The organism is Anaerostipes hadrus ATCC 29173 = JCM 17467, from assembly GCF_030296915.1.
GTDB lineage: Bacteria > Bacillota > Clostridia > Lachnospirales > Lachnospiraceae > Anaerostipes > Anaerostipes hadrus.
Genome location: NZ_AP028031.1, coordinates 1,564,212 through 1,621,882, shown reverse-complemented (window position 1 = coordinate 1,621,882; position 57,671 = coordinate 1,564,212). Strand labels below are relative to the sequence as shown.

Sequence of the window (57,671 nt, the reverse complement as noted above, 5' to 3'; positions counted from 1 at the left end):
ATTGGTTCAAAAACAGACGAAGAAGTGAAGAAAATGGCACATGGATGTTCCTATGAAGGAACCAGAACGATCGGTTCTTTTAAGGTCTGTGATGAGAATGACATATACGAAATCTATAAATTAGCAAATAAATAGTTGATTCAACTATAGATTTAAGATAAAATAAAAAAAGATATAATTTAAGGAGGACAATTATAATATGGTTACAGCAGGAGATTTTAAGAATGGATTAACAATTCAGTTCGAGAATAATATTTACCAGATCATCGAATTCCAGCATGTAAAACCTGGAAAGGGAGCAGCGTTCGTACGTTGTAAATTAAAAAATATCAAGAACGGTGGAGTTGTTGAGAAAACATTCCGTCCAACAGAGAAATTTGAAAACGCTCATATCGAACGTAAAGAAATGCAGTATCTGTACAATGATGGAGAATTATTCTACTTCATGGATAACGAAACATTTGATCAGATCGCATTAGGACCAGATGTTATCGGAGATTCTTTAAAATTCGTTAAAGAAAACGAAAACGTTACGATCGTTTCTCACGCAGGAAATGCATTCCAGGTTGAGCCACCAATCTCTGTAGAATTACTTGTTACAGAATGTGAACCAGGAGAAAAAGGAAACACAGCACAGGGTGCTACAAAACCATGTATCGTTGAAACAGGTGCTCAGGTAATGGTACCATTATTCGTTAACGAAGGTGATACGTTAAAGATCGATACAAGAACTGGAGAATATTCTTCAAGAGTATAATCTTGTTATGAAAGATAAGAATCGTGGAATTATATGCATCATACTGTCAGCTTTTTCCTTTGCCCTTATGGCATTGTTTTTAAAGCTGTCAGGAGATCTTCCAGCGATCGAGAAGAGTTTTTTCCGCAATTTAGTTGCGGCGGTCATGGCATTTATTATGATCATTCGTAGCAAGGAAAAGATTCAGATTCAGAAAAGAAATTTGCATTGGTTTATTCTAAGGTCCCTTTTTGGGACCTTAGGTATTTTCTGCAACTTTTATGCGGTAGATCACCTGGTGCTTTCAGATGCTTCATGTCTAAATAAGTTATCGCCATTTTTTGTTATTGTATTTTCTTATTTAGTACTGAAAGAGAAGATCACACCGACACAATGCGCATGTGTGATCGCAGCTTTTGTCGGTAGTTTATTTATTGTAAAACCAAGTTTCGCAGGCGGGATGACACCAGCAGCTGTGATCGGCTTTGCAGGGGGAATGTGTGCAGGTTTTGCATATACCTGTGTGAGAAAACTTGGACTTAGAGGAGAAAGAGGACCAATGATCGTGCTTTTCTTCTCAACATTTTCTATGTTGGCGTGTGTACCATATTTGATCATGGATTTTCATCCGATTTCAGCAAGGCAGATATTCTTTTTGTTATTAACAGGATTAGCTGCTGCAGGAGGACAGTTTGGAGTCACAGCGGCATATACGTATGCACCAGCAAGGGAAATTTCTGTATATGATTACACACAGATCATGTTCTCAGCAATTATGGGGCTTCTCGTTTTTGGACAGCTTCCAGATATGCTGAGTTTTGTAGGATATTGTGTGATCATTGCAGCAGGAGTGATTATGTTTCTTTATAATAAGAGACGTGGAGGAAATTAGATGAAATTCATATCATGGAATGTCAATGGGATCAGAGCATGTGTGAAGAAAGGATTTTTGGATTTTTTCAATGAGACAGATGCCGATATTTTCTGCATTCAGGAAAGTAAGATGCAGGAAGGCCAGCTTGACCTGAATCTTCCGGGATATCACCAGTACTGGAATTATGCAGTGAAGAAGGGATATTCAGGAACAGGCATTTTTACAAAAGAAGAACCGATCAGCGTTTTTTATGGTCTTGGGATAGAAGAACATGATCAGGAAGGACGTGTGATCACACTGGAGTTTAAAGATTATTACTTTATCACAGTGTATACACCGAATTCACAAAGTGAACTGGCAAGGCTTTCTTATCGAATGAAGTGGGAAGAGGATTTTCTTGCTTATTTGAAGAAGTTAGAAGAGAAAAAGCCAGTGATCTTTTGTGGAGATCTGAATGTTGCAGTCGAGGAGATCGATCTTAAGAACCCAAAGACAAATAGAAAAAATGCTGGTTTCACGGATGAAGAACGTGAAAAAATGAGAACAATCCTTAGCAATGGATTTATCGATACCTTCCGTTATTTATACCCAGACCAGACAGGAATCTATTCCTGGTGGTCTTACCGCTTCAATGCGAGAAAGAATAACGCAGGGTGGCGCATTGACTATTTTATTGTATCAGAGTGTTTAAAAGATCGTATCAGTGATGCGAAGATCTTAACAGATGTGATGGGATCAGATCACTGTCCGATCGAGTTGGATTTCAAATGAAAATTACAGACTGTGGATTGAAACAGATAATAAGAACAGAAAGAGGTAAAATCAGATGGTAGAATTAACAAACAAAGAATTCTTTCAGGATTTAGATCAGACAATTGCAGCTCAATTATTTGAACAGACAACGTATCCATGGGAGATTCTTCCATTGATCAAAGATTTTGTACTGGAAGTTGGACCAACACTATCAGTAGATGAATATGATCAGGTAGAAGAAGATGTATGGATCGCGAAAAGTGCAACGATCGCCAAGACAGCAACGATCAATGGACCAGCGATCATTGGTCCAGATACAGAAGTGCGCCCAGGAGCATTTATCAGAGGAAATGCATTGATCGGGGCAGGATGTGTTGTAGGAAATTCTACAGAGATCAAGAATGATATTTTATTTAATAATGTTCAGGTGCCTCATTACAATTATGTAGGAGATTCTATTTTAGGATATAAGTCTCATATGGGAGCTGGATCCATCACATCGAATGTAAAATCTGACAAGACAAACGTTGTGATCAAAAACGGAGAAGAAAAGATTGAGACTGGAAGAAAGAAGATCGGTGCGATCTTAAGTTCTCGTGTAGAAGTAGGATGCGGAACTATCTTGAATCCAGGATCAGTGGTTGGTCATGATACCAATATTTATCCATTATCTATGGTACGTGGATGTATCGCACCAAACAGCATCTATAAGAACGCAGGAGAGATCGCTCAAAAACGATAGGACCTGTAATGGAGGGAAACCATATGAAAGGTGCAAAATATATACTAACAGCAGCGGTGATCGCAATGAGCAGCGTGATGATGACGGGATGCTTTAAGCCGTCAAAAGATGCTGTCGTGGAATCAAAATATTATCAGAGTCTTAAAGATGAAAGAGATAAACTGTCTGTTCAGTTAAAAGAAGAAAAGAAAAAAACAAATTCACTAAATAAGAAGATCAAAGCAATCCATGCAACTTCTGGAGATCAAAAGATTGCAGACTACAAAAGCCGTGTCAAAGACAGCAGGATCATTAAAGTTGACTTTGCAACGAATACGATCAAGAATCAGAGTTTTGCAGTAACGAATATTCCTGTCTGCAAATATGTAAAGAAGATTGTAACTGGATGTAATCGAATGATCGGAATCACACCAACCGATGTAGAGAAGCAGTATAAACAAAGTTATTCTTATGCGTTGATTGATGAAGATAATACAACGTTTGAATTCAAAGTATATGGTGACAGTTATATTGTGTTTGATGAGATTCCAGAGAATGTTTACTCATATAATGGTGCTTCAACCGTTGGAGATGCGTTGATCGATGCCAAAGAGCAGAAGAATTACAGTAACGTAGCAGCAAGAATTGCAGATGCCCAGATCGTTGTAACAGATAAGAAGATGAAATTTAATGATACAGCGATCAAAGTATCTAAGATTATTGAGAAAGCGAAGAAGTTATCTGGAAAAGATGCCACACTGGATACAGCCTCATGGAATGAGTATCGTTTCTATACAAGTGGTGCATTAACAAAAATACTTCTCGGAGATCGTACTGTCATTGGAATCGAAGATAAGAATGGAAAACAGACTTTTTATCAGATCAGTGACAAACAAAAGAAGAATCTGAAAAAATATATGAAATAATAAATGAAAGAAAGACGTTTTGACGTATTGAAAACATATGTCAAAACGTCTTTTTTTCGTGCTTTTATGAGCAAAGATGAACATAATAAAAATTTCTTTGAATCAGTTATTATAAATTTTTATAACGATATTTGTTGACATGTATACAGAAATCTTATATAATCCAATTCATACAAAACATACAGAAATAGTATGGAATTAAAATAAAGGAGAAGAAACCATGAAAATAAGACAACAAAGAACCATAGAAAAGAATATCTGTAAGAAAATGATCCTTTTAAGTTTCTGTATGATTCTTATGGTTTCTATGGCAGGATGTGGAAATAAGAGAAAAGAAAATCTTACGATCACAAATGTCTCTTATGATCCGACAAGAGAGTTTTATGAGAAATACAACAAAGATTTTATCAAATATTATAAAGACAAATATGGAAAGAAAGTCGAAGTGATCCAGTCCCACGGTGGTTCTGGAAGTCAGGCAAGATCAGTAGTAGAAGGAAGCAATGGTGATGTTGTAACACTGGCCTTAGAACATGATATTTCGCTGATCGAACAGACAGGACTTATAAATAAAGGGTGGCAGAAGAGATTTTCAAATGATTCTGCACCATATACGTCAACGATCGTCTTTCTTGTAAGAAAAGGAAACAAGAAAAGCATCAAAGACTGGAAAGACTTGATCAAAAAAGGAGTGGAAGTCATCACACCAGATCCAAAGAGCAGCGGGGGTGCCTGCTGGAACTTCTTAGCAGCTTATGGTTATGCGATTGATACTTATCACGATCAGAAAAAGGAAGAACAATTCCTGACAAAATTATATCAGAATGTATCTGTTATGGATTCAGGAGCCAGAGGTTCTACGACAACCTTTGTAGAAAATAAAAAAGGTGATGTCTTGATCGCATGGGAGAATGAAGCAATTCAGACAGTTAAGAATTATCCAGATAAATACGAGATCATTACACCAAGCATCAGTATCTTGGCACAGCCAAGTGTAAGCCTTGTTGATGATAACGTAAAGGTCAATGGAACAAAGAAGATCGCAACAGAGTATTTAAAATATCTCTACAGTGACAAAGCACAGAAACTCGCAGCCGAAGAAGGATACCGGCCATCGAATGAAAGAATCTTAAAACAGTATCAAGGTAAATTTAATCTGAACATGAAACTATATAAGATCAGTGATTTTGGAGGATGGGATCAGGCTTACAAGAAATATTTTGAAGATGGAGCGTTGTTTGACAAGATTTATATAAATCAATAAAAAGGCAGGAATGAAGATGAGTAATACAAATAACGAAAATAGGACATTAAAAAAAGCGAAAAAAGCAAGGGTCATTCCAGGGTTCGGATTAACGATGGGAGTTACAGTAACGATGTTATCATTGATCGTACTGATTCCATTAGCATCCGTATTTGCATACGCACTAAAATTATCGCCGAATGAATTCTTTACATTAATATCGAAAGAAACAGTAAGAAATGCATTTATCACAAGTATCGGAAGTTCGTTTATTGCAGCATTGATCAATGTTGTGTTTGGGCTGATCATCGCATGGGTACTTGTAAAATATGAATTTCCGGGGAAACGATTAATGGATGGGATGATCGAACTTCCTTTTGCACTGCCAACCGCAGTTGCTGGTATTACATTATCAAAAATGTATGCAGAAAATGGAATGATCGGACGATACTTTGCACACTTTGGGATTAAGATTTCTTATACAAGGATCGGACTTTTGATCGCACTTGTGTTTATTGGGATTCCATTCATCGTAAGAGCGGTTCAGCCAGTGCTTGAGAAAATGGATGACCAGTATGAAGAAGCAGCGTATATGTTAGGTGCAACACCGACAAGAACATTCTTTAAAGTCATTTTACCAGAATTAAGACCTGCATTATTAACAGGATTTGGACTGGCATTTGCAAGGGGAATCGGGGAATACGGAAGTGTGATCTATATCTCAGGAAACAGTGCCAAGGAACATACACAGATGATCTCTTATGTGATCATGCAGAAATTAAACTATATCGACTATAAAAGTGCAACAGCTATTGCTCTTGTCATGCTGATCATTTCCTTTGTGATGTTATTTGTGATCAATATCATACAGGTAAGACAGGCAAGAAGAGTCAATGCACAGTAAGGAGAAGATCATGAATGAACAGCAGAAGTTTGAAAAAAGAAAACAGCGAACGAAGATCATCCTGATCACGATCAGTGTTTTATTTATGATCGTTATGTTGGTCTTACCGTTATTTTCCGTTATTACAAATTCATTAAGTGAGGGATTTAAATTTTATGTAAGTTTCATATCAACGGAGTATGTAAGAAGCGCTTTATTTGTAACGATTCTGGCAACGCTTGTTGCGGTAACGATCAATACATTTTTCGGGATCATGGCAGCATTTTTATTGACTAAATTCAGTTTCAAAGGAAAACAGGTTTTAGCAACTTTGATCGATATTCCATTTTCCATTTCACCAGTTATCGTAGGCCTTGCATTCTTGATGACATTTGGAAGACTTGGATGGACGTATCCAGCGATCCGAGCGATCAACACCTTCTTTGGAACGAATATCCGGATCGCATTTGCGATTCCAGGAGTCATTTTAGCAACCATTTTCGTGACCTTCCCATTTGTGTCAAGGGAGATCATACCGATCTTAAACTCACAGGGAAAAGACGAAGAAGAGGCAGCAGCATTGATGGGAGCCAGTGGATTTACGATCTTTCGAAAGATCACACTTCCTCAGATGAAATGGGGATTGATCTATGGAATCATCTTATGTAGTGCCAGGGCATTAGGAGAATTTGGTGCAGTTAATGCACTTTCCAAAACAAGAGGTGAGACATTTACCTTACCATTGGAGATCGATGCCTTATATATGTCAGGAACAACATCATCGATCACAGCAGCCTTTGCAGTATCATCGGTTTTAGTATTGATTGCGGTCGTTGTACTGATCTTAAGAAATATTGCATGGTACCGCTCACAGGACAAACAACAGGGAAAGGACGGAAGATAAAATGTATGTCGAAATGAGAAATATCTATAAACAATACGGAAACTTCCGGGCATCAGATAATGTAAGTTTTGGAATTGAAAAAGGGAAACTTGCAGCGTTGCTTGGGCCAAGTGGAAGTGGAAAGACAACCCTGCTTCGAATGATCGCAGGATTGGAAAATCCAAATGCAGGAGATATCTTTATTGATGGAAAGAGAGTCAATGATATTCCGGCAGCAAAACGAGGAATTGGATTTGTATTTCAAAGTTATGCACTATTCCGATATATGACAGTCTTTGATAATATCGCATTTGGACTAGAGATTGCAAAAATGCCGAAGAAACAGATCAAAGAACGAGTTTTTGAATTACTGGAATTAACGGGGTTATCAGGACTTGAAAATAGATATCCGAACCAGTTATCTGGCGGGCAGAGACAGAGAGTTGCATTTGCAAGAGCATTGGCTCCAAATCCACAGGTATTACTTCTTGATGAACCATTTGCAGCGATCGATGCAAAAGTAAGATCAGAGCTTCGACTCTGGCTAAAAGAAATGGTATCAAAGCTTGGTATCACAAGCATTTTCGTTACACATGATCAGGATGAAGCCGTAGAGGTTGCTGATGAGATCTTGATTACAAATCATGGAAAGATTGAGCAGATGGGAAGCCCATTAGAGATTTATAAATCACCAAAGACGCCATTTGTAGCCCAGTTTGTTGGAAGATCATCCATCGTAGAAAATTATGAATCCCTAAAAGGATTTGAAAAAATAGAACGTGCACAGAAAGCGATCGTCAGACCAGAATTCCTTGAGTTAGCAAAAAAAGGGGAATTAAAACGATATATGAGTGCATCAGAAAAAGGAATTGTAGAAGATGTGATCTTTAGTGGAAGTCGACTGGATGTAGTTGTAAATATCAATGGAATCAAAGTGACAGCTGAGAGATCTTTGGAAAAGGATCCGGTAAGCGTTGGAGAAGAAGTTGATATCATTATTTACCGTTTGTATGTATTTGATGAAAAGGAAACTTATTTATTAGAGAATAAAGAAATGCAGGAAGGCGATGTCTTCTATATTTAAGAAACATACCAGAAAGGACCGATTATGGAAATTACAAAACAACAGATCATACATACCGATGTCCTGATCATCGGAGGCGGAACAGCTGGATGTTATGCGGCACTTACGATCAGGGAAAAAAGTGATGCAAAGATCGTCATCGCCGAGAAAGCTAATATCAAACGAAGCGGGTGCTTAGCAGCTGGAGTTAATGCGATCAATGCTTATATCGTAAAGGGAAGAAAACCACAGGATTATGTTGATTATGCGAGGAAAGATGCAGATGAGATCGTACGAGGTGACCTGCTTCTTACAATGTCAGAACATTTAAATGAAGTGACAAGCAAGATGGAACAGTTAGGATTGGTTATTTTAAAGGATGAAAATGGTGACTATGTTGCCAGAGGAAATCGAAATATTAAGATTAATGGAGAAAATATCAAGCCAATCCTTGCAGATGCAGTAAATCAGCTAGATAACGTAGAGGTGATCAATCATTTGAATATCACCGATTATATCGTGGAAGATAACACGATCAAAGGAGCCTTCGGTTTCCATATGGAAAATGGAACAGCTTATGAGATCCGTGCCAAGAAAGTACTTTGTGCAACTGGAGGGGCAGCAGGGCTTTATAAGCCAAATAATCCTGGATTTTCAAGACATAAGATGTGGTATCCACCATTTAACACTGGTGCCGGATACGCAATGGGAATTGATGCTGGAGCTGAGATGACAACCTTTGAGATGCGTTTTATCGCATTAAGGTGTAAAGATACGATCGCACCAACGGGAACGATCGCACAGGGAGTCGGGGCAAAGCAGGTAAACGCTAAAGGAGAGATTTACGAAGATAAATACGGAATCACAACTTCTCAGCGTGTCTATGGAACAACACAGGAAAATCTGGAAGGAAGAGGCCCTTGTTACCTAAGAACCGAAGGAATTGAGAAGGAAAAAGATACAGACCTTAAGAAAGCATATTTAAATATGGCACCAAGCCAGACCTTAAAATGGATCGAGCAAGGCAAAGATCCAAGTGAACAAAATGTAGAGATCGAGGGAACGGAACCATATATCGTGGGTGGACATACTGCCAGTGGTTACTGGGTAAACACAAATCGAGAGACAACGATCCATGGGCTGTACGCAGCCGGAGATGTCGCAGGGGGATGCCCACAGAAATATGTGACAGGAGCTTTGGTAGAAGGTGAGCTCGCAGCACTGGATATCGTAGAGAAATTAAAAGATCAGACGTTTGATATAACAGATAACAAAGAAGAACAGTTATTAGACGAGAAAGTCAAAGAATACAACAATATTTTATCAGACAAAGACAGTATTTTTACGATCGAGCAGATGGAAGAAGCGATGCAGAAAGTCATGGATGCTTATGCAGGCGGAATTTCAAGTCATTATCAGTTTAATGAAAACTGCTTAAATCTCGCAAAAGAAAAGATTAATAATCTGATCACATTATCTGGACAGTTAAGTGCTCAGGATTACCATGAATTAATGTTTTATTATGAACTAAAAGAACGATTAACGATCTGTCTGACTCTGATCGAACATTTAAAAGCAAGAAAAGAGACAAGATGGCACAGTTTTGCAGAAAATCTTGATCATCCACAAAAGAGTGATGATTGGAAAAAATACGTCAATACAAAGAAAGTGGAAGGAAAGATCAAAGTCATCTTACGAGAACTAGTAAAGGAGGATGAGCACTATGAGCATCAGAATTAACAAAAATAAATGTGTTGGATGCAAACGATGCTTAGACGTCTGTCCTGGAAGTTTGATAAAGACCGATGCAACTGGCAAAGCATACATCAAATATCCAAAAGACTGCTGGGGATGTACATCCTGCTTAAAAGAATGTAAAACAGGAGCCATCGCATTTTTCCTAGGAGCCGATATCGGTGGAATGGGAAGTGAAATGACAGTTAACGAAAGCAAAGATACGATTCTCTGGAAGATCAAAAAATATACCGGGGAAGAACAAACCATAGAGATCAACAAGAAAGATTCAAACAAATATTAGATTGGAGGACATCAAAATGAGCGAATTATCACATCTTGACCAGTTGGAGGCGGAAGCAATCTACATCATCCGAGAAGTTGCAGCTTCTTGTGAAAAACCAGTTATGCTATATTCTATCGGAAAAGACAGCTCAGTTATGTTACATTTAGCATTAAAAGCATTCTATCCGGAGAAACCACCATTTCCATTTTTACATGTTAATACAACATGGAAATTTAAAGAAATGATCAAATTCCGTGATGAAACATCAAAGAAATACGGATTAGAAATGATAGAATACATCAATGAAGATGGTGTAAAACAGGGGGTTAATCCATTTGATAGTGGAGCCGCTTACACAGATATCATGAAAACACAGGCCCTAAAGCAGGCGTTAAATAAATATGGATTTACCGCTGCATTTGGAGGTGGACGTCGTGATGAAGAAAAATCTCGTGCAAAAGAAAGAATCTTCTCTTTTAGAAATGAAAATCAGGCATGGGATCCAAAGAACCAGAGACCAGAAATGTGGAAATTATATAACTCTAAGATCAAAAAAGGAGAAAGCATTCGTGTATTCCCAATCTCTAACTGGACAGAGACAGATATCTGGAAATATATCAAACGCGAAAAAATCGATATCGTTCCATTATATTTTGCAAAAGAACGCCCAGTGATCGAGAGAGATGGAAATATCATCATGGTCGATGATGACAGATTAAAATTAAGACCAGGTGAGAAGATCGAATACAAGAGTGTGAGATTTAGAACCCTTGGATGTTATCCATTAACTGGAGGAGTGGAATCAAAAGCCTCAACACTTGATGAGATCATTGACGAGACATTAAGTGCGGTTTCTTCAGAAAGAACAACCAGAGTTATTGATAATGAAGCAGCAGGAAGCATGGAAAGAAGAAAGAGAGAGGGGTATTTCTAAGATGATAGGATTATTAAAATTTATTACTTGCGGTAGTGTAGATGATGGAAAATCTACACTGATCGGACATATTTTATATGATTCAAAGTTATTATATACAGACCAGGAAGAAGCATTAGAGTTAGACAGTAAAGTTGGAAGCCGTGGTGGAAAGATCGACTATTCTTTATTACTTGACGGATTAATGGCAGAAAGAGAACAGGGAATTACGATCGACGTTGCCTACCGTTATTTTACAACAGAAAAAAGAAGTTTTATCGTAGCAGATACACCAGGACATGAAGAATATACAAGAAACATGGCTGTAGGAGCATCCTTTGCAGATTTAGCAGTCATCTTAATCGATGCATCCCAAGGAGTATTAGTACAGACAAGACGCCACGCAAGAATCTGCGCCTTAATGGGAATCAGACACTTCGTATTTGCAGTCAATAAAATGGACCTTGTAAAATATGATCAGGAAACATTCCGAAAGATCGAGGAACAGATCAAAGAATTACAAGAAGAATTATCACTTGCAAATGTAAAGATCATTCCAGTATCTGCAACAGAAGGAGATAACGTTACAACAAAATCAGATAACATTCCATGGTATACAGGAGAACCATTACTAGAATACCTAGAGACGGTGGATGTACGAGAGAAATCTGAAGAAGAAGGATTCTACATGCCAGTTCAGAGAGTATGCCGTCCAAACCACACATTCCGTGGATTCCAGGGACAGATCGAATCCGGACAGATTTCTGTCGGAGATGAGATCGTGACATTACCAAGCAAAGAACATGCAAAGGTTAAGAGTTTATTAATTGGTGATAAAGATGCACAGACAGCTGAAAAAGGTCGTCCAGTAACGATTCAGTTAGACCGTGAAGTTGATGTATCCAGAGGATGCGTACTGGCCAATAAAACAGAACTTCCAGTCAGCAAATCATTTACAGCGACAGTTCTTTGGATGGATGACGGAGAATTGTTACCAGGAAAAGAATATTTCGTAAAGATCGGAACAAAAGAAATTCCAGGAATCGTAACAAATATTCAGTACAAGATCGATGTCAACACAGGAGAATACATTCCAGCAAACAACTTAAGAAAGAATGAGATCGCAGTATGTGATGTTATCTTGCAGGAAGAAATTGTCTTAGACGAATTTGATGATCATAAAGCCTTAGGAGAGCTGATATTGATCGACCGTATCACAAACATGACATCTGCATGCGGAGTGATCAAAAATTCCGAAGTTGACGAAGAAACAGACCTAAAATGCGTCTTTGCACATGGAAAATTAAAAGCCAATGGAGACATCTTTGAAGAATTCTACTACAACATGGAAAGTATGACAGTCACAAAGATCAAACCATCTGGAAAATCCTACACGATCGGAGATGAAATTCCAGTAGAAGGAGAAAGCTATCAGTATCCAGACTACTTTGATGTCATCGTATTCAGAGACAAAGTAGCTGTACAGATCAGAGACAGAAAAGTATCAGCAATTCTTCCAATCGAAGAATACGAATACAAAGGCCTGCCACTGATCAATGGACGAGGATTTAAGATTCTGGTTGATTCCAAAGAAAAAGCAGACAAACTGTTTGCAGAATTAAAAGAACAAGGATATAAACCAGGAAGCGAATTCTTTAACCGTTGGTTACAGTTTGAAGCATATCGTAAGATTGTGTTTAGGGATAGTATTTACTAATTAAATTGTAATTGTATAACGGAAATGTATCGAGTATTCATAAAAACATAAAAAAGATAGAGGTACGAAAAACGGATTCCATTGACGGATTTTTTGCAAAACGCTGATTCGCCAACACTCCTGCACAACTCACTGCGTTCAAACAGTGCCCGTGTTGGCTGCGATTTTGCAAAAAATCCTATGGAATTCTATCATTTCGTACCTCTATCTTTTTTATGTTTTTATGAATACCTGAAGACATTCTCGTATAAAGTTAAGAATTTTCAAACGGAAGGGTGTGTATGTTAGACGTTATTGGTTTTCAATTTTTGTAGTGGTAGACAGATATTTATTATATTCCAAAACACTTCAACAAATTGGTGTTTATAAATTTCATTGACCTTCTGTCAACGAATCCAAAACTTATCAGCCAATACCATTTAACATACACAATGTGTAGTGATTTGAATAGCGTTTCGTTGTATGAGTCAGAAAGAAGATAAGAAGAACTATTTATAAGAAAAAAGGATGACAACATGAGCACTTTTTGAATGCGTTTTTTACAAATTCGCAGCGCCCTGTGGTCGATTGTTTGAACGTAGCTGCGGGCATTTTGGCTCGCAGCAAGCGAGTTATCGAAGGAACAGGCGCGGATCAGCGATTTGTAAAAAACGCTTTCAAAAATGCGGAGTGTCATCCTTTTTTCTTATAAATAGTTCTTCTTATCTTCTTTCTGACTCATACATGCAACACTATTACAATCAAAACTTGTCATGAAATAATACTGACAAACTATAAATACTGACAACAAAATGTCACTATTGAATGTCGTCAAAACCATCATATCAATCGCTTGTCCAAACCACCCATTGTATATATAATAATACGTGAAAGGGGATGATACAGAGTGTCTAAGAAATCCGGATTAACAAAAAGACAGAAACTTATCATTGAGATGTTAGCAGCTTTTAATGCTGACGATCCAATTACAATACAGGCAATATCAGAAAAACTGAAATTAAGTTCAAGAACCGTATTAAGAGAAATGCCTCGCATCAACGAATGGTTTGAGGAGAATGACTTTAAACTAGTCAAGAAACCAAGAATCGGGATGTATGTGGATGAAGATACAGAAACAAGAAACTATATTAAAGAACTCGTAGATATGGATGAGAACAAGCCAGTATACAGTAAAGCAGATCGCCAGATGATCATATTACTTGAACTGTTAACGATCAACGAACCACTCAAATATTTTTACTTTACATCCCTTTTTCATATTTCGGATGCAACATTAAGCAACGACCTGGAAGAGGTTGAAACATGGCTTGATCACTATAATCTGACTCTTTACCGAAGACCGGGAATGGGAATTTACTGGGAAGGAAAAGAGGAAGATTACCGTCAGGCAGTGACAATGGTATTGAGACAAAAGTTAAGAGGACATTCCTTAAAAGTATTGTTTGATGAAGAGAAAAAACTCAAAGAACGAATGTTTCCGAATCTTACGCAAGAAGTGTTAGATGATACAAGAGATATCATTAAAAATATGCAGGGAGTGTTAGATATAGAATATACTGACCATTCCATTAGGCATTTAAGCTTGTATTTATTGATCACACAAAACAGGGTAAGAATGGGACATGAGATCAAAGAAGAGAAAGACGTCAGATCGATCACTCATTTACCAGAATATCAGATTGCAAAATGGCTGGGAGGCAAGTTAAGCAACTTTGAAGGACATCAGCTCTCACAAGGAGAAGTATATAACATAGCAATGCAGCTTTTGGCAGCGAAGATCTGGAAAAACAAAAGTGAGAATAAGATTGATGAAGAAAGTTTTAAAGTCAGGCAGTTGGTCATGCGGATCATTGCTGAGATGGAAATACTTTTAGAAATGGAATTTTTTGAGAATGCAGTGTTGATCGATGGATTATGTAATCATATGAAACCAGCGATCAATCGAATGAAACAAGGTGTATTTACGGAAAATCAATACATTGATTTTTTAGAAGAAAAATATTCCAAAGTTTATGTGGCAACGATCAAAGCGTGTGAGTTCTTAAAAGAAGAATTACATATAAAAAAACTCCCGGAAGGGGAGATGGGGTTTATCGCATTATACTTCTGTGTAGCGGTTGAACAGCAAAAAGATAAAGAAGAAAAGTTATCTGTTTATGTTGCCTGCCCACATGGAGTTGGGACATCCCATATGCTAGCCGTTCATCTGAAAAAAGAATTTCCGCAGCTGATGGTACAAAAGATCATCTCGACAGCAGAGATCAAAGAAGAGGAGCTGATCGAAGAAGGAATTGATTTTATCGTTTCCACAGCAAAATTAAATCTGACATTTCCAAATGTCTATGTGAACTCTATTTTAACAGAGACAGATAAGAAAATGATCAATGCCATGATCAAAAATATCGACAAGAAGAAAAGAAAAAATCCCATAAAGACTGTAAAACCAGTCAAAAGGATTGGAAGAGAAGACATCGAGTATATGACACTTCTTGGAGAAGAGATCTTACAGGTATTAGATAACATTAAAATATCAACAGGTGAAAACATTAAGAATAAGAAACAATTGATCGAATATGCAGGAGAATTATTTGCACGAAATGAAACGACAGCAACAGAGATTACTTTTGCATTAAACAAACGCGAGAATATCGCAAGCACATTTATTCCGAGTATGAATGCATTATTTTTACATTGTGAAACAAAAGGCATCAGACATTGCAGATTTGGTTTTGTCTATTTAAATGATGAGATCATTGAAGATGGGAAGCCAATCAAGGGTGCGATCTTGATGCTTGTTCCACAGGGAGATGGAAGTAAGGTTTATCGCGAAGTTATGAGTGAAATAAGCGGAGCATTAGCCGAGAAAGACCAGATCATCACTTACTTATTTGACAAAAACAGAAATGCAGTTGAGGCAGAACTTGAAACAAGCCTTGGTAACTATTACGAAAATAAAATGAAGAGAAGATAAAAACAAAAGGAGGATATTGTAAATGAAAAATGGATTACAAAAATTCGGTAAATTTTTAAGTGCAATGGTAATGCCTAATATCGGAGCATTCATTGCATGGGGATTCATTACAGCATTATTTATCGCAGATGGATGGATTCCAAATGCGAAGTTAGCATCAATTCAGCCATACATGTTAACATTCTTATTACCAATGCTGATCGCCTACACAGGTGGTAAACAGGTCGGTGGAGATCGTGGAGGAGTCATGGGTGCGATCGCAGTCATGGGTTGTATCGCCGGAGTTGGTGGATTTGATGGACAGCCAATGTTAATGGGAGCCATGGTAATGGGACCATTTGCAGGATGGGTCATCAAGAAATTTGATAAAGCAATGGACGGACATATGCCAGCCGGATTTGAGATGTTGATCAATAACTTCTCTGTTGGTATTTTAGGAATGATCGTAGCGATCATTGGATACTTTATCATCGGACCATTTATGTCAGCCGTATTAGCAGTGTTAACAGCAGGAGTTAACGTACTTGTAAAAGTAAAATTAATACCTTTAGCAGCAATCTTTATCGAACCTGCCAAAGTATTATTCTTAAATAACGCGATCAACCATGGTATCTTTACACCAATTGGTATTGAACAGGCAAAAGAAGCTGGTAAATCTATCATGTATATGTTAGAGGCAAACCCAGGACCAGGACTTGGAGTATTATTAGCATATGCAGTATTCTCTAAAGACAAAGTAACAAAATCATCTGCACCAGGTGCGATCATCATTCATTTCTTCGGTGGTATTCATGAGATTTACTTCCCATATATCCTGATGAACCCAATCGTGATCATCGCTCCGATCGTTGGTAACATTTGTGCGATCACATTCTTCACATTTACAAAATGCGGACTTATTGGACCATCTTCACCAGGATCAATCATCGCTTATTTATCAATGTCACCAAAGAGCCAGATTCCATTAACGATCTTAGGTGTACTGATCGCAACTGTAGTATCATTCTTGATCGCATCACCTATCATTCGTATGTCAGATGGTAAGAGTCTTGAAGATGCACAGGACGATATGGCAGCAAAGAAAGCAGAATCTAAAGGAATCACAGTTGACCCAGGAGAGAAGAAAGACGCAGATAAAGTTAAGAAGATCGTATTTGCATGTGACGCAGGAATGGGATCATCTGCAATGGGAGCTACAAAATTCAGAAATCGTGTGAAAGCACAGCGCCCAGATCTTACAGTGATCAATACATCAGTAGATAACATCCCAGCGGATTGTGATATCGCAGTTGTTCAGGCAGTCTTAGCAGACAGAGCCAGAAAATCTGCACCACAGGCACAGTTAGTTATCATCAATAACTTCTTACAGGATCCAAACTTAGATGGATTATATGAGCAGATGACAGCAAAAGTTGATGCATCAGCACAGACAGCTGCAGCTGTTGAAGAAGTTGAGACACCAGTAGCTACAGGAAATACAAAGATTCTTGTAGAAGAAGGAATCAAAACAGGATTAAAACCAGTCGACAAATTCGAAGCGATCAAAGCAGCAGGAAAACTGTTAAATGAACTTGGATATGTTGAAGAAGGTTATATTGACGCTATGGTAAAACGTGAAGAAACAGTTACAACATACATGGGATTAGGTGTAGCAATTCCTCACGGAACAGGAGATGCCAAGAAGAAAGTACAGAAAACTGGTATCGTAATGCTTCAGTATCCAGAAGGTGTAGACTTTGATGGAGAAAAAGCTCAGTTAGTCTTCGGTATTGCTGGAATCGGTGATGAACATCTTGGATTATTAGCTAAGATCTCTGAAATCATCGAAGATCCTGAAAGATTAGAACAGTTAAAAACAACAAAAAACGTTGACGAAATCATGGAAATGTTTAAATAAGATTTAAACAAAAAAAGGTCAATTTAATAAGCGGGAAATTCTTCTCGCTTATTAAATACCTAAGATATATACTTATAAATTTATATTTTAATTTTAGGAGTGAAGAAAATGAAGAAAGCAATTCAGTTTGGAGCAGGAAATATTGGACGTGGATTTATCGGTGGACTGTTAAGCAAAGCAGGATATCATGTAGTATTCGCAGACGTAAATCAGAAAATCATTGATAAGATCAACGAAGATAAGAAATATACAATTTTTGTAAAAGACGTAGAAAGCAGCGAGATCGTGATCACAGATATCAGCGGAGTAAATTCAACAAAACCTGAACTGATCGATGAAGTAAAAGAGGCTGAGATTATCACAACAGCCGTTGGAGTAAGAATTCTTCCGATCATCGCTCCATCTATCGCAGAAGGAATCAAAGCAAGAAAAGAAAATGGTTCTGAAGAATACTTAAACATCATTGCTTGCGAAAATGCAGTCAAAGCAAGTTCTCAGTTAAAAGAAGCTGTTTATGGAAACTTAAATGACGAAGAAAAAGCATATGCAGACAAATATGTAGGATTCCCAGACTGCTCTGTAGACAGAATCGTGCCTCCAGTACGTTTAGATAATCCAATCGACGTCGTTGTAGAAAACTACTATGAATGGAATGTCGAAGAAGCATCCTTTAAGGGAGCTGTTCCACAGATCGAAGGAATGAATCTTGCAGATAACTTAATGGCATATATTGAAAGAAAATTATTTACATTAAACACAGGACACTGCATCACAGCATATCTTGGAAACTACAAAGGATTCAAAACGATCGATGAAAGTATTGCTGATGAAGAAATCTTTAAAACTGTTAAAAAAGCAATGCAGCAGAGTGGTATGGCATTAGTCAACAAATATGGATTTGACAAAGATGCTCACTTTAAATACATCGACAAGATCTTAAATCGTTTCAAAAACCCATACCTTGTAGATGATACAGCTCGTGTAGGTAGAGAACCATTAAGAAAATTAAGTGCAACAGATCGTTTAACAAAACCAACGATGACAGCATTAGAATATGGTCTTCCAGTGGATGCATTATTAGCAGGAATGGCAGCAGCATTAAAATATGATAATGCTGAAGATCCACAGAGCGTAGAATTACAGGATAAGATCAAAGCAAACGGAGTAAAAGCAGCATTAAAAGAAGTATCTGGAATCACAGATGAAAAGATTTTAGATGATGTCGTAGCAATCTACGAAGCAATGTAGTCGAAACAATATCAATAAAAAATCAACCAAAAATCAAATCAACAACCTTTTTTCTTAACTCATATAATCATATGAAAAGAGGCGGCCGAAAATATTTCGGTCGCCTCAGACTGTAGACAAAGTCCCGGTATTTGCCGGGACTTTTACTATGAGCACTGTTTTTCTGGTATAATAGAATTATCAGAAAGGCGGTGTTTTTTATGATGACGAAAAATGCAGACAAGAAACGAGAACAGATGATGATGTTCTCAATGGATTCCATGGTTCCGCAGGATCATATGCTAAGATTGATTGATAAAGCAATCAACTGGAACTTTATTTACGATCTTGTAGAAGATAAATATTGTCAAAACAATGGTCGTCCAAGTATGGATCCTGTTATGCTCATTAAAATTCCATTTATTCAATATCTTTATGGAATCAAAAGTATGCGTCAGACGATCCGAGAGATTGAAGTAAATGTTGCCTACCGTTGGTTTCTTGGTCTGGATATGCTGGATCCTGTACCGCATTTTTCAACGTTTGGAAAGAACTATTCCCGCCGATTTAAAGACACGGATCTTTTTGAACAGATATTTTCAAAGATTCTGGAAGAATGTATGAAGTATAAGTTGATCAATACGGACGAGATCTTTGTTGATGCAACTCATGTAAAAGCATGTGCCAACAGTAAAAAAATGCGAAAAAGAGTTGCTCATGAACAGGCACTCTGGTATGAAGATGAATTACAAAAAGAGATCAATGAAGACCGACAGGCACATGGGAAAAAAACTCTAAAAGATAAAAATAAGAAGAATCCGCCAACACCTCCCACATTTGGAAATGATCAACATAATGAGCTTGAACAGATACCAGACGATATAAAAACCAAAAAGAGCAGTATTACAGATCCAGAAAGCGGATGGTTTCGCAAAGGAGAACATAAACATGTTTTTGCATATGCAGTAGAAACGGCATGTGATGAACACGGATGGGTCCTTGGATATAGTGTTCATCCTGGAAATGAACATGACAGCCGAACATTTCAAACAATCTATGAAAAGGTGAAAAGTTTTGAACCAGAAATGATCGTGGCAGATGCAGGATACAAGACACCAGCGATTGCCAGACAACTTCTGAAAGATAGGATTGAACCATTGTTTCCATATAAACGTCCTATGACAAAAGAGGGATTTTTTAAGAAATATGAATATGTTTATGATGAATACTATGATTGTTACATCTGTCCAGAAAATCAGATTCTAAGATACAGTACAACAAACAGGGATGGATACAGAGAATATAAAAGCTGTGGATATCAATGTGAAAAATGTCCACAGATATCCAAATGTACAGAAAGCAAGAATCATGTAAAAGTGATAACACGTCATGTTTGGGAAAAATATATAGAAAAAGCAGAAGATATCCGACATGTAAGAGGGAATAAAGCAATCTATCAGAAACGAAAGGAAACGATAGAAAGAATCTTTGGAACAGCAAAAGAACACCATGGATTTCGATATACACAATACATAGGAAAAGCACGGATGGAAATGAAAGCCGGGCTTACTTTTGCATGTATGAATCTAAAAAAACTGGCAAGATTTCTTGGTAAGAACGGATTGCTAAATGGACAAAAGCGAAGATTTCTAAGAAATTTTTGGATACAATTTAACTTTAAAGGAAAAAATGGTGCTGGGATGATCCCAGCACCTAGTTTGTCTACAGTCTGAGGCGGCCGAAAATATTTCGGTCGCCTCTTTTGGCACTTACATCATTTTATAACAGGATATAAAGAAAACCAATAAGTCTTTTATAGAAAATCTGTTGACAATTAAAAAGGATAGTGGCATAATACAACACATAGAAAATATAAATCATATTAATAAACTATGAAAAGTAGGAAATAAAATAACTGACTGGAAAACCAGAGGTTATGATCAAGGAAGCAGAAGAGACTGCACTTTTGATCATAACCTCTTTTTTTATACAAAAGTGAAGGAGGAAGAAAAATGAGCCAGAGCAGATCACCACAGGAAATCAGAATTCAAAATGAGATCAATCATAAGAAAATAGCGAATGTGCATGAAAACAGAGCTACAGAAATTTTAAAGAAAGTAAGAGAAAGTAAACCTCAGATTGATATAGAAAGAGGGTTATATTTTACAAAATCTTTTCAGAAAACGGAAGGACAGCCATTGATCTTACGATGGGCAAAGGCATTAAAATATTATGCCGAAAATGCAAGCATCTATATTGATGAAAATCAATTAATCGTAGGAAGAAGTGGAAAACCAGGAAGATATGGGATTCTTTATCCAGAACTCGATGGAGATACCTTAGATGAAGCAATCAAAACATTACCAAGCAGAGATGTATCACCATTTGATATTACTCCGGAAGATGCGAAGATCATTACAGAGCAGATCACACCTTACTGGAAAGGGAAGACGTTTCATGAGGATCTTGCAAAAGCACTTCCGAGGGAAACAAAAAAACTTACTTATAATGGAGATAAAGAGTTGACTTCAAGATATATTGTCAATGAAACAGCATCTTTTCGATCATCACTGCAATGGGTACATGATTACGAAATTGTTCTCGAGAAAGGATTTGAGGGAATTAAAGAAGAAGCCTTAGAAAGATTACAGCAATTAGATTCAGATAGTCCGGTGGATCAGACAGAGAAACGACCATTCCTAGAAGCACAGATCATAACAAGTGATGCGATTATCTTATGGGCAGAACGACATGCAAAACTTGCAAAAGAATTATCAGCAAAACAAAGGGATGCGGATAGGAAAAAAGAGCTTAAGATCATAGCAGAAATCTGCGAAAGAGTTCCAAGATATCCGGCAAGAACTTTTTATGAAGCATTGCAATCCCAATGGTTTACACAGATGTTTTCAAGAATTGAGCAAAAGACAGGAACGATCATATCCAATGGCCGAATGGATCAATATCTGTATCCATTTTACCAAAAAGACATCAAAGAAGGAAGGATCACGGATGAACAAGTACAGGAATTATTTGAATGCATGTGGGTAGCAATGTCCGAATTTGTTGATCTGTACTTATCAGAGGCAGGTGGATCTTTCAATGAAGGATATGCTCACTGGGAAGCTGTGACAATCGGCGGAACGACAAAGAAGGGATACGATGCAACGAATGAATTAACTTATATCTTATTAAAGTCCAAACGAGAATTTCCGCTAAATTATCCCGACCTTGCGGCAAGGATCCATATGGGAAGCCCGAAGAGATATCTCTATGAAGTAGCAGAAACGATCAAAGATGGAACTGGATTTCCAAAGCTTATTAATGATGACGAAGTAGTACCGATCTTATTATCCAAAGGTGCAAGTTTAAAAGAAGCTTATGATTACAGTGTTTCTGGTTGTGCAGAATGCCGTATGCCAAACAGAGATACCTACACAAGTCCAAACGCATACATTAATTTTGCAGCAGCACTTGAAATGGTGTTATACAATGGGAAAATGAAAAAATATGGAGATGAGATCGTAGGATTAGAAACAGGAAATTTTGAAGATTTTGAAAGTTTCGATGAAGTGTTGGAGGCTTACTTAAAACAACAGAAAAATTTGATCCGACATGCATTTATTCAGCAACATGAGATTATCAGACTTCGAGGAGAACATTTTGCTACACCGCTTGGATCATCACTTCATAAACTTTGCAGAGAAAGTTACAAGGATCTGCATCAGCCATCTATTCCTGGAGGGATCGATCTTGGATATTTTGAATTTATCGGATATGCAACTGTCGTAGATTCCTTATCAGCGATCAAAAAGCTGATCTTTGAGGAAAAACGTCTGACAAAGAAAGAGTTGTTAGAAGCAGTGAACAACGATTTCAAAGGATATGAAGCAATCAGACAGTTATTACTTCATGCACCATCTTATGGAAATGATGACAGCTATACCGATGAAATCGGACAGTTATTAGATTTGGAAGCACAGAAATTTACACATAAATATGGCAAAGAATTAGGGGTTCATATGGATCTGCGATTAGTACCATTTACATCCCACGTACCGTTTGGAAAAGTCATAGGTGCAACGCCAAATGGAAGATTTTCTTATACACCATTATCCGATGGCTCCAGTGCATCACAAGGGGCAGATCTTAACGGACCAACAGCAGTATTATTATCAAATTATAAAACAAAAAACTTTGATTACGAAGACCATGCAGCAAGATTATTAAACATCAAATTAAGTCCATCTTGCGTAGAAGGTGAAAATGGAACTGAAAAACTTGTTCAGTTTATCAAAGCATGGCACGATCTGAGATTATGGCACTTGCAGTTTAATGTATTAAATACAGAAACATTAAGACAGGCACAAAAACAGCCACAATTATATAAAAATCTTCTGGTAAGAATTGCAGGATACAGTGCTTATTTCACTGAATTATCAAAAGATCTGCAGGATGATATCATTGCCAGAACAGAGCATGAGGAGGTGTCATAATGGTCGATCCATTGGTATTTAATATTCAGAATTATTCCCTGAATGATGGCCCTGGGATCCGAACGATCGTCTTTTTAAAGGGATGCCCGATGCGATGTCGTTGGTGCTGTAATCCCGAATCACAGGAATATAACATCGAGATGTCTTATAGAAGAAAGAATTGCATCGGAGAAAAAGAATGTGGATTTTGCAAACAATCCTGTCATCAAAAAGCAATCTTTTTTGATGAGGAAGGGAAAGCAAAGATTGAGAGAAGTTTATGTACAGATTGCCTTTCCTGTACCAAAGTATGCCCGGCAATGGCAATGAAACAGCAGGGAAAACCAATGGAAATTTCAGAGATCATAGATCATGTACTAAGACAGGAGTTGTTTTATCATCATGGAGAAGGAGGACTTACCGTCAGCGGTGGGGAACCTCTTTCTCATGGAGACTGGCTGATCAGACTGTTAAAAGAAGCGAAAAAACACCGGCTTCATACAGCAATTGAGACTTGTGGATATGCTTCCTATGAAGTATTAAAAGAGGCCATAAATTATCTGGATGTCATCTTTTTTGATATCAAATCCATGAATGATGAAAAACATAAACGCTACACAGGGAAGAGCAATCAAATAATCTTGGACAACTTTAAACAGCTTGTACAAGATGCGAAAACCACAAAGATTACAGCGAGAACACCAGTGATTCCAGGATTTAATGATACAGTTGAGGAATTAGAAGAAATTCAGCGTTTTGTAGCAAAAGGAAAAAATGTTTCTTATGAAATGCTCCCATATCACCGATTCGGAAAAGGAAAGTATGAAATGCTTGGAAGAACTTATCCGATGGGAGATGTTTTATTATCAGAAGAAATCAAAACATATATCCAGAAACAAAATGAAAAATGGAGGAAGAAAGAATGTCAAAGTTAAACAGGGAACAAACAATAACATATGATAAAAAATATAATCAGCATCCATGGTTGAAAGGAAATACAGAACCCATTCCAATTGAAAAGGCGGAAGGAATCTTCTTTTATGATTTTAATGGAAAGAAATATTACGATATGTCGAGTCAGTTGTCCTGCGTTAATATCGGATATGGAAATGAAGATGTCATACAGGCAGTCAATGATCAGGTAAAAACATTGCCATATATTGCACCAGCATATGCCAGTGCACCAAGATCAGAATTAGCAAAAATGTTAGTCGAACTTGCACCAGATAATATTGCCAAAGTATTTTTTACTTGTGGAGGTTCTGATGCAAATGAAGCAGCAATCAATATGGCAAGAACTTATACAGGAAGGAGTAAAATCTTTTCCAGATACAGAAGTTACCACGGATCAACATTAGGATCGGGGAATCTGTCTGGAGATCCAAGAAGATTTGCGTTAGAGCATCCAGCAGCGACAGGATTTGTAAAGTTTCAAGATCCATATGTATATCGAAGCGATATTCCATTCAAAAATGATCATGAAGCTTCCGCTTATTATATCAATAAGATCAAAGAACAGATTGCATATGAAGGTGCAGAAAACATCGCAGCGATTTTTGTAGAATCCATTACAGGGGCGAATGGTGTGATCATACCGCCAGATGGTTATCTTCAAGGAATCCGAAAGATCTGTGATGAAAATGGTATTTTAATGATCTGTGATGAAGTTATGGCAGGGTTTGGAAGAACTGGAAAGATGTTTGCGTTTGAACATTGGAATGTAAAACCAGATATCATTACATTTGCAAAAGGTGTGACAAGTGGTTATGTACAGCTTGGCGGGATCATGATCTCAAAAGAGATTGCAAAATTTTATGAAGACAAGGTATTTCAGTATGGGTTAACTTACAGTGGTCATTCCCTTGCATGTGCAGCAGGAGTTGCTTGTGTAAATTATTATAAGAAAGCGGGACTATTAGAAAATACACAGAAAGTTGGGAAAGTACTTGGAGAGCTGTTAGAAGAAATCAAACAAAAACACAAATGTGTAGGAGATGTCCGTTATATTGGCTTATTTGCAGCCGTAGAATTTGTTAAAGATAAAGAAACTAAAGAACCATTGGTTCCATATGCAGACCAGTCAGGAACGATGGGAAAGATTATCGGCTTATTGAAAGAACGAGGTTTTGCAACTTTTGGAAGAGAAAACAATATCAACATTGCACCACCACTGATCATTACAGAAGAACAGTTAAGGGAAGCAATGAAGATCTTTGATGAGGTGCTTGATATTGTAGATGAGACATATTTATAAGGAGAAACAGATGGAACATACAAAAAATAGCACAAAAACAGAACATCTGATCAGCTTATCCGTTGTACTTGTCATTTTGTTCCTATGGTTTTATACCACATCTATGGGACTTGTTTCAGAAACACTGGTGCCATCCCCAATCAGTGTGTGGGACAGTTTTCTTGATATATTAAAAAACGGATATAAAGGTTCAACCTTGATACAGCATTTGGCAGCCAGTATGGGGAGATTAATTAAGGCATATGTTCTGGCAATGATCACAGCAATTCCACTGGGACTTTTAAGTGGATACAATTCAAAGATCCGGGCATTATTAGAGCCAGTCATTGAATTTTACCGTCCACTCCCACCACTGGCATATTACACATTATTAGTACTGTGGATGGGAATTGGAGACGGGTCAAAGATCATGCTGTTATTCTTGGCAGGATTTGCACCAATTTATATTGCGTGTGCAGCTGGAGTTAACAAAGTAAAAAAAGATTATGTATTAGGAGCACAGACATTAGGAGCCAATGCACGACAGATTTTTATTTACGTGATCTTTCCAGCAGTACTTCCGGATATTTTTACAGGACTTCGAACATCACTTGGTGTTGAATATACGACATTGGTAGCAGCAGAAATGGTCGCGGCTGTCAGCGGAATTGGATGGATGGTGTTAGATGCCAGTAATTATCTAAGAAGCGATATTATGTTTTTTGGAATTATCTTAATGGGAATTACAGGAATCGTGTTAGACCAGATTTTGAAATTAGTGGAACATTATATGGTTCATTGGAAAGGAAAGAATTAGGAGGAATGAAATTATGAAAGAGAGAAAATTAAGTATTAGAGAAATTATCGTATTATTGATCGCAGTGATCCTGCTGATCAGTGCAACTGCATGCAGAGCATCAAAAGCAGATCAAACAAAAGAAAATAAAAAAGTAAAAGAGATTAAAATTGGAACCATGGATCTTGTAAATCCAGACTTGGTTGCTAGAAAAGAAAAATATTATGAAAAACAGTTAGGGGTCAAAGTAAAGATCGTGAAATTTGATTCTGGAAAAGATGTCAATACAGCATTGGCAGCAGGAAGTATCGACGTATCAGAACTTGGAAGCAATCCAACAGCATTAGGAATTGGAAATGGACTTAACTATGACGTGATCTATATTGGAGACATCATCGGTTCTGCAGAATCACTCGTTGTAAAAAACAATGCCAATGTAAATTCTGTAAGCCAGCTAAAAGGTAAAAAGATCGCGGTGCCATTTGCATCCACTTCACACTATAGTTTATTAAATGCCTTAAAACAGGCAGGACTCAAAGAAAGTGATGTAAAATTATTAGATCTTGAACCAAATGATATTCATGCGGCATGGAAACGAGGAGATATTGATGCAGCTTATGTATGGTATCCAGTGCTTAATAATCTAGTAAAAGACGGAAAAATCTTAACAGGAAGTGACAAACTTGCAAAACAAGGAATTATTACAGCAGATTTAGTTGTTGCAAGGCGTGATTTTGCAAAATCAAACAAGAATCTGGTAGTACGCTATATTAAGGCACTGAATCAGGCAAATGATTTGGATCAGAAAAATAAAGAACAGTCAATCAAGGATATTTCAGAGATTCTTAATATCAGTGAAAGTGATGCCAAATTCCAGAGAAATGGTTTTGAATGGATTGATGGAAAGAAACAGTTAAGTAAAGAATATTTAGGTGAAAATATAGCAAATGTATTGAAAAATACAGCAGATTTCTTAAAAGAACAGGGAAGTATTAAGAAAAGCCCGACTTTAAAGGAATATAAAGACCATGTACAAACGAAATATCTGAAAGAAGCATTAGAAAAATAGGAGATGAGACAATGAGTGAGACAAAGAATACATGGAAAGACAAACTATATGAGACAGACAATCCACTGATCGAGGTAGAAGAGCTTGATTTGGATTATCAGACAGCAAAGGGATGTGTAAATGCTTTGTCTCATATCAATTTTAGCATTCATCGAGGAGAGTTTATTACTGTATTAGGTCCAAGTGGTTGTGGAAAATCTACCTTATTAAAAATTCTTGCAGGATTTATCAAACCAACAAAAGGAAGTGCAAAATTAGAAGGAAAGCAGATTAAAGGAACAGATTGGAGTAGGGGAGTAGTATTTCAGAATCCGCCGTTATATGAATGGTTTTCAGTCAGACAAAATATCGCTTTCGGTCCGAAGATGAGAAAAATAGCAAAAGAAGAATATGAACCAAAAGTAGAAGAATATTTGCAAAAGGTTGGACTGACAGAGTTTGGTGAAAAAAAGATTTATGAATTATCAGGAGGAATGAAACAGAGAGTTTCGATTGCAAGAGCTTTGATCAACAAACCAGAAATTCTGTTAATGGATGAACCATTCGGTGCATTGGATGCATTTACAAGAGAAAATATGCAGGAATTGATCCGCAAGATCTGGTGGCAGAGTGGAAAAACGATCTTTTTTATTACACATGATGTAGAAGAAGCATTGCTGTTAGGAAGCAGGGTTTTAGTGTTAAGTCGACATCCAGGAGAAATTGTCGATGATATTCAGGTGAATTTCTCAAGAAAGATCGTAGAAGAAGGAATCAGTGATATTCAGTTCAGTGAAAAATTTTATCATACAAGAGAACGTTTATTAAAACTGATCCATGCCCAGTATGACAGATAGGAGGATTTGTATATGAAGTGGTATTATGAACAGCCAGTCAAGATTATATTTGGAGATCATAAAATACAGGAATTATCAACAATCATTCAAAAAGAACAATATAAAAAAGGAATTCTGGTGACAACCACACATTTTATTAAAAATGGATTTGCAGGGCAGTTACTGGATGATAAGAAAAATCATCTGGCAGATATCTTTGCAGGATTTTCACCAAATCCAGATGTAGAAGAAGTGAATAGACTGGGAGAACATTTAAGAAAAGAAAAAATAGATTTTATCGTAGCACTTGGTGGAGGAAGTGTGATCGATGGAGCGAAGGCGGCTTCTGTTTTAATAGAAAAAGAAACATCAATCCGAAAATATCACAATACAGGAGAGAAAGTTCCAAAAAAACATTTGCCATTGATCGCAATTCCAACAACGGCAGGAACTGGAAGTGAAGTAACCAATGTTTCTGTATTAACAAATAGAAACCAAGGAATCAAAGCACCAATTGCATCGGAAAGTTTTTATCCACAATATGCGATCGTAGATCCAACACTTACATGGAGCATGCCAGCAGATCTTACGGCAAGTGCAGGAATTGATGTGTTATCTCATGCAGTAGAAGGATACTGGAGCCGCTTGCACCAACCAATTTGTGACGTATTGGCTGTCTATGCAGCAAAACTAGTTCTTACAAATATAAGAACGGTATACAAAGATCCAAACAATCAGGCAGCAAGAGAGAAAATGGCAGCAGCATCTCTGATCGCAGGACTTGCATTTGGTCAGCCAAAAACAACTGCTTCCCACGCATGTTCTTTTCCATTGACAAATTTATACCATATTCCACACGGAGAGGCTTGTGGTTTGACATTAGATTTCTTTATCCGATTAAATGGAACCAAAGATTTTAGGACAAGAGAATTGACCAGTCAATTAGGATTTTATGATTATGAACAATTTGCAGATGCCGTACAGAGATTAAAAAGAGATCTTCATTTAAGAACAAATTTAACCGATCTTCATATCAATGAAGAAAAGAAAGAAGAATTGATACGATTAAGTCATCATGCCAATTTAAAAAATAATCCAGTGGAAGTTACAGATGAAGATTTGAGAAGACTTTATGATGGTTTATGTGACTGAAATATTGACAGAAATATGAAAAATAGGTATAATCGAGTAAAAACAGATAAAACATACAGGATTAATAGGAAATAAGGTGGGCATATGGAACATAAAATAAAAAGATCACAAGAACAACACCAATGGAAAGAAAAAATTGAAGAGTTATTAAAAAATATGAAATATGGCAATATAACGATCATTGTTCAGGATGGAAAGATCATTCAGATTGATAAGACAGAGAAACATAGAATATAGCAAATCGAAAATCAGTCTCAGAAAAGGATTGGAAAGCGATCATCAGTGGATTATGATTCTCAAAAAGGAGATGTAATTATATGGAAAACATAATTATCCTGTGAATTAAAAAAGACGATTTAAAACTATCAAGGTGCAAGCAATATTTTATCATTCTAACTGTCTCAGTCCATTGATATGATCCAAAGTTTCGTAGAATTCTTTTTGATATGGACAGTAGCTGCATAGCTTAAATCTTGACAACAAAAATCAAAATTATTATAATTAATATATAAATAGAATAAATCTTCAGGGCAGGGTGAAAATCCCTACCGGTGGTAAAGCCCACGAGCCGTAAGGTATGATTCGGTGAAATTCCGAAGCCGACAGTATAGTCTGGATGAAAGAAGAGAACAAAATATGGAAAAATGGAAATGTTTTTACGACTATGGTCAATTGCTCTAGAATATTTTTGTTCCAGAGCAATTGATTTATATAAATAAATTCAGATATTTTTTACTCTGCCTTGATCAATCATTTAGATCAAGGCATTTTTAATGGGGTGATAAGATAAAACTAATAAACAAATATGATCAAGAAAAATTTTAGAATTATGGCAGGAGGATATAAAATGGTGACATTTCATACAATTGAAGGTGCATTAGAAGATTTAAAAAGAGGAAAGATTATTTTGGTAACGGATGATGAAAATCGAGAAAATGAAGGAGACTTTATTTGTGCAGCACAATTTGCTACAACAGAAAATATAAATTTCATGGCAACGCATGGAAAAGGATTAATCTGTATGCCAATGTCGGAGGAGTATGTAGAAAAATTAAAACTTCCGCAAATGGTGGAAAATAATACAGATAATCACGAAACAGCATTTACTGTATCAATCGATCATATTACAACAACGACAGGAATTTCAGCAGTAGAGCGTTCAATTACAGCTATTGCATGTGTGGATGAAAATGCAAAACCAGAAGATTTTCGAAGACCGGGACATATGTTTCCATTAAAAGCAAAGAAAAATGGAGTTTTAGAAAGAAATGGACATACGGAGGCAACGGTAGATTTATGTAGATTAGCAGGTTTAAAAGCGTGTGGATTGTGCTGTGAGATTATGAGAGAAGATGGCACAATGATGAGAACAGAAGAATTAGCAAAATTAGCAGAGCATTTTCAAATGAAATTTATAACAATCAAGGATTTGCAAGATTACAGAAAACGCAAAGAGATATAAAAGAAATAGTCAGTTGACGATTGATCTCTCAGAGGATTTTATGTTGGTGGAAAGCTGTAGTGAGATTGCGAATGTGATAGATATTGTGGAAAGTCAGATGAATTAGGATAAAATGGGACAAATTTTGTCATAAGCTAGAAATGTATAAAATCAAGAAAGAAGGATTCCACATTAGAAAATGTATAAGGATCCTTCTTTTTATTTGGAGATAACGAGATGGCAATATCAAAATTAATGTATATGAAAGAAACAGCAGGAAATCCAGCGAGACACTTAAAAAGAGCAATCGAATACGTTATGAATCCAGAAGAGGATATTAATCGACGATTGTTTGGTTTCTATTATGTATAAATTTAAAAAAATTGATATAAAAAATGTAGGATTTATAAGGCCTGCAAAGTGTTTTTAATTTATTCAACAATTTCAATTCCATCAATATTCGGAACACACATCATAGAATAGTTTGTATGATAAATGACAAATCCAGGTTTTGCCTTTGGTGGCTTTCTTAGTTCTTTTCTCTGAACATAATCAATCTCAACCTTCGGTGCCTGACGCCCCTTGGAATAATAAGCTGCAAGGCGGCCAGCTTCTTCAAAGGTAGCATCTGGAAGAGTCTCCGCTTGTTCCTTTCGTACAATAACATGGGACCCAGCCATATTCTTTGCATGGAACCACCAGTCCCCGCCATTTGCAAACTTAAAACTTAATTCATCATTCTGATAGTTATTTTTTCCAACATACATATGGAAACCATCAGAAGAGACAAAATGTAATGGTTTGGATTTTGCCTGTTTCTTTCCCTTTTTCTTTCCGTGGCTCTTAATATAACCATAATCAGAAAGTTCATCTTTGATCAGCTGCAGGTCTTTCTCATCTTCGGATAAAGAAAGAGCAGTAGAGATCGAATCGAGATGATCAAGATCAGCTTTTGTCTCCACGACAAGCTCAGAAAGAGCTTCATAAGTACGTTTTAGCTTATTATATTTTGCAAAAAACTTTTTGGAATTCTCCAAAGGAGTCTTTGTTGGATCAAGAGGGATCGTAATCTCTTCGTTTGTGTAATAATTCATGCAAGTTAAAGATTTTGCATTTGGCTCTAGTCCATATCCATATGTCTGTGTAAGTTCTCCATAAACTTTGAATTTCTCACGTTTCTCGGTATCCTTTAACTGACGAAGCTGCAGATCATATTTCTTGCTCGTCCTCTCAAGAGCAGTCTGCACGATCTTACGAAGGTCAGAAGATTTCTGCTTCATTCTTGTATATTTTTCCTTCTCAGAATAATACCCGATCAGCACGTCAAAAATAGAATCATATGTTTTCTCTGTACAGTCAGGATAAGAAGTTAAAGGAATACAAGAAAATTCCTTAGGTTCTTCCCCAGAATAAATGATATTTGGCTGATATGCCTCATCTTCTACAAGAGCATTTAATTTTACAAGCTGGCCATATAATCCAGCAGCACTATCATCGGTCAAAGAATCAGTAGATGCATTCCCATCTAGCCCTGCACGATAACAAAGTTCATTTGCGATCAAAGGACTCATACCTGTGATGGAAGTATAAAGTGCTTTACAAAGATTCAGTGGTTTGGTGATGATATGCTGATAAAAATCCTCTGTAGTCAGACTTGCTAAAGGATGTTTCCCTTTAGACGGTGGAAATGTGTAAGTACGTCCAGGTAAAACCTCTCTGACAGAACTGATATTTGCAGAGATGTGCTTGATACTATCTAAGATCACATCATCACTGTTTACAAAAATGATATTACTGTGTTTTCCCATGATCTCAACGATCAGACGTTTCTGACAGACATCTCCAAGCTCATCCAGATGCTCAATCTTAATTTCGATAATACGCTCAAAGTCAGGCTGTGTGATCGAAATGATCCTTCCACTGCTGATATGTTTACGAAGCAGCATGCAGAAATTTGGAGCCTGCATAGGGTTTGCTTTTCCTTCTTTCGATAAATAGACAAGAGGAAGAGAAGCACTGGCTGAGAGATGAAGTCTTGTTGTCAATCTCTCTTTTTTGATCACAAGCGTGATCTCGTCGGCCTCTGGCTGATAAATCTTATAGATTCTGCCACCAATGATCTGTTTATTAAGTTCTGATATAATATTTGAAATGACAAATCCGTCGAATGCCATGATAAATACCTCCTGGTAATAAAATCAGTTATCTAATTTAAAATAATAAGATAAATCCGTCAAACAATTATATCAGAAATTCGAAAAAGTATAAAGAAAAAACGATCAAATTCACAAATCATAGAAAGATAGTCGGGATTTTGTTGTAATTAAAATCATTTCTTATTATAATGAATATTAAGTGTACAATAAAATAATCTATGGAGGACAAGTCATTGAGAAAAGAAGCGTCAAAGAATGCATGGAAGCAGTTATACGACATTACATTAAAACTAGACAAATTAGAGCCTTGGAATTACCTTGGTGACACACAACTTGTAACCATTCAGCTAAAAGACAGAGAAGAACCTGTATTTTGCAGTGTGATGGGAAAATTCAGCGGAGAAAGAGGAATTGCAGTCTTTGATGGAGTTGAAGGCTTAGGAGATTTCTATATGATCCTTGGAAGTGAAGAAGGGGATCTTCCAGCACAGTATCTGATGGATGAACATACAAGTCTTACATGCTTCTGGGGAAGCATGATGAATGTGCCAGATGAACAAAGAAAAGTTATCGATGAATTAGATATTCGTTTTAAGACGATCAGTGACTGGATTTACTTTGTTTCTTATAAGAAAGGTTACAAACCATATCAGTTAGATGAAGATGAAGTTGCACTTCTTATAGAAACTTATGAGAACCTGTATATGGCAGTGGAAGCAGTCAGACAGGGAGAATTAAACCCAGAAATCGAACAGGCAGAAGGAATCGTTCGCCGTTATAATACTGAAAATGATACTTGGGAAATGTTTGTAAAAGAGATACCAGAAGCTGAAAAAGAATTTCCGTCAGTGATGTTAGAAGATCAGGAATTAAAAGATGAATTAAAGAATCAAAAACAAATCGATCTTGAAGTGATTTTAGATTTTACTTATCTTCCAGTTATGGTAGAAGGGGAAGAAGAAGGGGAGCGTCCAAAGAATCCACTTTTATTTATGGCATATGATAATACCGATGGCGGTGTGATCACAATGGATATTTTAGAAGAGGGTGATGATGAGATCAGCAGAACATTAGGATTCTTTATCAGTTTTGTGCAGCAGAATGGAAGAATGAAGACGATCAAAGCAAGAAATCCATGGATTTTTGGAGCATTAGAGGATATTTGTGAATATTGCAGTGTGGACCTTGTATATGATCCGGTAGAGATCATGGATCAGGTGATCGAAGAAGTTGTTTCTCAGTTGTAGGAATTTCATGTAACATATCAAAAGATGAATTAGAGTGAACGAGGTTGACAAATAAGTTAAGGATTGGTAAAATACAGATAATTTGATGTGCTACCTAAGTAGCACTTTAATTCGATAAAGTATCAAGGAGCGGCAAAAATATGAATAAAAAGAGAGTCCACACACCAGAAGGTGTCAGAGATGTATATGGAACAGAATATGGACAGCGAAGTAAGCTGAAGGCAAAATTAAACAAAGTCTTTGCATCTTACGGATATGAAGGGATCAGAACTCCAGGATTTGAATTCTTTGATGTATTTAACAGTGAAAAAGGAACCGTATCCGCAAGGGAGATGTTTAAATTCTTCGATAGAGAAGGAAATACCTTAGTTCTTCGTCCGGATGTCACACCATCCATTGCACGCTGTATCGCAAAGTATTTTAATGAAGAGAATATGGGAATCCGTTTATCTTATGCAGGAAATGTATTTTTAAATAACTCAAGCTATCAGTTGAAGTTAAAAGAAACATGCCAGTTAGGTGCAGAATTAGTCAATGATGCATCTGTACAGGCAGATACAGAATCTATTGCAATGGCAATTGATTGTTTTCTGGCAGCTGGATTGACTGATTTCAGACTTTCTATCGGAGAAGTTGAATTCTTCAACGGATTGACACAGACGATCAAAGATGAAGAAGTCAAAACACAGCTTCGAGAGCTGATCTTAAATAAGAATTATTTTGGATTAATGGAATATGTAGAGACATTAGATCTGTCTGATAAGATTAAAGATGTATTTTTACATTTTAACGAACTGAATGGAGATGTAGCGATCTTAGATCAGGCAGAAGCAATGGTTGAGAATGAACAGTCTAAGAAAGCAATCAAAAGACTTCGCGATGTATATGATATCTTAAAATTATACGGTAAAGAGCAGTATGTAAGTTTTGATCTTGGAATGTTAAATAAGCATAATTATTACACAGGAATCATTTTCAAAGGTTATACTTATGGAACAGGAGATGCAGTTCTAAAAGGTGGACGATATGATAATCTGATCGAACAGTTCGGAAAGAAAGCCCCATCAGTTGGATTTGCGATCGTATTAGATGAGCTGATGATGGCATTAAGCCGTCAGGGAATTCATATGGAAGCAGATCATATGGATACAATGATCATTTATAAAGAAGCAACAATGAAAGATGCGATCCTTCGAGCAGAAGAATTAAGAAAAGAAGGAAAGAAAGTCATCTTAGAGAGAAAGAATGATCTGTGCAGCAAAGCAGACTATGAAAGATTTGCTAAAGAGCATCGCCTCGGTGGAATCCTTTATTTCATCTAATCAACAAATCGAGCAAAAGAAGGGAAACAAAAGACCATGAGATATATTACATTTGCCCTGGCGAAAGGGCGCCTTGCAAAGAAAGCGATGGCTTTATTAGAAGAGATCGGAATCACATGCGAGGAAATGAAAGACGAGAAAACAAGAAAATTAATCTTCGTAAACGAAGAATTAAAATTAAAATTTTTCTTATCCAAAGCAAGTGACGTGCCAACTTACGTGGAATATGGAGCAGCTGATATCGGTGTTGTTGGAAAAGATACGATCCTTGAAGAAGGAAGAAATCTATACGAAGTATTAGACTTGAAATTTGGAGCTTGCAAGATGTGTGTGTGCGGACCCAAAGAAGCGAAGAAATATTTAAACAGTAATGAGATCATCCGTGTGGCATCCAAATACCCACATATCGCTAAAGAATATTTCAATAATCAGAAATTACAGACAGTAGAAATCGTTAAGTTAAACGGATCTGTTGAACTTGCACCGATTGTTGGATTATCAGAGGTGATCGTTGATATCGTTGAGACAGGAACAACCTTAAAAGAAAATGGATTGGAAGTCTTAGAAGAAGTTTGCCCATTATCAGCAAGAATGGTAGTGAATCAGGTAAGCCAGAAAATGGAACAAGAACGAATCAGCAAGATCATCGTTGCACTAAAGAAGATCTTGGATGAAAAAGAATAGGCCGGAGGAGAGAAACATGAGAATAGTAAAAGTTAACAAAGATTCCATTGCAAATATTTTATCAGATTTATTAAAGAGAAGTCCTACAAACTATGGGGATTTTCAGGATAAAGTCGATGCGATCATCAAAAATGTCAGAGATAATGGAGATAAAGCTGTCTTTGATTATACAGCACAGTTTGATAAAGCGGAGATCAACGCAGACAATATTTTAGTTACAGAAGAAGAAATTAAGGAAGCTTACGAAGAAGTGGACGATGAATTGATCAAAGTTATCCGCAAAGCGATCAAGAATATTCGTGATTTCCATGAAAAACAGATTCAGAAGAGCTGGTTTGAGACAAGAGAAGACGGAGTAATGCTTGGACAGAAAGTAACACCAATGGAAACTTGTGGTGTCTATGTACCAGGTGGAAAAGCAGTTTATCCATCTTCTGTTTTAATGAACATTGTTCCAGCACACGTTGCAGGAGTGAAAAATATCATCATGACAACACCTCCTGGAAAAGACGGAAAAGTTACAGCAAATACATTAGTTGCAGCGAAAGAAGCTGGAGCAACAAAAGTATATAAAGTCGGTGGAGCACAGGCAATTGCAGCGATGGCATTTGGAACAGAGTCTATTCCAAAAGTAGACAAGATCGTAGGACCTGGTAACATTTTTGTGGCTCTTGCCAAGAAAGCAGTTTATGGAAACGTAAGTATCGATTCCATTGCAGGACCAAGTGAGATCTTAGTGTTAGCTGATGAAACAGCGAATCCAAGATATGTGGCAGCAGACTTACTTTCCCAGGCAGAACATGATGAGATGGCAAGTGCGATCCTTGTTACAACAAGCGAAGAATTAGCACATAAAGTATCTGATGAGATTGACGGATTCTTAAATCAGTTATCAAGAAAAGAGATCATGGAGAAATCTTTAGATTCCTTCGGATATATTCTTGTTGCAAGCGATATGAAAGAAGCAATTGATACGGCAAACGCTATTGCGTCTGAACATATGGAGATCATGACAGCAAATCCATTTGATGTTATGACAAGGATCAAGAATGCAGGAGCGATCTTTATCGGAGCATACAGCTGTGAACCTTTAGGAGATTATTTTGCAGGACCAAACCACGTACTTCCAACAAATGGAACAGCAAAATTCTTCTCTCCATTAAGTGTTGATGATTTCATCAAGAAATCAAGTGTCATCTACTATTCAAGAGAAGCCTTAGAGCCAGTACACAAAGACATCGAATTCTTTGCGAAGCAGGAACAGCTGACAGCACATGCTAATTCCATGAAAGTAAGATTTGAAGATAACCAGGAAGGATAAAAATATGAGTAGAAGTGCATCAATTGAGAGAAATACAAGTGAGACAAAGATCAAACTTTCCATTGATCTTGATGGAAATGGAAATGGAAATATCCATACAGGAATCGGTTTTTTTGACCATATGTTAAATGCATTTGCACGTCACGGATTTTTTGATCTTGATGTGGAAGTTGAGGGAGATCTCTATGTAGACTGCCATCATACGATCGAAGATGTCGGAATCGTACTTGGAGAAGCGATCAAACAGGCTGTTGGAGATAAGAAAGGGATCAAACGTTATGGATCATTTATGCTTCCAATGGATGAGACATTAATGTTATGTGCGATCGATCTGTCTGGAAGACCATATTTTGTGATGGATTGTGATTTTACGGTTGATCGCGTTGGAGAATTTGACACAGAGATGGTAAGAGAATTCTTTTATGCAGTATCTTACGGCAGCATGATGAATCTTCATTTGAAGAAATTACATGGAGAGAATAATCATCATATGATCGAAGCAGCATTTAAAGCATTTGCAAAAGCTTTGGATGAAGCAACCAGCATGGATCCAAGGATCACAGATGTACTTTCCACGAAAGGAGCCTTATAAGATGAGTAATGAGGCAAAACCATTAAATAGCAAGATGAGTTTTGATGAATTCAAATTAAACAGCGACGGAATGTTAACCGTTGTTGTACAGGATCATAAGACAAATGAAGTTTTGATGGTCGCATATATGACAAAAGAAGCATATGATAAGACGATCGAGACAGGGATTATGACTTATTACAGCCGAAGCCGTGATGAATTATGGATCAAAGGGGAGACATCCGGACATTATCAGTATGTCAAAGATTTATATATTGACTGCGACAGAGACACCTTACTTGCTAAGGTAAAACAGATCGGAGCTGCCTGCCATACAGGAAATTATTCTTGCTTCTACACAGATTTATTAGAAAAAGAAGATTAAGAACGTAATCTTTGTGAGAAAATATTTGTGTTTCTAAGTTCGATTTGGTATAATCGACTTTATAAGATAAGGAGGCAAGATTATGACAGCATTTTTATCAGAATTAGTCTCTTATGTATTGAAGTTTGCGATTCTTTTTGCATGCTCTGCGGCAGGAATTTATTTCGGAGTCGGTCGTGCGAAGGCAAAGAAGAAAGAATCATAAGATCATACATGATTAAGAGAAGATCATTTAGCTGCATGAGAATACAGGCTCATGCAGCTAAAAAGCCGTAAAGGCAAGGTCTTCTTAAATATAATGAAACGACACTAGGAGGATGAAACGTTGAGAGCATATGGAGTCAACGAACTCAGGAAGATGTATCTTGAGTTTTTCGAAAGTAAAGGACATTTAGCATTAAAGAGTTTTTCACTCGTGCCAAAGAACGATAACAGTTTATTACTGATCAACGCTGGTATGGCACCACTGAAACCTTATTTCACAGGACAGGAAGTACCACCAAGAACAAGAGTGACAACATGTCAGAAGTGTATCCGTACAGGAGATATTGAGAATGTTGGTAAGACAGCAAGACATGGTACATTCTTTGAGATGTTAGGAAACTTCTCTTTTGGAGATTACTTCAAACATGAAGCGATCGCATGGTCTTGGGAATTTTTAACAGAAGTGATCGGATTAGATCCTGACAGATTATATCCATCTGTATACGAAGATGATGATGAAGCATTCGAGATCTGGGAGAAAGAGATCGGAATCGCACCAGAGAGAATCTTCCGTTTTGGAAAAGAAGACAACTTCTGGGAGCATGGGGCAGGACCTTGTGGACCATGTTCAGAGATCTACTATGACCGTGGAGAGAAATATGGATGTGGAAGCCCAGACTGTACGGTAGGATGTGACTGCGACCGTTATATGGAAGTATGGAACAACGTATTTACACAGTTTGAGAATGATGGACACAACCATTATACAGAATTAGAGAATAAGAACATTGATACAGGTATGGGACTGGAACGTCTTGCAGTCGTTGTACAGGAAGTAGATTCTATCTTCGACGTAGATTCTATCAAAGCGATCCGCGATGAGATCTGTAAAGTTGCAGGAGTTACTTATGGTACAGACCACGAGACAGACGTATCGATCCGTGTGATCACAGACCATATTCGTTCTGCTACATTTATGTTATCTGATGGTATCACACCATCTAACGAAGGACGTGGATATGTACTTCGCCGTCTGATTCGCCGCGCAGCAAGACATGGAAGATTATTAGGGATCGATCATCTGTTCTTAACAGATATCAGTAAAGTCGTGATCCGTGAATCCAAGGATGGATATCCAGAATTAGAAGAGAAAGCAGAATTTATCTTCAATCATTTATCTCAGGAAGAAAAACAGTTCAACAAGACGATCGATCAGGGACTGTCTATCTTAGCAGATATGGAAAAAGCTATGAACGAGAAAGGCAGCAAAGAACTTGCTGGTGCAGATGCGTTCAAATTATATGACACATATGGATTCCCATTAGATCTGACGATCGAGATCTTAGAAGAAAAGGGATTTACTGTAGATAAAGAAGGCTTTGAAAAAGAAATGCAGGTTCAGAGAGAGACTGCCAGAGCTGCAAGAAAGACAACAAACTACATGGGTGCAGATGCAACTGTATACGAACAGTTAGATCCAGCCATGACAACAAAATTCGTTGGATATGATGAACTTACTTGTGAAGGTGAGATCACAGCTATGACAACAGAGACAGAAGTTGTTTCAACTCTGAACAAAGGAGACAAAGGAACGATCGTCGCTGACCAGACAGCATTCTATGCTACAAGCGGTGGTCAGGAAGCAGATAAAGGTGTGATCATCAGCGGAGATGCATCTTTTGAAGTAGAAGATGTCATTAAATTATCCGGTGGTAAGTTTGGACATGTTGGACATGTAGTCGAAGGAACATTCAACGTAGGAGACAAAGCAGTCTTTACAGTGAATGAGAAGAATAGAGCATTAGGTGCAAAGAACCATAGTGCAACTCATTTATTACAGAAAGCATTAAGAGAAGTGCTTGGAACTCATGTAGAGCAGGCAGGATCTTTAAATAATGCGGAACATTTAAGATTCGACTTTACACATTTCTCACCATTATCTGATGATGAGATCGCAAGAGTTGAGAAGATTGTCAACGAAAAGATCGCTCAGGATCTTCCAGTTGTGACAAAAGTTATGTCTATGGAAGAAGCTAAGAAAACAGGAGCTATGGCACTGTTTGGAGAGAAATACGGAGACGAAGTACGCGTTGTATCCATGGGAGATTTCTCTGTAGAATTATGTGGTGGTACTCATGTGAAGAATACAGGAGCGATCACAGCATTCAAGATTTTATCTGAAACTGGTGTTGCATCAGGAGTTCGAAGAATCGAAGCAGTGACAGATCAGGGAGTATTTAACTACTACCATAAGCAGGAAGAAGAATTAAAAGAAGCAGCCAAAGCATTAAAAGCTACACCAGCAACACTGCTGACAAGAATTGAATCACTTCTTGCAGAAGTAAAAGAATTAAAGAGCGAAAACGAATCCTTAAAGAGCAAACTTGCAAAAGACGCTCTGGGAGATGTTATGGATCAGGTAGAAGAAGTAAAAGGAGTGAAACTTCTTGCAACTTCTATAGAAGACGTCGATATGAATGGACTTCGTGAACTTGGAGATAACTTAAAAGAGAAATTAGGAGAAGGTGTTATTGTCCTTGCTTCCCAGAAAGACGGAAAAGTATTCTTAGTTGCCATGGTAACAGACGAGGCACAGAAAGCAGGAGCACACGCTGGAAACCTGATCAAAGCGATCGCCGGATGCGTTGGAGGCGGCGGTGGAGGACGTCCAAATATGGCCCAGGCCGGAGGAAAGAACCCAGCCGGAATCCCAGAAGCAGTAGCAAAAGTAAAAGAAATTTTAGAAAGTCAAATTTCATAGTTGACAAAAATCTAAAATGTGATATACTAATCTAGTGCAAAAAATTAAAACCCAAACAGTCCTATGCACAAGTACAAGACTGGAGGGGAGGTCGGGAATAGAATGTCAAACGTAATCGTTAAAGAAAATGAATCTTTAGATAGCGCTCTTCGCAGATTCAAGAGAAACTGTGCAAAAGCAGGAATTCAGCAGGAGATTCGTAAAAGAGAACATTACGAAAAGCCAAGCGTAAGACGTAAGAAAAAGTCTGAAGCGGCTCGTAAGAGAAAATCTAAATAATTTTTACTTGATTGAAAAGATAAGCATCATTTACCTGGGAACAGGTATATGGTGCTTTTTTTCGGCATATATTAAACCAAATGCCACAAAAGGAGTTTTGCATGAAGAAGAAACCAAAAGAAGTGATTGCTAAAGGACTTTCTCTTCCAAGAGATGTGGTGTTTGGAGATTTCATTATAACCTTGACAGGAAACTGTGAAGCATACATAGAAAACTACAGGGGAATCGTATCATATGATGAGAATAAGATCTCGATTCAGGGAAATCATGTCATATTAAATATTTGTGGATGTGATCTGGCAGTTGATTTTTACTCACAGGAATCAATGAAGATCAAAGGAAAGATCAAAAGGCTGGAATATGTATGATATTCTTTGAAAGGAGCATGAGAAATGCTTAAAATTCTGCACTTTATATTTGGAAGGCTGTATTTTCAAGTCAAAGGATATCAGACAGAGCGTTTTTTGAATCTCTGTGCAAAAAATCATCTTGTATTGTGGGAACTAAAACCAGTATCAGACGGCTATGTGTTTTTTATCAGACGAAGTGCTTATCAAATGTTGGAAGCATTAGCAGAGAAAGCAAATGTTGATCTTACATTACAAGGGCAAAAAGGACTGCCATATTTCTTAAAAGAACATAAAAAACGCAAAATATTATTTTTTTCCATGTGCTTATGTGGTTTGATGATTTTTTCCTTTAGCCAGTTTTTGTGGGAGATCACGGTTTCTGGCGGGGAAATATATTCAGAAAGTGAGATATTAAAATATGTCACAGATAATTACTATCATTTAGGAACATTAAAATATCAGATTGACTGTGATGCATTAGAAGACCATCTGAGGGAAGATTATGCTGAGATTGCGTGGGCATCCTGTTCGATTCAGGGAACAAGACTGCATATTGAGATAAAAGAAACCTTAGATCGCAAAACAAAGCAGAATCCAAAGAAGCCATGTGATATAGTGGCAAATAAATCAGGGATCATTATAAAAATGGCGGTCAAAAGTGGAACACCGCTTGTAAGTGTTGGGGATAGTGTCAAAAGCGGAACAACTTTAATTTCTGGACTGATCTATTACTACAGTGATGATTTTACCGTGACACAGACGGATAAGATCAAGGCAGATGGTGAAATCGTGATGCGCACCAAAGAGGTGTACAACAATTCAATTCCCATGGAATATTACGAAAAGCTGATCACAGGCAAGAAAAAGAGCATCAAAAATTTATATTTTGGACAGTATCAATTCGATTTTCCTGAAAAGAAAAGACAGGATCATACAAATGTTATGACAAAGAGAAGATCATTAAAGATAGGGAAATCTTTTTATCTGCCCATTGGGATCACGATGCAGATAACTGAAAGATACAGGCCAAAGAAGAAAATCTTGACAAAAAAAGAAGCACAGTTAAAATTAAAAAAACAGCTGGAACGATATCTTATGAAGAAAGCAAAAGCAGGAGCAAAGATCGTTCATTGTGAAGGAAATTATAAAAAAAAGAACAACCGATATGAAGTTAATGCATCGATCATCAAAGAAGAAAGTGTCGGAAAGATCCGAAATATCAAGAAATTAACAAAGAAACAAGAAGAAATGATCACACCAACAACAGCGCAGCAATAAATAAAAGTTATGAATCAGGCCATATGGATTTTGCCACTCAGGTTGAAAAACTTTGTAACAGATGGTAGAATACATAAGGAATATACACAAAGAAGGAGACTGAGAATTAGATGAATCCAGTTGAAATAGAAATGAATTTTCCGGCAGAACATGGCGGGAATGTATTCGGGCAGTTTGATGCCTATATGAAGAAAATCGAAAAAACACTGCATGTGAGTCTGATCCTGAGAGGTGACCATTTAAAATGTATTGGAACACAGCAGGCAGTCAATCATGCGATCTCCGTGATCGATGAATTACTCGAATTATCCAAACGAGGAAATGTGATCACAGAGCAGAATGTAAACTATGCGTTATCGTTATCAATGGAAGAGAAATCTCCAAGTCTTTTGGAGCTTGATAAAGATGTTATCTGTCATACGATCCAGGGCAAAGCAGTCAAACCAAAGACTTTAGGACAGCAAAAATACGTCGATGCGATCAAGAATAAGATGATCACATTTGGAGTCGGTCCTGCAGGAACTGGTAAGACATATCTTGCAATGGCAATGGCAATCACAGCATTTAAGAATGATGAAGTCAGCCGTATCATCTTAACGAGACCAGCGATTGAGGCAGGAGAGAAGCTAGGTTTCTTACCTGGAGATCTACAGAGTAAAGTTGATCCATATTTAAGGCCATTATATGATGCATTATATGAGATCCTTGGGGCTGACGCATTTATGAAGAATATGGAGAAAGGCTTGATCGAAGTTGCTCCATTGGCTTACATGAGAGGTCGTACACTGGATAATGCATACATTATCTTAGATGAGGCACAGAATACGACACCTGCTCAGATGAAGATGTTCTTAACACGTATTGGATTTGGTTCCAAAGCGATCATCACGGGTGACTTAACACAGAAAGATCTGCCGTTTGACAGCATTTCAGGACTAGAAGAATCCTTAAAAGTATTAAGAAAAGTCAAAGAGATCGGAGTCTGTGAGCTTACCAATAAGGACGTTGTCAGACATCCATTAGTACAGAAGATCGTTGCAGCATATGACCAATATGAAGCAGCCAGATCTGCGAAAAAGAATAAGAATAACAATAACAAAAAGAACAGAAGATAGGAATGTTATGAGTATTATAATCGAGAATGAATACGAAGGGGAGATCAATATCCCTTATGAGAAGATCGCACATGAAGTGATCGAGGCAGCGATTGATTATGTGGACTGCCCTTATGAGTGCGAAGTGAACTTAATGCTAACTGATAATGAAACGATTCATGCGATCAACAAAGAACAAAGAGAGATCGACCGGCCAACCGATGTACTGTCATTTCCAATGGCAGAATACGAAGAACCAGCGGATTTCTCAAAGATTGAAGAAGATCCGATGGCATTTGATCCGGAGAGCGGTGAATTTCTGCTTGGAGATATTGTGATCTCCATGGACAAGGTATGGGAACAGGCCGAGAATTATGGACACAGCAGGGAGAGAGAATATGCCTTTTTGATCGCTCACAGTATGTTACATCTGTTTGGATATGACCATATGGAAGAGGAAGAACGAAAAGATATGGAAAAACGTCAGGAAGAGATTTTGACAAAGACGAAATATACAAGAGATGAAAGAGGTTTAGTATGAGTAAAAGCAGTAAAAACTCATTTTTAATGCAAGGAATGATCTTAGCCGCAGCATCCATTGTCTGCCGTGTGATCGGATTATTATACCGTAGTCCACTGTTTGGGATCATTGGCAAGGAAGGTATGGGATATTATTCTTATGCGTATAATATCTATAATATCATTCTGCTGATCGCATCCTTTAGTATTCCACTTGCAGTTTCCAAATCAATTTCTGCAAGACTTGCGAAGAAAGAATATATCAATGCTCAGAGAATCTTCTATGGAGCATTAGTTTATGCAGTTGTCGTTGGCGGTATCGCGTCCATGATCGCATATTTTGGAGCACCAACCTTTGTCGGACATCAAAAAGGTGCAGCACTTGCCCTTCAGGTCATTTCTCCAACGATCTTTTTCTCTGGAATTCTTGGAGTACTTAGAGGATATTTTCAAGGACATAATACAATGGTGCCAACATCCATTTCCCAGATCATTGAGCAGATCTTGAATGCGATCTTTAGTATTTTGATGGCATATGTACTGATCTTACCATATCTGCCATCAAACAAGATCACATATGAGATCGCAAGACATGGGGCAGCAGGTAGTGCGATCGGTACAGGAGTCGGCGTTTTAACAGGACTGATCTTCTGCTTTATCATTTATCGTGCATACCAGCCAAAGGTCAAGATTCAGATGAAACATGACCGTACAAAATATATTGAATCTTATGGGAATATCTTAAAGATCTTATTGTTGACGATCACACCAGTGATCTTTAGTACAGCGATTTATAACTGTAGTGCAACGATCGATCAGACGATCTTTAGCAATATCTTAGTAGGAAAAGGAATTACGGCGAAAGTAGTTTCAGAATTTTATGGTTTGTTCAGCGGTCAGTATAATGTGCTGATCAACGTTCCAGTTGCAATGGCATCTGCACTTTCCAATGCGATCGTGCCAAATGTTTCTGCAGCCTATGCGTTAGGCAAGAAGGACGATATGAATGACAGTATCCAGATGGCGATACGTTTTACGATGATGATCGCGATCCCATGTGCAGTTGGACTAGGTGTCTTAAATAGTTCGATCAATGGATTGATCTTCGGTGCAACCTATGCCAAGGGATTAGGAGCAGCTATGCTTCGGATCGGTGCAGTTTCCGTTATTTTCTACTGTCTGTCAACATTGACAAATGGTATCTTACAGGGAATGGGAAAGATGAGAGTGCCAGTCAGACATTCTGCGATTTCTGTTGTAGTCAATATCGTTGTATTATGGCTTTTATTGACATACACAGATTGTAAAACATATGGATTGGTATTTGCGACTATGGCATTTTCACTTGTGATGTGTCTGTTAAATGCACACTCCATCAAGAAATACACAGGTTTTCATCAGGAGATCACAAAGACATTTATCAAGCCTGCATTAAGTGCAGCAGTGATGGGTGTTGTCTGTTTTCTGATCCAGTATGCAGTTCAAAGCGTTCTTCCATTCGGGCGAGTATGCTTTGCAGTCTGCGTGATCATTGCAGTGCCAGTTGGAGCACTGATCTATTTTGCAGCGATCATTAAGTTAAAAGTATTTACAGAAGAAGAACTTACTAAGATTCCAAAAGGAAATCTGATCGTCAGATTAGCAAAGAAATTACATTTGCTGTAAGGATCGTAAGGACTTCCATTTATAAAAGGAAGAAAAAGTCCAGATCTGCTATGATTTGGGCTTTTTGTATAAATCCCCTTATCTTTGGCAACAATATCGTCAAAGGAGGGCTGCATCATGAAGAAGATCAATCGATTTTTAATGATCTATATGGTCGTGATCACGGTTTTATGTATCTATATGTGCTATCTTGCATTTTCAACAAATGAAAAGAAGGACAACTTAAAGGAAGTTCGCTCTCAGATAACAACAACAGCTGAAAATAAACAGACCAAAGCAGTCAAGAAGGTCAAGGCGACGTACAGTCTGAAGATTCTTGATGGAAGTCTGGCTGTGATCAACAATAAGACCAAAGAAGTTTTTGAATATACAGATATGAAGAAAGAGAATTTGCCAGCAGACATCAAAAATATGCTGAAAGAGAATTTTATCTTTGAAAACAGAGAAGAAGTATATCATTTTCTGGAATCATACAGTAGTTAAAATAAAAATTTGGAGAAAAATAACGAATGAAATATGATGTGATCATCGTTGGAGCAGGGGCTTCCGGTATGATGGCAGCGATCACAGCAGCTAGTCATCATAAGAAAGTCCTCTTGCTTGAACGGATGGATAAATTAGGAAAGAAAATATTAGCAACGGGAAATGGAAGATGCAACCTGTCAAATGCCTACATGGACGAGAATTGCTATAGAGGGCAGAGACCTTCCTTTGCTTATCCGATGATCGAGGAATTTGGATTAGAAGATCTCATTCAGTTCTTTGAATCTCTCGGAATGCTTGTGACAGAGCAAAATGGATATTATTATCCTGCATCTTTGCAGGCAGCAACGGTTGTTGATACATTGACACAGAAATTAAAGCATCTGCACGTAGATATTCTGACAGAATTTGAAGTCACGAAAGCAGAGAAACGCAAATCCACATTTTATGTCTATGGAAATGACAAATGTTTTCAATCAAGCAATCTGATCCTTGCAACTGGTGGATGTGCACAGCCGAACTTAGGAAGCAACGGAAGCGGATACAAGCTTGCCAAAGACTTTCATCATAAGATCACGGATACATTCCCGTCTTTGGTAGGATTAGAAGCAGAAGGAAAATATTTAAAAGACACCTCTGGAGTTCGAAATGTCAGCAATGTCAGCGTTTATGCGAATAATGAATTGATCGCCAAAGAACACGGAGAAGTCCAGTTTACAAAATATGGGATTTCAGGAATCCCGATTTTTCAGATCAGTCATTTTGCGATCGAAGCATTAAGAAGAAAGAAAAAAGTAAAAATCTATTTAAATCTCATGCCACAGATGGTAACCTTAGAAGAAACAACAGAAGTATTCTTAAAAAGCTGCAATTATAAGACAGTCGAAGAATTTTTCCAGGGATTTTTAAATAAAAAACTGGTATATGCGATCTTACAGAGATTAAAGATCGATCCGAGAAAACCAGTTGCTCAGATTTCCAAGAAAGATCTTAACAGAATCTTAGATATGATCCAACACTTTGAAGTTGAGATCAAAGGATATAAAGGATATGATATGGCACAGGTAACAGCCGGAGGCGTATCCACAAAAGAAATCATACAAGGAACATTAGAATCAAAGTTATTAGAGGGGCTTTATGTTGTCGGTGAATTACTAGATGTCGATGGGACATGCGGAGGGTACAACCTTCAGTGGGCATTTACATCCGGATACATCGCTGCAAGCCAGATAGGAAGACAATGATAAGAATCAACCAGATCAAGCTGCCGATCGACCACAAAGAGGCAGCACTTGAGAAGAAGATAAAAAAAGCATTACATAATACAGAATATAAACAATACAAGATCGTAAAACGGTCTATTGATGCGAGGAAAAAAGAAGAATTATCTTATGTGTATGCAGTTGATGTGACATTAGGTAAGGGTCAAGAAGAGAAATTCCTCAAAAAGAACAAAAATCGCAATATCATGGCAGTAAAAGAAAAGAAGTTTGAATTTCCAGAAAATCAGCGGGAATTTAAATATCCACCGGTTGTGATCGGAATGGGACCGGCAGGTTTGTTTGCAGCACTGATGCTTGCAAGAGCCGGATTACATCCGATCGTCTTAGAACGAGGGAAAGATGTCACAAACCGTATGAAAGATGTAGAACATTTCTGGGAGAGTGGTGAACTGAATCCTGAATCCAATGTACAATTTGGAGAAGGAGGAGCAGGAACATTTTCAGACGGAAAACTAAATACCTTAGTAAAAGACAAATTCGGAAGGAATAGATTCGTCTTAGAAACTTTTGTAGAACATGGTGCACCAGAAGAGATCTTATATGAAAATAAACCACATATCGGAACGGATCTTTTAAGAAATGTCGTTGCAGGGATCAGAGAAGAGATCAGATCTCTTGGCGGAGATGTCCGTTTTGAGGCGAAAGTGACAGATTTCGTGATCCAGGATGGAAAATTAACAGGGCTGATCATCAATGATAAAGAAGAAATTAAAACAGAAGCAGCGATCTTAGCACCGGGACACAGTGCCAGAGATACATTTAAGGTCTTATCAGATCGTGATCTGGAAATAAATCCTAAAGCTTTTGCGATCGGACTTCGTGTGGAACACCCGCGTGAGATGATCGACCATTCGCAGTATGGAAAGGGAGCAGATCAATATGATCTTCCAGCTGCATCATACAAACTAACATATCATGCAAACAATGGAAGAAGTGTTTATTCCTTCTGTATGTGTCCGGGAGGTTTCGTGGTCAACGCGTCCTCAGAGCCAGAACGATTGACGGTCAATGGAATGAGCAATCACGATCGAGCAGCAAAGAATTCTAACAGTGCGATCATCGCAAGTGTTACACCAGAGGATTTTGATGGAAATGACGCATTAGCAGGTGTAAGATTTCAGCAGAAATGGGAAGAAAAAGCTTTTAGCGAAGGAAAAGGAAGAATCCCGGTTCAGACATTAAAAGATTTCAGAGAAGGAAAGATTACAGAATCCTTTGGCGAGATCACACCGAATACCAAAGGATTGACAAGTTTTGGAAACTTAAGAAACTGTCTTCCAGAACCGGTCAGTGAAGCGATTTCGGAAGGAATGCAATATTTTGATAAAAAGATCAAAGGATTTAATCGAGAAGATACGATTTTGTGCGGAATTGAAGCGAGAACATCTTCTCCGTTAAGAATCGAGAGAGATCAAGGATTTGAGAGCAATATCAAAGGAATCTACCCATGCGGAGAGGGAGCAGGTTTTGCTGGCGGCATCACTTCTGCAGCAATGGATGGAATTAAGGTTGCACAAGCCCTCGTTACAGTGTAAAATACCTTTCAAGGAGTGAATGTAAAATGAATAATCGTGAAAAACTAAAAGATAAACAAAGAATTGTCGTCAAAGTAGGTACATCTTCTTTGATCCATAAAGCAACAGGAAACATCAATTTATTCCGATTAGAGAAATTAGTCCGTGTTTTAACAGACTTACATAACAGCGGAAAAGACGTGATCCTGGTATCTTCAGGAGCGATCGGTGTAGGATTTAAAGCCCTGGGATTAGAAAACCGTCCGACATCCCTTCCGATGAAGCAGGCATGTTCTGCTGTAGGACAGGGACAGTTAATGATGATCTACCAGAAACTGTTTGCTGAATACAATCAGGGATCTGCACAGATTCTGATCACAAAAGAGACGATGCTCAATGACGAGAGAAGATATAACGCCAAGAATACATTTGAAGAATTACTAAAACTCGGCGTGATCCCGATCGTAAATGAAAACGATACGGTATCGACAGAAGAGATCGAGTTTGGTGACAATGATACCTTATCTGCAGTCGTAACTGCGGTTGTACAAGGTGATCTATTGATCCTCCTGACAGATATTGACGGACTTTATACGGATGACCCACACAAGAATCCACTGGCCAAACTGATCCCAGAAGTACCAGTCTTAGATGAAAAGATCGGAAGAATGGCAAAAGGAGCTGTAACTAAGGTCGGAACTGGCGGAATGGAAACGAAGATCGCAGCAGCCAATATCGTAACAGATGCTGGAGCAGATATGGTGATCGTAAACAGCAATAATTTAAATAATGTCAATAAAGTTGTTGCAGGAGAAGAGATCGGAACATTATTCTTAGCACACAAACGACCAGACTTTGATTTCAAGAAATATTTAACAGAACGCCCATATTTTAAGGCATAATAAGATAAAACAATGTATTATATAGAAAGGAAATATTACAGATGAAAGAAAAAGATATTCAAAGAATTAATGAATTATACAATCTGGATAAATCCATTGGGTTAACACCAGAACAGAAAGAAGAACAGAGAAAGTTAAGACATGAATACATCCAGTCTGTTCGTGCAAACTTAAGAGCACAGCTTAATAATGTAAGTATCAAAAATGAAGATGGATCGATCACTCCATTAAAACCAAAAGGATTAAACTAGAGCAGATAAAACAGATGGAGATAGATGCAAACCGCACCGAAAAGGAGGCATTCATAATGTTGGAACAACTAGGAAAACAGGCAAAAGAAGCATCGATAATTCTTGGAAAAGCAGGGATTGAAGATAAGAATGAAGTATTAAGAGAAGCAGCCAAATGTCTGGTACAGAATCAGGAATATATCTTAAGTGAGAATTATAAAGATGTAGAGAATGCAAAAAGCAATGATATGAGCGAGGCGTTGATCGATCGTTTATCCCTGAATCCTGACCGTATCGAAGCAATGGCAGAAGGACTTCGTCAGGTAGCTGAACTACATGATCCAATTGGTTCTGTAGAACATATGCAGAAAACACCGAATGGACTTTTGATCGGTAAGAAAACGGTACCATTAGGAGTTGTCGGTATCATCTACGAATCAAGACCAAACGTAACAGCAGATGCATTTGCACTATGTTTTAAGACAGGAAATGCATGCCTTCTTCGTGGTGGAAGTGATGCGATCAATTCAAATCTTGCGATCACAAATGTGATCCAGAGTGCACTAGAATCCTGCAATATGCCAAAATACAGCATTCAGCTGCTGACAGATACAAGCCGTGAGACAGCTACAAAGATGATGCAGTTAAATGAATACTTAGATGTTCTGATTCCAAGAGGTGGTGCAGGACTCATTCAAAGTGTTGTAAAGAATTCTACAGTGCCAGTGATCGAGACAGGAACAGGAAATTGTCATGTATACGTAGATGAATTTGCCCAGAAAGACATGGCAGTTAACATCATCATCAATGCAAAGACACAGAGACTTGGAACATGTAATACATGTGAATCTTTAGTATTACATAAGAATATCTTGGAGAGTCACGGTCCAGCGATCATCGATGCTTTATTAGAAAAAGGAGTACAGGTACGTGGAGATGAGAGAGTTTGTGCTTTAAATGACCAGGTCATCCCTGCAACAGAAGAAGACTGGGGAACAGAATACTTAGATTCTATCATTTCTGTGAAAACTGTCGACAGCTTTGACGAAGCAGTGGCACATATCAATCATTACAATACGGGGCATTCGGAAGCGATCGTCACAGATTCTTACCAGAATGCACAGGAATTCTTAAATCAGATCGATGCAGCAGCCGTTTATGTTAATGCATCCACAAGATTTACTGATGGATTTGAATTTGGATTTGGAGCAGAGATCGGAATCAGTACCCAGAAGATTCATGCCAGAGGACCAATGGGATTAGATGCACTGACAACCAGCAAATTTATTATTTATGGAAATGGACAGATCCGTAAATGATAGAATATAAAAGCCAGAATTGTAAATTATTTCAGAATCTTAAGAAAATCTGAAGAAAAACATAGAATTTTGTATGCAAATGCAAAGAAATTGTTAAAAAAACATTGAAAAATAAAAGAGACTATGATATTATAAGTCTTGTGTTCAAAGGAGTTTTCATTTTATGAGAACTCTTTTTTTTCGCAATGGAAAAAAATGTAAAGAAGAAAGGAAGGCTTAAAATGGCATTGTTTACATTTAGCGGCGGTGTTCATCCGGCAGATGGTAAAGAATTTGCAAAGAATTCACCAATCACCGAATACCTGCCAAAAGGAGATGTTGTTTTACCTTTAGGTCAGCACATCGGTGCTCCTGCACAGCCAATCGTTAGCAAGGGAGACCAGGTGTTAGTAGGCCAGAAGGTGGCAGAAGCTGGAGGATTTGTATCCGCGAATATTTTCAGCTCTGTTTCAGGAACTGTAAAGGCGATCGAGCCAAGAATGACTCCAGCCGGAGCAAAAGTTAACTCTATCGTAATTGAGAATGATGGAGAATTCAAAGAGGCTGCCTTTGAGGCAAAACCTTATGATCAGATGTCTAAAGATGATGTTTTAGCAGCGATCAAAGAAGCTGGAATCGTAGGACTTGGTGGAGCCGGATTCCCAACACATGTGAAATTAGCGCCAAAAGATCCAGATGCGATCGAATATATCATCGTAAATGGAGCGGAGTGTGAACCTTATATCACAGGTGACTACCGCATCTTAATGGAGACACCAGAACTTTTAATTGAAGGATTAAATATCGTACTTGATATGTTCCCAAAAGCAAAAGGTATCATTGGTATTGAAGATAATAAAAAAGATGCAATTGCTAAAGTAGAAGCATTAGTAAAAGGTGATGCAAGAATCAGCGTTGCTACATTAAAGACAAAATACCCACAGGGTGCAGAACGTTCTTTGATTTATGCAACAACAGGAAGAAGCATCAACTCCAGCATGTTACCAGCAGATGCAGGATGCATCGTAGATAACGTAGCTACGATCGTAGCGATCAAAGAAGCTGTCAAAGATGGTAAACCATTATACGAACGTGTTGTGACAGTTACTGGAGATGCGATCAAGAATCCAAGCAACTTTAAAGTACGTACAGGAACAAACGTACAGGAACTGATCGAAGCAGCCGGTGGATTTAAGACACAGCCTGAGAAGATCATTTCTGGTGGACCTATGATGGGTATGGCAATGTTTACAACAGATGTACCAGCTGTCAAAACATTCTCATGCTTCTTAGCATTCACAAAAGATGAAGTTGCTGCGAACCAACCAAGCAATTGTATTCGTTGTGGAAGATGTGTAAGCGTCTGTCCACAGAAGCTGATGCCAGCAAAATTATCTGTATTAGCAGATCATAATCAGTTTGACGAGTTTGAGAAACTTTATGGAGCAGAATGCGTTGAGTGTGGATCTTGTTCATTTGTATGTCCAGCAAAACGTAACCTTGCACAGTCCATGAAGACAGGTCGTAAACAGGTATTAGCTAACCGTAGAAAGAAATAAAGGAGAGATACATATGAGCGAAACATTATATCATGTGTCAGCCAACCCTCATGTAAGAGATAACGGCTCAACACAAAAGATTATGTTAGATGTTATCATCGCATTACTACCCGCTACAATTTTTGGTATCTATATCTTTGGAGCATCTGCGGCACTGACAGTTGCAATTTCTGTTGCTACCTGTGTTGTCGTTGAGTATATTTACCAGAAACTTATGAAACAGCCAATTACTGTAGGTGACTTAAGTGCGGCATTGACCGGACTGTTACTTGCATTAAACTTACCATCAGGAGCACCATTCTGGATGCCAATCCTTGGTGGAATCTTCGCGATCATCGTTGTAAAACAGGTGTTCGGTGGATTGGGACAGAACTTTATGAACCCAGCCCTTGGTGCAAGATGTTTCTTAATGATCTCATTTGCAGCAAGAATGACAACATTTACATATGATGGTGTAACAACAGCAACACCACTTGCTGTTATGGAACAGGGAAAAAGCGTAGATGTTATGAAATCATTCTTAGGATTCGTTCCTGGAACAATTGGTGAAACATCTGCATTATTACTGATCATCGGTGGAGCATACTTAGTATTTAAGAAAGTCATCTCTCCGATCATCCCATGTGTTTACGTTGCAGTTGTAGCAATCTTCGTACTGATCTTCGGTGGTCATGGATTTGATCTATCTTACATGGCAGCACAGATCTTCAGTGGTGGATTAATGTTAGGTGCGATCTTCATGGCAACAGACTACGTAACATCTCCAATTACAAAGAACGGAAAGATCATCTATGCGATCGTTCTTGGTATTTTAACTGGATTATTCCGTCTGTTCGGACCAATGGCAGAAGGTGTATCTTACTCAATCATCATTGCAAACTTATTAGTTCCACTGATCGAGAGAGTGACAGTACCAACTCCATTTGGAATCGTAAAAAAAGGAGGTAAGAGCAATGAATAAGAATCTCGTAATGGATTGTATCAAATTATGTGTGATCACATTAATTGCAGGACTCCTTTTAGGTATCGTATATAATGTAACAAAAGCACCGATCGCCGCACAGGAAGAAAAGACAAAACAGGAAGCTTACAAAGCCGTATTCAAAGATGCAGCGAAATTCGATACAGTAAAATTAGACCAGAAAGACGTAGCAGCTGTCTTAAAGAAAAATGATCTTGGACAGAACACGATTTCTGAAGTTGTAAAAGCAGTTGACAAAAACGGAAAAGAACTTGGATACGTATTCTCTGTAACAAACCCAGAAGGATACGGTGGAGATGTATCTTTATCTGTCGGTGTTAGAGATGATGGAACAGTCAATGGTTATGAAACATTATCCATCAGCGAAACAGCTGGTTTAGGTATGAAAGCCAAAGAACCAGAATTCAAGAGTAACTTTAAAAACAAAAAAGCAGACAAATTTGAAGTTGTAAAAGATGGATCTGGTAAGAATGATGATTCTAAAGTAGATGCCATCAGTGGTGCAACGATCACAAGCCGTGCTGTCACAAGTGCAGTTAACAGCTGTGTTGCATATTCAAAGAGCCTGAAGGGAGGTAATTAAACATGAAACCAAATCCAATGGAACGATTGATTAATGGTATCGTAAAAGAAAACCCTACCTTCGTCTTAATGTTAGGTATGTGTCCTACATTAGCAGTAACAACATCTGCGATCAACGGTGCAGGAATGGGACTTTCAACAACAGCCGTATTAATGTTTTCTAACATGATCATTTCCGCATTAAGAAATGTCATCCCTGATCGTGTACGTATTCCAGGATATATCGTAGTTATCGCATCTCTGGTAACAATCGTACAGTTCCTATTACAGGGATATGTTCCAGCAGTTAACGACGCATTAGGATTATACATCCCACTGATCGTAGTAAACTGTATCATCCTTGGACGTGCAGAATCCTTTGCAGCAAAGAACGGACCAATCAACTCCTTCTTTGACGGACTTGGAATGGGACTTGGATTTACTGTAGCCTTAACAATTTTAGGAGCATTCCGTGAATTATTAGGAGCAGGTCAGATCTTCGGAATGCAGGTAATGCCATCTGCATACGAACCAATCACAATCTTTATCCTGGCACCTGGAGCATTCTTCGTACTTGCATGCTTAGTAGCGATCCAGAATAAAGTTAAGAGCAAAAAACCTAAAAAAGCCGGAGAAGCACAGAGTGGTGGATGCGGAGATTGTTCTCACTGCGGAAACAGCGCTTGCGGTTCCAGAAGCTTTTTTGATACAACTGTAGATGACAAATAAGGAGGATTAAGATGAAAAGTTTACTGTTAATTGCCATCGGTTCAGCGCTGGTAAATAACGTCGTATTAAGCCAGTTCCTTGGTTTATGTCCTTTCCTTGGAGTTTCTAAGAAAGTTGAGACAGCAGCCGGAATGGGTGCAGCCGTTCTCTTCGTTATTACTATCGCATCAGCAGTTACAAATTTAATTTATACATTTTTATTAGTACCAACAGATTTAACATACTTAAATACGATCGTATTTATCCTGGTAATCGCAGCATTAGTACAGTTCGTAGAAATGGTATTAAAGAAATCTATGCCAGCATTATATGAATCTCTGGGAGTATTCCTTCCACTGATCACAACAAACTGTGCAGTTCTTGGTACAGCATTAACAAACGTACAGAACGACTATAGTTTCATCGCCAGCGTAGTCAATGGTATCGGTATCTCTTTAGGATTCCTAATTGCTATCGTTATCCTTGCTGGTATCCGTGAAAAGATGGAATACAACAACATCCCAGAATCTTTCAAAGGAATGCCTATCACACTGTTAACAGCAGGATTAATGGCAATCGCATTCTTCGGATTCTCAGGACTTATTTAGGAGGTAAAGAAGATGAATATATCAGCAATTTTACTTGCCATGGTTGTTGTCGGAGGAACCGGTCTGCTTATCGCAATCTTACTGGGAATTGCCTCAGAGAAATTTAAAGTTCCTGTAGACGAGAAGGAAGTAGCCATCCGTGCAGAACTTCCAGGAAATAACTGTGGTGGTTGTGGATACGCAGGTTGTGATGGACTTGCAAAAGCAATCGCAAATGGAGAAGCACCAGTGAACGGCTGTCCAGTTGGTGGAGCAGCTGCAGCTGAGAAGATCAGTGCGATCATGGGTGTAGAAGCAGGAGAATTCGTGAAGAAAGTCGCATTCGTAAAATGTGCCGGAACTTGCGAAAAAGCATCTGACAAATACCAGTACTCAGGAGTTCAGAGCTGTATCGAAGCGATGAACGTACCAGGTGCAGGACCAAAAGGATGCGAATTTGGATGTATGGGATTTGGAAGCTGTGCAGCAGTATGTCCAGAAAATGCGATCTCTATCGTGAACGGAATCGCTCACATCGATGAAGAAGCATGTGTAGGATGTGGAAAATGTGCAGAAACATGTCCAAAAGCATTGATCGACCTTGTACCAGAAAACAAGAAAACAAGAGTACAGTGCAGCTCTAAAGAATTCGGTAAAAACGTTATGTCTGTATGTAAAGCAGGATGTATCGGATGTAAAGCATGCGAAAAAGTATGTAAACTTGGAGCGATCAAAGTTGAAAACAACATCGCACAGATCGATTACGATAAATGTGTAGGTTGTGGATTATGTGCAGGTAAATGTCCAAAAGGAATCATTACAGGAAAGAAATTAGTTCCTAAGAAACCAGCACCAAAGAAAGAAGCTTAATCTTTCTTTATATCATTATAATAATAAAGAAGCAGGAGATTCGAGAGATCAGA

General features: G+C 37.8%; 54 protein-coding genes, 1 pseudogene and 1 riboswitch (1 of these 56 only partly in view). Of the genes and pseudogenes, 54 read left to right on the top strand and 1 reads right to left on the bottom strand.

The window, feature by feature from the left end:
- The 28 genes and pseudogenes from QUE18_RS07910 to QUE18_RS07775 form a co-directional block, all read left to right on the top strand.
- Window positions 1–135: the end of an iron-containing alcohol dehydrogenase gene (locus tag QUE18_RS07910; RefSeq protein ID WP_242852699.1), read on the top strand. It extends 1,050 nt beyond the left edge of the window; the window shows 135 of its 1,185 coding nt (coding positions 1,051–1,185); its start codon lies beyond the left edge, outside the window; its stop codon occupies window positions 133–135.
- Window positions 136–199: 64 nt separating this feature from the next.
- Window positions 200–757, top strand: a complete 558-nt coding sequence (gene efp, locus QUE18_RS07905) for an elongation factor P (protein ID WP_008391359.1) — start codon at window positions 200–202, stop codon at window positions 755–757.
- 7 nt (window positions 758–764) lie between these two features.
- Entirely contained in the window at window positions 765–1,628 is an 864-nt protein-coding gene (locus QUE18_RS07900; RefSeq protein ID WP_009203134.1) for a DMT family transporter, read from the top strand.
- A complete protein-coding gene (gene xth, locus QUE18_RS07895; protein WP_008391357.1) occupies window positions 1,629–2,381 on the top strand; it encodes an exodeoxyribonuclease III in 753 nt (250 codons plus the stop codon). It abuts the gene before it with no gap.
- A 55-nt stretch (window positions 2,382–2,436) separates the two neighbouring features.
- Window positions 2,437–3,105, top strand: a complete 669-nt coding sequence (locus QUE18_RS07890) for an acyltransferase (RefSeq protein ID WP_009203133.1) — start codon at window positions 2,437–2,439, stop codon at window positions 3,103–3,105.
- A 23-nt stretch (window positions 3,106–3,128) separates the two neighbouring features.
- Window positions 3,129–4,010 carry a hypothetical protein gene (locus QUE18_RS07885; RefSeq protein WP_242852698.1) on the top strand — a complete coding sequence of 294 codons (882 nt, stop codon included), beginning with the start codon at window positions 3,129–3,131 and terminating at the stop codon, window positions 4,008–4,010.
- Window positions 4,011–4,230: 220 nt separating this feature from the next.
- Entirely contained in the window at window positions 4,231–5,274 is a 1,044-nt protein-coding gene (locus tag QUE18_RS07880) for a sulfate ABC transporter substrate-binding protein (RefSeq protein ID WP_009203130.1), read from the top strand.
- Window positions 5,275–5,284: 10 nt separating this feature from the next.
- A complete protein-coding gene (gene cysT / locus QUE18_RS07875) occupies window positions 5,285–6,157 on the top strand; it encodes a sulfate ABC transporter permease subunit CysT (protein ID WP_009203129.1) in 873 nt (290 codons plus the stop codon).
- A gap of 10 nt (window positions 6,158–6,167) precedes the next feature.
- Window positions 6,168–7,040, top strand: a complete 873-nt coding sequence (locus tag QUE18_RS07870; RefSeq protein WP_040344027.1) for a sulfate ABC transporter permease — start codon at window positions 6,168–6,170, stop codon at window positions 7,038–7,040.
- A 1-nt stretch (window position 7,041) separates the two neighbouring features.
- Entirely contained in the window at window positions 7,042–8,103 is a 1,062-nt protein-coding gene (locus QUE18_RS07865) for a sulfate/molybdate ABC transporter ATP-binding protein (RefSeq protein WP_009203127.1), read from the top strand.
- 24 nt (window positions 8,104–8,127) lie between these two features.
- Window positions 8,128–9,822: an adenylyl-sulfate reductase subunit alpha gene (locus QUE18_RS07860; RefSeq protein ID WP_009203126.1), complete on the top strand. Its 1,695-nt coding sequence runs from the start codon at window positions 8,128–8,130 to the stop codon at window positions 9,820–9,822.
- Complete coding sequence (locus QUE18_RS07855; protein ID WP_008391349.1) at window positions 9,806–10,120, top strand: 4Fe-4S dicluster domain-containing protein; 315 nt, start codon at window positions 9,806–9,808, stop codon at window positions 10,118–10,120. The genes QUE18_RS07860 and QUE18_RS07855 overlap by 17 nt, the downstream gene beginning before the upstream one ends.
- Window positions 10,121–10,136: 16 nt before the next feature.
- The gene (gene cysD / locus QUE18_RS07850; protein ID WP_009203125.1) at window positions 10,137–11,036 is read left to right on the top strand and encodes a sulfate adenylyltransferase subunit CysD; all 900 of its coding nucleotides are present in this window, start codon (window positions 10,137–10,139) and stop codon (window positions 11,034–11,036) included.
- Window position 11,037: 1 nt separating this feature from the next.
- Entirely contained in the window at window positions 11,038–12,732 is a 1,695-nt protein-coding gene (locus QUE18_RS07845; RefSeq protein ID WP_080786935.1) for a sulfate adenylyltransferase subunit 1, read from the top strand.
- Window positions 12,733–13,618: 886 nt separating this feature from the next.
- Window positions 13,619–15,703 (top strand): BglG family transcription antiterminator, encoded by a 2,085-nt coding sequence (locus QUE18_RS07840; protein WP_009203655.1) that lies wholly within the window; start codon window positions 13,619–13,621, stop codon window positions 15,701–15,703.
- A 22-nt stretch (window positions 15,704–15,725) separates the two neighbouring features.
- Window positions 15,726–17,600 (top strand): PTS mannitol transporter subunit IICBA, encoded by a 1,875-nt coding sequence (locus QUE18_RS07835; RefSeq protein WP_009203656.1) that lies wholly within the window; start codon window positions 15,726–15,728, stop codon window positions 17,598–17,600.
- A gap of 108 nt (window positions 17,601–17,708) precedes the next feature.
- Window positions 17,709–18,848, top strand: coding sequence for a mannitol-1-phosphate 5-dehydrogenase (locus tag QUE18_RS07830; RefSeq protein ID WP_009203657.1), 1,140 nt, complete (start codon window positions 17,709–17,711; stop codon window positions 18,846–18,848).
- A 200-nt stretch (window positions 18,849–19,048) separates the two neighbouring features.
- The gene (locus tag QUE18_RS07825) at window positions 19,049–20,560 is read left to right on the top strand and encodes an IS1182-like element ISClsp3 family transposase (RefSeq protein ID WP_416799413.1); all 1,512 of its coding nucleotides are present in this window, start codon (window positions 19,049–19,051) and stop codon (window positions 20,558–20,560) included.
- A 279-nt stretch (window positions 20,561–20,839) separates the two neighbouring features.
- On the top strand, window positions 20,840–23,320 hold the full coding sequence (gene hpsG / locus QUE18_RS07820) for a (2S)-3-sulfopropanediol dehydratase (protein ID WP_009203400.1): 2,481 nt from the start codon (window positions 20,840–20,842) through the stop codon (window positions 23,318–23,320).
- A complete protein-coding gene (locus tag QUE18_RS07815; RefSeq protein ID WP_009203401.1) occupies window positions 23,320–24,234 on the top strand; it encodes a glycyl-radical enzyme activating protein in 915 nt (304 codons plus the stop codon). Before hpsG ends, QUE18_RS07815 begins: the two co-directional genes overlap by 1 nt.
- The gene (locus QUE18_RS07810) at window positions 24,222–25,553 is read left to right on the top strand and encodes an aminotransferase class III-fold pyridoxal phosphate-dependent enzyme (protein WP_040344188.1); all 1,332 of its coding nucleotides are present in this window, start codon (window positions 24,222–24,224) and stop codon (window positions 25,551–25,553) included. The genes QUE18_RS07815 and QUE18_RS07810 overlap by 13 nt, the downstream gene beginning before the upstream one ends.
- A gap of 10 nt (window positions 25,554–25,563) precedes the next feature.
- Entirely contained in the window at window positions 25,564–26,349 is a 786-nt protein-coding gene (locus QUE18_RS07805) for an ABC transporter permease (protein ID WP_051040957.1), read from the top strand.
- A 13-nt stretch (window positions 26,350–26,362) separates the two neighbouring features.
- A complete protein-coding gene (locus QUE18_RS07800) occupies window positions 26,363–27,397 on the top strand; it encodes a taurine ABC transporter substrate-binding protein (RefSeq protein ID WP_009203404.1) in 1,035 nt (344 codons plus the stop codon).
- A gap of 11 nt (window positions 27,398–27,408) precedes the next feature.
- Window positions 27,409–28,233, top strand: a complete 825-nt coding sequence (locus QUE18_RS07795) for an ABC transporter ATP-binding protein (protein ID WP_009203405.1) — start codon at window positions 27,409–27,411, stop codon at window positions 28,231–28,233.
- Between the two features lie 12 nt (window positions 28,234–28,245).
- Window positions 28,246–29,364 (top strand): iron-containing alcohol dehydrogenase family protein, encoded by a 1,119-nt coding sequence (locus QUE18_RS07790; RefSeq protein ID WP_009203406.1) that lies wholly within the window; start codon window positions 28,246–28,248, stop codon window positions 29,362–29,364.
- 84 nt (window positions 29,365–29,448) lie between these two features.
- On the top strand, window positions 29,449–29,601 hold the full coding sequence (locus tag QUE18_RS07785) for a YezD family protein (RefSeq protein WP_009203407.1): 153 nt from the start codon (window positions 29,449–29,451) through the stop codon (window positions 29,599–29,601).
- Between the two features lie 280 nt (window positions 29,602–29,881).
- A riboswitch (FMN riboswitch) is annotated at window positions 29,882–29,996 on the top strand.
- A 215-nt stretch (window positions 29,997–30,211) separates the two neighbouring features.
- Window positions 30,212–30,820, top strand: a pseudogene (gene ribB / locus QUE18_RS07780) (3,4-dihydroxy-2-butanone-4-phosphate synthase); the annotation flags it as partial.
- 222 nt (window positions 30,821–31,042) lie between these two features.
- Window positions 31,043–31,177, top strand: coding sequence for a hypothetical protein (locus tag QUE18_RS07775; RefSeq protein ID WP_009204303.1), 135 nt, complete (start codon window positions 31,043–31,045; stop codon window positions 31,175–31,177).
- 59 nt (window positions 31,178–31,236) lie between these two features.
- Here the strand turns inward: QUE18_RS07775 and QUE18_RS07770 are convergent, their stop codons facing one another.
- On the bottom strand, window positions 31,237–32,979 hold the full coding sequence (locus QUE18_RS07770) for an Rqc2 family fibronectin-binding protein (protein WP_055160536.1): 1,743 nt from the start codon (window positions 32,977–32,979) through the stop codon (window positions 31,237–31,239).
- Window positions 32,980–33,194: 215 nt separating this feature from the next.
- Between QUE18_RS07770 and QUE18_RS07765 the strand changes: the two genes are divergently transcribed.
- From QUE18_RS07765 to QUE18_RS07640, 26 genes are all read left to right on the top strand, one after another.
- Window positions 33,195–34,208: a DUF7309 domain-containing protein gene (locus QUE18_RS07765; RefSeq protein WP_009264307.1), complete on the top strand. Its 1,014-nt coding sequence runs from the start codon at window positions 33,195–33,197 to the stop codon at window positions 34,206–34,208.
- Window positions 34,209–34,348: 140 nt separating this feature from the next.
- Entirely contained in the window at window positions 34,349–35,530 is a 1,182-nt protein-coding gene (gene hisZ, locus QUE18_RS07760; RefSeq protein ID WP_009204300.1) for an ATP phosphoribosyltransferase regulatory subunit, read from the top strand.
- A 36-nt stretch (window positions 35,531–35,566) separates the two neighbouring features.
- The gene (hisG, locus tag QUE18_RS07755; RefSeq protein ID WP_008391334.1) at window positions 35,567–36,214 is read left to right on the top strand and encodes an ATP phosphoribosyltransferase; all 648 of its coding nucleotides are present in this window, start codon (window positions 35,567–35,569) and stop codon (window positions 36,212–36,214) included.
- A 16-nt stretch (window positions 36,215–36,230) separates the two neighbouring features.
- Complete coding sequence (gene hisD / locus QUE18_RS07750) at window positions 36,231–37,535, top strand: histidinol dehydrogenase (protein ID WP_040344468.1); 1,305 nt, start codon at window positions 36,231–36,233, stop codon at window positions 37,533–37,535.
- 4 nt (window positions 37,536–37,539) lie between these two features.
- Window positions 37,540–38,127 (top strand): imidazoleglycerol-phosphate dehydratase HisB, encoded by a 588-nt coding sequence (gene hisB, locus QUE18_RS07745; RefSeq protein WP_009204298.1) that lies wholly within the window; start codon window positions 37,540–37,542, stop codon window positions 38,125–38,127.
- 1 nt (window position 38,128) lies between these two features.
- Entirely contained in the window at window positions 38,129–38,491 is a 363-nt protein-coding gene (gene hisI / locus QUE18_RS07740) for a phosphoribosyl-AMP cyclohydrolase (RefSeq protein ID WP_008391331.1), read from the top strand.
- An 82-nt stretch (window positions 38,492–38,573) separates the two neighbouring features.
- Window positions 38,574–38,696 carry a hypothetical protein gene (locus tag QUE18_RS07735; RefSeq protein ID WP_008391330.1) on the top strand — a complete coding sequence of 41 codons (123 nt, stop codon included), beginning with the start codon at window positions 38,574–38,576 and terminating at the stop codon, window positions 38,694–38,696.
- Between the two features lie 120 nt (window positions 38,697–38,816).
- Window positions 38,817–41,456: an alanine--tRNA ligase gene (alaS, locus tag QUE18_RS07730; protein WP_077327221.1), complete on the top strand. Its 2,640-nt coding sequence runs from the start codon at window positions 38,817–38,819 to the stop codon at window positions 41,454–41,456.
- Between the two features lie 102 nt (window positions 41,457–41,558).
- The gene (gene rpsU / locus QUE18_RS07725) at window positions 41,559–41,735 is read left to right on the top strand and encodes a 30S ribosomal protein S21 (protein ID WP_015530429.1); all 177 of its coding nucleotides are present in this window, start codon (window positions 41,559–41,561) and stop codon (window positions 41,733–41,735) included.
- Window positions 41,736–41,836: 101 nt separating this feature from the next.
- Window positions 41,837–42,103 carry a YabP/YqfC family sporulation protein gene (locus tag QUE18_RS07720; RefSeq protein WP_009264302.1) on the top strand — a complete coding sequence of 89 codons (267 nt, stop codon included), beginning with the start codon at window positions 41,837–41,839 and terminating at the stop codon, window positions 42,101–42,103.
- A gap of 24 nt (window positions 42,104–42,127) precedes the next feature.
- Window positions 42,128–43,363, top strand: coding sequence for a sporulation protein YqfD (locus QUE18_RS07715; RefSeq protein ID WP_009204295.1), 1,236 nt, complete (start codon window positions 42,128–42,130; stop codon window positions 43,361–43,363).
- Window positions 43,364–43,473: 110 nt separating this feature from the next.
- On the top strand, window positions 43,474–44,478 hold the full coding sequence (locus QUE18_RS07710; RefSeq protein ID WP_009204294.1) for a PhoH family protein: 1,005 nt from the start codon (window positions 43,474–43,476) through the stop codon (window positions 44,476–44,478).
- 7 nt (window positions 44,479–44,485) lie between these two features.
- Window positions 44,486–44,998, top strand: a complete 513-nt coding sequence (gene ybeY, locus QUE18_RS07705) for an rRNA maturation RNase YbeY (protein WP_009204293.1) — start codon at window positions 44,486–44,488, stop codon at window positions 44,996–44,998.
- Entirely contained in the window at window positions 44,995–46,641 is a 1,647-nt protein-coding gene (locus QUE18_RS07700; protein ID WP_009204292.1) for a putative polysaccharide biosynthesis protein, read from the top strand. Before ybeY ends, QUE18_RS07700 begins: the two co-directional genes overlap by 4 nt.
- 117 nt (window positions 46,642–46,758) lie before the next feature.
- Entirely contained in the window at window positions 46,759–47,124 is a 366-nt protein-coding gene (locus QUE18_RS07695) for a hypothetical protein (protein WP_009204291.1), read from the top strand.
- A gap of 26 nt (window positions 47,125–47,150) precedes the next feature.
- Window positions 47,151–48,368: a BaiN/RdsA family NAD(P)/FAD-dependent oxidoreductase gene (locus QUE18_RS07690; protein ID WP_009204290.1), complete on the top strand. Its 1,218-nt coding sequence runs from the start codon at window positions 47,151–47,153 to the stop codon at window positions 48,366–48,368.
- Window positions 48,365–49,942, top strand: a complete 1,578-nt coding sequence (locus QUE18_RS07685) for an NAD(P)/FAD-dependent oxidoreductase (RefSeq protein ID WP_009204289.1) — start codon at window positions 48,365–48,367, stop codon at window positions 49,940–49,942. Before QUE18_RS07690 ends, QUE18_RS07685 begins: the two co-directional genes overlap by 4 nt.
- 26 nt (window positions 49,943–49,968) lie before the next feature.
- On the top strand, window positions 49,969–50,823 hold the full coding sequence (proB, locus tag QUE18_RS07680) for a glutamate 5-kinase (protein WP_008391317.1): 855 nt from the start codon (window positions 49,969–49,971) through the stop codon (window positions 50,821–50,823).
- A gap of 41 nt (window positions 50,824–50,864) precedes the next feature.
- On the top strand, window positions 50,865–51,074 hold the full coding sequence (locus QUE18_RS07675; protein WP_008391314.1) for a DUF896 domain-containing protein: 210 nt from the start codon (window positions 50,865–50,867) through the stop codon (window positions 51,072–51,074).
- Window positions 51,075–51,130: 56 nt separating this feature from the next.
- Window positions 51,131–52,372, top strand: coding sequence for a glutamate-5-semialdehyde dehydrogenase (locus QUE18_RS07670; protein ID WP_009264266.1), 1,242 nt, complete (start codon window positions 51,131–51,133; stop codon window positions 52,370–52,372).
- A 221-nt stretch (window positions 52,373–52,593) separates the two neighbouring features.
- On the top strand, window positions 52,594–53,910 hold the full coding sequence (gene rsxC, locus QUE18_RS07665; RefSeq protein ID WP_015530432.1) for an electron transport complex subunit RsxC: 1,317 nt from the start codon (window positions 52,594–52,596) through the stop codon (window positions 53,908–53,910).
- 13 nt (window positions 53,911–53,923) lie between these two features.
- Complete coding sequence (locus QUE18_RS07660; protein WP_008391309.1) at window positions 53,924–54,871, top strand: RnfABCDGE type electron transport complex subunit D; 948 nt, start codon at window positions 53,924–53,926, stop codon at window positions 54,869–54,871.
- The gene (locus tag QUE18_RS07655; protein WP_008391307.1) at window positions 54,864–55,475 is read left to right on the top strand and encodes an RnfABCDGE type electron transport complex subunit G; all 612 of its coding nucleotides are present in this window, start codon (window positions 54,864–54,866) and stop codon (window positions 55,473–55,475) included. Before QUE18_RS07660 ends, QUE18_RS07655 begins: the two co-directional genes overlap by 8 nt.
- 2 nt (window positions 55,476–55,477) lie before the next feature.
- Window positions 55,478–56,182, top strand: a complete 705-nt coding sequence (rsxE, locus tag QUE18_RS07650) for an electron transport complex subunit RsxE (protein ID WP_009204287.1) — start codon at window positions 55,478–55,480, stop codon at window positions 56,180–56,182.
- 11 nt (window positions 56,183–56,193) lie between these two features.
- A complete protein-coding gene (gene rsxA / locus QUE18_RS07645; protein WP_008391304.1) occupies window positions 56,194–56,769 on the top strand; it encodes an electron transport complex subunit RsxA in 576 nt (191 codons plus the stop codon).
- A gap of 12 nt (window positions 56,770–56,781) precedes the next feature.
- Window positions 56,782–57,618, top strand: coding sequence for an RnfABCDGE type electron transport complex subunit B (locus QUE18_RS07640; RefSeq protein WP_009204286.1), 837 nt, complete (start codon window positions 56,782–56,784; stop codon window positions 57,616–57,618).
- The last annotated feature ends 53 nt before the right edge of the window (window positions 57,619–57,671 follow it).

Coding starts and splice junctions, on each gene's coding strand:
- QUE18_RS07890 (WP_009203133.1), top strand. CDS start 2,437: ATGGTAGAATTAACAAACAAAGAATTCTTTCAGGATTTAGATCAGACA.
- QUE18_RS07860 (WP_009203126.1), top strand. CDS start 8,128: ATGGAAATTACAAAACAACAGATCATACATACCGATGTCCTGATCATC.
- QUE18_RS07690 (WP_009204290.1), top strand. CDS start 47,151: ATGAAATATGATGTGATCATCGTTGGAGCAGGGGCTTCCGGTATGATG.
- rsxC (WP_015530432.1), top strand. CDS start 52,594: ATGGCATTGTTTACATTTAGCGGCGGTGTTCATCCGGCAGATGGTAAA.
- hisB (WP_009204298.1), top strand. CDS start 37,540: ATGAGTAGAAGTGCATCAATTGAGAGAAATACAAGTGAGACAAAGATC.
- QUE18_RS07675 (WP_008391314.1), top strand. CDS start 50,865: ATGAAAGAAAAAGATATTCAAAGAATTAATGAATTATACAATCTGGAT.
- QUE18_RS07795 (WP_009203405.1), top strand. CDS start 27,409: ATGAGTGAGACAAAGAATACATGGAAAGACAAACTATATGAGACAGAC.
- QUE18_RS07800 (WP_009203404.1), top strand. CDS start 26,363: ATGAAAGAGAGAAAATTAAGTATTAGAGAAATTATCGTATTATTGATC.
- hpsG (WP_009203400.1), top strand. CDS start 20,840: ATGAGCCAGAGCAGATCACCACAGGAAATCAGAATTCAAAATGAGATC.
- QUE18_RS07805 (WP_051040957.1), top strand. CDS start 25,564: ATGGAACATACAAAAAATAGCACAAAAACAGAACATCTGATCAGCTTA.
- xth (WP_008391357.1), top strand. CDS start 1,629: ATGAAATTCATATCATGGAATGTCAATGGGATCAGAGCATGTGTGAAG.
- rsxE (WP_009204287.1), top strand. CDS start 55,478: ATGAAACCAAATCCAATGGAACGATTGATTAATGGTATCGTAAAAGAA.
- hisG (WP_008391334.1), top strand. CDS start 35,567: ATGAGATATATTACATTTGCCCTGGCGAAAGGGCGCCTTGCAAAGAAA.
- QUE18_RS07735 (WP_008391330.1), top strand. CDS start 38,574: ATGACAGCATTTTTATCAGAATTAGTCTCTTATGTATTGAAGTTTGCG.
- QUE18_RS07870 (WP_040344027.1), top strand. CDS start 6,168: ATGAATGAACAGCAGAAGTTTGAAAAAAGAAAACAGCGAACGAAGATC.
- hisI (WP_008391331.1), top strand. CDS start 38,129: ATGAGTAATGAGGCAAAACCATTAAATAGCAAGATGAGTTTTGATGAA.
- efp (WP_008391359.1), top strand. CDS start 200: ATGGTTACAGCAGGAGATTTTAAGAATGGATTAACAATTCAGTTCGAG.
- QUE18_RS07695 (WP_009204291.1), top strand. CDS start 46,759: ATGAAGAAGATCAATCGATTTTTAATGATCTATATGGTCGTGATCACG.
- QUE18_RS07785 (WP_009203407.1), top strand. CDS start 29,449: ATGGAACATAAAATAAAAAGATCACAAGAACAACACCAATGGAAAGAA.
- QUE18_RS07845 (WP_080786935.1), top strand. CDS start 11,038: ATGATAGGATTATTAAAATTTATTACTTGCGGTAGTGTAGATGATGGA.
- QUE18_RS07790 (WP_009203406.1), top strand. CDS start 28,246: ATGAAGTGGTATTATGAACAGCCAGTCAAGATTATATTTGGAGATCAT.
- cysT (WP_009203129.1), top strand. CDS start 5,285: ATGAAGATGAGTAATACAAATAACGAAAATAGGACATTAAAAAAAGCG.
- QUE18_RS07900 (WP_009203134.1), top strand. CDS start 765: ATGAAAGATAAGAATCGTGGAATTATATGCATCATACTGTCAGCTTTT.
- QUE18_RS07835 (WP_009203656.1), top strand. CDS start 15,726: ATGAAAAATGGATTACAAAAATTCGGTAAATTTTTAAGTGCAATGGTA.
- QUE18_RS07815 (WP_009203401.1), top strand. CDS start 23,320: ATGGTCGATCCATTGGTATTTAATATTCAGAATTATTCCCTGAATGAT.
- hisD (WP_040344468.1), top strand. CDS start 36,231: ATGAGAATAGTAAAAGTTAACAAAGATTCCATTGCAAATATTTTATCA.
- QUE18_RS07865 (WP_009203127.1), top strand. CDS start 7,042: ATGTATGTCGAAATGAGAAATATCTATAAACAATACGGAAACTTCCGG.
- QUE18_RS07655 (WP_008391307.1), top strand. CDS start 54,864: ATGAATAAGAATCTCGTAATGGATTGTATCAAATTATGTGTGATCACA.
- QUE18_RS07640 (WP_009204286.1), top strand. CDS start 56,782: ATGAATATATCAGCAATTTTACTTGCCATGGTTGTTGTCGGAGGAACC.
- QUE18_RS07720 (WP_009264302.1), top strand. CDS start 41,837: ATGAAGAAGAAACCAAAAGAAGTGATTGCTAAAGGACTTTCTCTTCCA.
- QUE18_RS07685 (WP_009204289.1), top strand. CDS start 48,365: ATGATAAGAATCAACCAGATCAAGCTGCCGATCGACCACAAAGAGGCA.
- QUE18_RS07830 (WP_009203657.1), top strand. CDS start 17,709: ATGAAGAAAGCAATTCAGTTTGGAGCAGGAAATATTGGACGTGGATTT.
- hisZ (WP_009204300.1), top strand. CDS start 34,349: ATGAATAAAAAGAGAGTCCACACACCAGAAGGTGTCAGAGATGTATAT.
- rpsU (WP_015530429.1), top strand. CDS start 41,559: ATGTCAAACGTAATCGTTAAAGAAAATGAATCTTTAGATAGCGCTCTT.
- QUE18_RS07770 (WP_055160536.1), bottom strand. CDS start 32,979: ATGGCATTCGACGGATTTGTCATTTCAAATATTATATCAGAACTTAAT.
- QUE18_RS07810 (WP_040344188.1), top strand. CDS start 24,222: ATGTCAAAGTTAAACAGGGAACAAACAATAACATATGATAAAAAATAT.
- cysD (WP_009203125.1), top strand. CDS start 10,137: ATGAGCGAATTATCACATCTTGACCAGTTGGAGGCGGAAGCAATCTAC.
- QUE18_RS07715 (WP_009204295.1), top strand. CDS start 42,128: ATGCTTAAAATTCTGCACTTTATATTTGGAAGGCTGTATTTTCAAGTC.
- QUE18_RS07825 (WP_416799413.1), top strand. CDS start 19,049: ATGATGACGAAAAATGCAGACAAGAAACGAGAACAGATGATGATGTTC.
- QUE18_RS07885 (WP_242852698.1), top strand. CDS start 3,129: ATGAAAGGTGCAAAATATATACTAACAGCAGCGGTGATCGCAATGAGC.
- ybeY (WP_009204293.1), top strand. CDS start 44,486: ATGAGTATTATAATCGAGAATGAATACGAAGGGGAGATCAATATCCCT.
- QUE18_RS07855 (WP_008391349.1), top strand. CDS start 9,806: ATGAGCATCAGAATTAACAAAAATAAATGTGTTGGATGCAAACGATGC.
- QUE18_RS07775 (WP_009204303.1), top strand. CDS start 31,043: ATGGCAATATCAAAATTAATGTATATGAAAGAAACAGCAGGAAATCCA.
- QUE18_RS07670 (WP_009264266.1), top strand. CDS start 51,131: ATGTTGGAACAACTAGGAAAACAGGCAAAAGAAGCATCGATAATTCTT.
- QUE18_RS07880 (WP_009203130.1), top strand. CDS start 4,231: ATGAAAATAAGACAACAAAGAACCATAGAAAAGAATATCTGTAAGAAA.
- proB (WP_008391317.1), top strand. CDS start 49,969: ATGAATAATCGTGAAAAACTAAAAGATAAACAAAGAATTGTCGTCAAA.
- QUE18_RS07660 (WP_008391309.1), top strand. CDS start 53,924: ATGAGCGAAACATTATATCATGTGTCAGCCAACCCTCATGTAAGAGAT.
- rsxA (WP_008391304.1), top strand. CDS start 56,194: ATGAAAAGTTTACTGTTAATTGCCATCGGTTCAGCGCTGGTAAATAAC.
- QUE18_RS07700 (WP_009204292.1), top strand. CDS start 44,995: ATGAGTAAAAGCAGTAAAAACTCATTTTTAATGCAAGGAATGATCTTA.
- QUE18_RS07710 (WP_009204294.1), top strand. CDS start 43,474: ATGAATCCAGTTGAAATAGAAATGAATTTTCCGGCAGAACATGGCGGG.